General features: G+C 56.7%; 52 protein-coding genes and 1 riboswitch (2 of these 53 only partly in view). Of the genes, 25 read left to right on the plus strand and 27 right to left on the minus strand.

Translation table 11 applies throughout. The features are described 5' to 3' along the window. The 3 genes from rhaD to rhaB all read right to left on the minus strand — a co-directional run. Positions 1-306: the start of a rhamnulose-1-phosphate aldolase gene (rhaD, locus tag AC2T6E_RS21085; protein WP_316384210.1), read on the minus strand. The gene continues 525 nt to the left of window position 1, outside the view; the window shows 306 of its 831 coding nt (coding positions 1-306); the start codon lies at positions 304-306; its stop codon lies off the left edge, out of view. Between the two features lie 97 nt (positions 307-403). Continuing rightward, positions 404-1,663 (minus strand): L-rhamnose isomerase, encoded by a 1,260-nt coding sequence (rhaA, locus tag AC2T6E_RS21090; protein WP_126816742.1) that lies wholly within the window; start codon positions 1,661-1,663, stop codon positions 404-406. Then, entirely contained in the window at positions 1,660-3,129 is a 1,470-nt protein-coding gene (rhaB, locus tag AC2T6E_RS21095; RefSeq protein WP_486693143.1) for a rhamnulokinase, read from the minus strand. The genes rhaA and rhaB overlap by 4 nt, the downstream gene beginning before the upstream one ends. A gap of 301 nt (positions 3,130-3,430) precedes the next feature. On the opposite strand from rhaB, the gene rhaS reads away from it, so the two are divergent. Further along, entirely contained in the window at positions 3,431-4,267 is an 837-nt protein-coding gene (gene rhaS, locus AC2T6E_RS21100; RefSeq protein ID WP_126816744.1) for an HTH-type transcriptional activator RhaS, read from the plus strand. A gap of 73 nt (positions 4,268-4,340) precedes the next feature. After that, positions 4,341-5,189 (plus strand): HTH-type transcriptional activator RhaR, encoded by an 849-nt coding sequence (gene rhaR / locus AC2T6E_RS21105; protein ID WP_486693146.1) that lies wholly within the window; start codon positions 4,341-4,343, stop codon positions 5,187-5,189. On the opposite strand, the gene rhaT is transcribed toward rhaR, so the two are convergent. Next, positions 5,190-6,224 (minus strand): L-rhamnose/proton symporter RhaT, encoded by a 1,035-nt coding sequence (gene rhaT, locus AC2T6E_RS21110; protein ID WP_486693148.1) that lies wholly within the window; start codon positions 6,222-6,224, stop codon positions 5,190-5,192. It abuts the gene before it with no gap. Positions 6,225-6,512: 288 nt separating this feature from the next. On the opposite strand from rhaT, the gene sodA reads away from it, so the two are divergent. Further along, positions 6,513-7,133, plus strand: coding sequence for a superoxide dismutase [Mn] (gene sodA / locus AC2T6E_RS21115; RefSeq protein ID WP_343648232.1), 621 nt, complete (start codon positions 6,513-6,515; stop codon positions 7,131-7,133). Positions 7,134-7,204: 71 nt separating this feature from the next. Further along, positions 7,205-7,879 (plus strand): 6-hydroxyaminopurine reductase, encoded by a 675-nt coding sequence (gene yiiM / locus AC2T6E_RS21120; RefSeq protein WP_486693151.1) that lies wholly within the window; start codon positions 7,205-7,207, stop codon positions 7,877-7,879. Positions 7,880-7,994: 115 nt separating this feature from the next. Here the strand turns inward: yiiM and cpxA are convergent, their stop codons facing one another. Then, on the minus strand, positions 7,995-9,368 hold the full coding sequence (cpxA, locus tag AC2T6E_RS21125; RefSeq protein WP_010436910.1) for an envelope stress sensor histidine kinase CpxA: 1,374 nt from the start codon (positions 9,366-9,368) through the stop codon (positions 7,995-7,997). Continuing rightward, on the minus strand, positions 9,365-10,063 hold the full coding sequence (gene cpxR, locus AC2T6E_RS21130) for an envelope stress response regulator transcription factor CpxR (protein WP_003862004.1): 699 nt from the start codon (positions 10,061-10,063) through the stop codon (positions 9,365-9,367). Before cpxR ends, cpxA begins: the two co-directional genes overlap by 4 nt. Before the next feature lie 150 nt (positions 10,064-10,213). On the opposite strand from cpxR, the gene cpxP reads away from it, so the two are divergent. From cpxP to AC2T6E_RS21160, 6 genes are all read left to right on the plus strand, one after another. Further along, complete coding sequence (gene cpxP, locus AC2T6E_RS21135) at positions 10,214-10,720, plus strand: cell-envelope stress modulator CpxP (RefSeq protein ID WP_010436915.1); 507 nt, start codon at positions 10,214-10,216, stop codon at positions 10,718-10,720. Between the two features lie 153 nt (positions 10,721-10,873). Continuing rightward, positions 10,874-11,767, plus strand: coding sequence for a CDF family cation-efflux transporter FieF (gene fieF / locus AC2T6E_RS21140; protein ID WP_010436917.1), 894 nt, complete (start codon positions 10,874-10,876; stop codon positions 11,765-11,767). Between the two features lie 174 nt (positions 11,768-11,941). Continuing rightward, positions 11,942-12,904 (plus strand): 6-phosphofructokinase, encoded by a 963-nt coding sequence (gene pfkA / locus AC2T6E_RS21145; RefSeq protein ID WP_010436919.1) that lies wholly within the window; start codon positions 11,942-11,944, stop codon positions 12,902-12,904. A gap of 209 nt (positions 12,905-13,113) precedes the next feature. Beyond that, a complete protein-coding gene (locus AC2T6E_RS21150) occupies positions 13,114-14,103 on the plus strand; it encodes a sulfate ABC transporter substrate-binding protein (RefSeq protein WP_042718182.1) in 990 nt (329 codons plus the stop codon). Positions 14,104-14,214: 111 nt separating this feature from the next. Then, positions 14,215-14,958, plus strand: a complete 744-nt coding sequence (locus tag AC2T6E_RS21155; protein ID WP_486693155.1) for a CDP-diacylglycerol diphosphatase — start codon at positions 14,215-14,217, stop codon at positions 14,956-14,958. Between the two features lie 73 nt (positions 14,959-15,031). Next, positions 15,032-16,336 (plus strand): SLC13 family permease, encoded by a 1,305-nt coding sequence (locus AC2T6E_RS21160; protein WP_212474663.1) that lies wholly within the window; start codon positions 15,032-15,034, stop codon positions 16,334-16,336. A gap of 81 nt (positions 16,337-16,417) precedes the next feature. Here the strand turns inward: AC2T6E_RS21160 and tpiA are convergent, their stop codons facing one another. Next, positions 16,418-17,185, minus strand: coding sequence for a triose-phosphate isomerase (tpiA, locus tag AC2T6E_RS21165; RefSeq protein WP_010436926.1), 768 nt, complete (start codon positions 17,183-17,185; stop codon positions 16,418-16,420). Positions 17,186-17,296: 111 nt separating this feature from the next. After that, on the minus strand, positions 17,297-17,854 hold the full coding sequence (locus AC2T6E_RS21170) for a DUF1454 family protein (RefSeq protein WP_375147991.1): 558 nt from the start codon (positions 17,852-17,854) through the stop codon (positions 17,297-17,299). A gap of 151 nt (positions 17,855-18,005) precedes the next feature. Here AC2T6E_RS21170 and AC2T6E_RS21175 point away from each other — a divergent pair, with 151 nt between their 5' ends. Further along, positions 18,006-18,425 carry a DUF805 domain-containing protein gene (locus AC2T6E_RS21175; protein ID WP_010436930.1) on the plus strand — a complete coding sequence of 140 codons (420 nt, stop codon included), beginning with the start codon at positions 18,006-18,008 and terminating at the stop codon, positions 18,423-18,425. Here AC2T6E_RS21175 and fpr read toward each other — a convergent pair whose 3' ends face one another. The 4 genes from fpr to AC2T6E_RS21195 all read right to left on the minus strand — a co-directional run bounded on the left by fpr (position 18,426) and on the right by AC2T6E_RS21195 (position 22,754). Continuing rightward, entirely contained in the window at positions 18,426-19,172 is a 747-nt protein-coding gene (fpr, locus tag AC2T6E_RS21180) for a ferredoxin--NADP(+) reductase (protein WP_108417943.1), read from the minus strand. Between the two features lie 96 nt (positions 19,173-19,268). After that, positions 19,269-20,279: a class II fructose-bisphosphatase gene (gene glpX, locus AC2T6E_RS21185; protein ID WP_108417942.1), complete on the minus strand. Its 1,011-nt coding sequence runs from the start codon at positions 20,277-20,279 to the stop codon at positions 19,269-19,271. A gap of 99 nt (positions 20,280-20,378) precedes the next feature. Continuing rightward, the gene (gene glpK / locus AC2T6E_RS21190; protein ID WP_089599288.1) at positions 20,379-21,887 is read right to left on the minus strand and encodes a glycerol kinase GlpK; all 1,509 of its coding nucleotides are present in this window, start codon (positions 21,885-21,887) and stop codon (positions 20,379-20,381) included. A gap of 21 nt (positions 21,888-21,908) precedes the next feature. After that, positions 21,909-22,754 (minus strand): MIP/aquaporin family protein, encoded by an 846-nt coding sequence (locus AC2T6E_RS21195; RefSeq protein ID WP_010436934.1) that lies wholly within the window; start codon positions 22,752-22,754, stop codon positions 21,909-21,911. Positions 22,755-23,153: 399 nt separating this feature from the next. Between AC2T6E_RS21195 and zapB the strand changes: the two genes are divergently transcribed. Beyond that, positions 23,154-23,393, plus strand: coding sequence for a septal ring assembly protein ZapB (gene zapB / locus AC2T6E_RS21200; RefSeq protein WP_010436935.1), 240 nt, complete (start codon positions 23,154-23,156; stop codon positions 23,391-23,393). 566 nt (positions 23,394-23,959) lie between these two features. Here zapB and rraA read toward each other — a convergent pair. The 7 genes from rraA to priA form a co-directional block, all read right to left on the minus strand. After that, positions 23,960-24,445 carry a ribonuclease E activity regulator RraA gene (rraA, locus tag AC2T6E_RS21205; protein ID WP_010436943.1) on the minus strand — a complete coding sequence of 162 codons (486 nt, stop codon included), beginning with the start codon at positions 24,443-24,445 and terminating at the stop codon, positions 23,960-23,962. 92 nt (positions 24,446-24,537) lie between these two features. Then, positions 24,538-25,458, minus strand: coding sequence for a 1,4-dihydroxy-2-naphthoate polyprenyltransferase (gene menA, locus AC2T6E_RS21210; RefSeq protein WP_486693161.1), 921 nt, complete (start codon positions 25,456-25,458; stop codon positions 24,538-24,540). 68 nt (positions 25,459-25,526) lie between these two features. After that, positions 25,527-26,861 (minus strand): ATP-dependent protease ATPase subunit HslU, encoded by a 1,335-nt coding sequence (gene hslU / locus AC2T6E_RS21215; RefSeq protein WP_010436948.1) that lies wholly within the window; start codon positions 26,859-26,861, stop codon positions 25,527-25,529. Positions 26,862-26,870: 9 nt separating this feature from the next. Further along, entirely contained in the window at positions 26,871-27,401 is a 531-nt protein-coding gene (gene hslV / locus AC2T6E_RS21220; protein WP_008501802.1) for an ATP-dependent protease subunit HslV, read from the minus strand. A 94-nt stretch (positions 27,402-27,495) separates the two neighbouring features. Continuing rightward, the gene (ftsN, locus tag AC2T6E_RS21225; protein WP_089599285.1) at positions 27,496-28,485 is read right to left on the minus strand and encodes a cell division protein FtsN; all 990 of its coding nucleotides are present in this window, start codon (positions 28,483-28,485) and stop codon (positions 27,496-27,498) included. A 93-nt stretch (positions 28,486-28,578) separates the two neighbouring features. Next, entirely contained in the window at positions 28,579-29,604 is a 1,026-nt protein-coding gene (gene cytR / locus AC2T6E_RS21230; RefSeq protein WP_042718153.1) for a DNA-binding transcriptional regulator CytR, read from the minus strand. Between the two features lie 119 nt (positions 29,605-29,723). Then, positions 29,724-31,919 carry a primosomal protein N' gene (priA, locus tag AC2T6E_RS21235; protein WP_486693165.1) on the minus strand — a complete coding sequence of 732 codons (2,196 nt, stop codon included), beginning with the start codon at positions 31,917-31,919 and terminating at the stop codon, positions 29,724-29,726. Positions 31,920-32,119: 200 nt separating this feature from the next. On the opposite strand from priA, the gene rpmE reads away from it, so the two are divergent. Next, positions 32,120-32,332 (plus strand): 50S ribosomal protein L31, encoded by a 213-nt coding sequence (rpmE, locus tag AC2T6E_RS21240; protein WP_003862040.1) that lies wholly within the window; start codon positions 32,120-32,122, stop codon positions 32,330-32,332. Positions 32,333-32,647: 315 nt separating this feature from the next. Then, entirely contained in the window at positions 32,648-33,328 is a 681-nt protein-coding gene (locus tag AC2T6E_RS21245; RefSeq protein ID WP_416719872.1) for an oligogalacturonate-specific porin KdgM family protein, read from the plus strand. A gap of 41 nt (positions 33,329-33,369) precedes the next feature. On the opposite strand, the gene metJ is transcribed toward AC2T6E_RS21245, so the two are convergent. Beyond that, complete coding sequence (gene metJ / locus AC2T6E_RS21250; protein WP_010436961.1) at positions 33,370-33,687, minus strand: met regulon transcriptional regulator MetJ; 318 nt, start codon at positions 33,685-33,687, stop codon at positions 33,370-33,372. Positions 33,688-33,963: 276 nt separating this feature from the next. Between metJ and metB the strand changes: the two genes are divergently transcribed. From metB to katG, 4 genes are all read left to right on the plus strand, one after another. Continuing rightward, positions 33,964-35,124: a cystathionine gamma-synthase gene (metB, locus tag AC2T6E_RS21255; RefSeq protein WP_089599282.1), complete on the plus strand. Its 1,161-nt coding sequence runs from the start codon at positions 33,964-33,966 to the stop codon at positions 35,122-35,124. 2 nt (positions 35,125-35,126) lie between these two features. Continuing rightward, on the plus strand, positions 35,127-37,559 hold the full coding sequence (locus AC2T6E_RS21260; RefSeq protein ID WP_042718149.1) for a bifunctional aspartate kinase/homoserine dehydrogenase II: 2,433 nt from the start codon (positions 35,127-35,129) through the stop codon (positions 37,557-37,559). Between the two features lie 227 nt (positions 37,560-37,786). Then, positions 37,787-38,677: a methylenetetrahydrofolate reductase gene (gene metF, locus AC2T6E_RS21265; protein ID WP_460213044.1), complete on the plus strand. Its 891-nt coding sequence runs from the start codon at positions 37,787-37,789 to the stop codon at positions 38,675-38,677. 209 nt (positions 38,678-38,886) lie between these two features. Next, positions 38,887-41,067 (plus strand): catalase/peroxidase HPI, encoded by a 2,181-nt coding sequence (gene katG / locus AC2T6E_RS21270; RefSeq protein ID WP_108417935.1) that lies wholly within the window; start codon positions 38,887-38,889, stop codon positions 41,065-41,067. Between the two features lie 83 nt (positions 41,068-41,150). Here the strand turns inward: katG and gldA are convergent, their stop codons facing one another. The 5 genes from gldA to argE all read right to left on the minus strand — a co-directional run bounded on the left by gldA (position 41,151) and on the right by argE (position 48,025). Beyond that, positions 41,151-42,254, minus strand: a complete 1,104-nt coding sequence (gene gldA, locus AC2T6E_RS21275) for a bifunctional L-1,2-propanediol dehydrogenase/glycerol dehydrogenase (protein WP_089599279.1) — start codon at positions 42,252-42,254, stop codon at positions 41,151-41,153. Between the two features lie 12 nt (positions 42,255-42,266). Continuing rightward, on the minus strand, positions 42,267-42,929 hold the full coding sequence (gene fsa, locus AC2T6E_RS21280) for a fructose-6-phosphate aldolase (protein ID WP_126546035.1): 663 nt from the start codon (positions 42,927-42,929) through the stop codon (positions 42,267-42,269). Between the two features lie 128 nt (positions 42,930-43,057). Then, entirely contained in the window at positions 43,058-43,822 is a 765-nt protein-coding gene (locus AC2T6E_RS21285) for a helix-turn-helix transcriptional regulator (protein WP_126816757.1), read from the minus strand. A 93-nt stretch (positions 43,823-43,915) separates the two neighbouring features. Then, positions 43,916-46,567: a phosphoenolpyruvate carboxylase gene (gene ppc / locus AC2T6E_RS21290; protein WP_108417931.1), complete on the minus strand. Its 2,652-nt coding sequence runs from the start codon at positions 46,565-46,567 to the stop codon at positions 43,916-43,918. A gap of 306 nt (positions 46,568-46,873) precedes the next feature. Next, positions 46,874-48,025: an acetylornithine deacetylase gene (argE, locus tag AC2T6E_RS21295; RefSeq protein ID WP_108417930.1), complete on the minus strand. Its 1,152-nt coding sequence runs from the start codon at positions 48,023-48,025 to the stop codon at positions 46,874-46,876. An 88-nt stretch (positions 48,026-48,113) separates the two neighbouring features. Between argE and argC the strand changes: the two genes are divergently transcribed. The 4 genes from argC (at position 48,114) to oxyR (ending at position 52,580) form a co-directional block, all read left to right on the plus strand. Then, positions 48,114-49,118 (plus strand): N-acetyl-gamma-glutamyl-phosphate reductase, encoded by a 1,005-nt coding sequence (gene argC, locus AC2T6E_RS21300; RefSeq protein WP_486693171.1) that lies wholly within the window; start codon positions 48,114-48,116, stop codon positions 49,116-49,118. A gap of 6 nt (positions 49,119-49,124) precedes the next feature. Next, positions 49,125-49,901 (plus strand): acetylglutamate kinase, encoded by a 777-nt coding sequence (argB, locus tag AC2T6E_RS21305; RefSeq protein ID WP_089599274.1) that lies wholly within the window; start codon positions 49,125-49,127, stop codon positions 49,899-49,901. Positions 49,902-49,975: 74 nt separating this feature from the next. Then, positions 49,976-51,349 carry an argininosuccinate lyase gene (argH, locus tag AC2T6E_RS21310; protein WP_089599273.1) on the plus strand — a complete coding sequence of 458 codons (1,374 nt, stop codon included), beginning with the start codon at positions 49,976-49,978 and terminating at the stop codon, positions 51,347-51,349. Positions 51,350-51,662: 313 nt separating this feature from the next. After that, complete coding sequence (gene oxyR / locus AC2T6E_RS21315; protein ID WP_014172176.1) at positions 51,663-52,580, plus strand: DNA-binding transcriptional regulator OxyR; 918 nt, start codon at positions 51,663-51,665, stop codon at positions 52,578-52,580. Here the strand turns inward: oxyR and sthA are convergent. Continuing rightward, positions 52,563-53,963, minus strand: coding sequence for a Si-specific NAD(P)(+) transhydrogenase (sthA, locus tag AC2T6E_RS21320; protein ID WP_042713640.1), 1,401 nt, complete (start codon positions 53,961-53,963; stop codon positions 52,563-52,565). The two genes, oxyR and sthA, sit on opposite strands and share 18 nt — an antisense overlap. A gap of 196 nt (positions 53,964-54,159) precedes the next feature. On the opposite strand from sthA, the gene fabR reads away from it, so the two are divergent. Both fabR and AC2T6E_RS21330 read left to right on the plus strand, forming a co-directional pair. Beyond that, positions 54,160-54,798: an HTH-type transcriptional repressor FabR gene (fabR, locus tag AC2T6E_RS21325; RefSeq protein ID WP_008501784.1), complete on the plus strand. Its 639-nt coding sequence runs from the start codon at positions 54,160-54,162 to the stop codon at positions 54,796-54,798. Positions 54,799-54,807: 9 nt separating this feature from the next. Continuing rightward, complete coding sequence (locus AC2T6E_RS21330) at positions 54,808-55,167, plus strand: YijD family membrane protein (RefSeq protein WP_042713638.1); 360 nt, start codon at positions 54,808-54,810, stop codon at positions 55,165-55,167. A gap of 90 nt (positions 55,168-55,257) precedes the next feature. On the opposite strand, the gene trmA is transcribed toward AC2T6E_RS21330, so the two are convergent. Continuing rightward, positions 55,258-56,358: a tRNA (uridine(54)-C5)-methyltransferase TrmA gene (gene trmA / locus AC2T6E_RS21335; RefSeq protein ID WP_108417926.1), complete on the minus strand. Its 1,101-nt coding sequence runs from the start codon at positions 56,356-56,358 to the stop codon at positions 55,258-55,260. Between the two features lie 104 nt (positions 56,359-56,462). After that, positions 56,463-56,638: riboswitch (cobalamin riboswitch) on the plus strand. A 66-nt stretch (positions 56,639-56,704) separates the two neighbouring features. Here trmA and btuB point away from each other — a divergent pair. After that, a protein-coding gene (gene btuB, locus AC2T6E_RS21340; RefSeq protein WP_486693177.1) for a TonB-dependent vitamin B12 receptor BtuB crosses the window boundary here: on the plus strand, positions 56,705-57,671 show its 5' portion. The gene runs 881 nt beyond the window's last position; 967 of the gene's 1,848 nt are visible here — the first part of the coding sequence; it begins with the start codon at positions 56,705-56,707; its stop codon lies off the right edge, out of view.

Raw genomic sequence — 57,671 nt, forward strand, 5'->3', positions numbered from 1 at the left:
GTAGCCCGCGCCGTCGCTGTCCACCTTCACCACGCCGAGGTTGGCCTGCGGGTCGAGCTGGACGTTACGGAAAAACTTCCCAGAACCGGTGACGATAAACGGCGTGTTGGCGAGCAGCGGCATCGGCTGGCTCAGTGCGATATAGCGCGGCTTCTGGTGGAAATCGGCCGCGAAGGGTTCGATATCCGCGTCGTCCAGGCGCAGCGTCAGGTTGCCGCCGTTGCGCTCGTCCCAACCCTTCAGCCAGGCGTCAGAGGTGGCTTTGATCATGCCCTGGACGAACCAGGAAGTGGTGATGGTCTGCATTCTGTGTTTCCTTTGAAAATGCCGGGTGGCGCTACGCTTACCCGGCCTACTTTTACCTGTAGGCCCGGCAAGCAACGCGCCGCCGGGCGATGTTTTTTTACTGACGAGCGGCAAGAACGTCTTTCTCATACGCCCGCACGTTGTCCAGCCACTGGCTGCCCGCAGGCGCATCGTTACGCTGGCAGTACATTTCCCACACCGCCTGCCACGGCAGGGATTTCTGCTCTTCCAGCAGCGCCAGACGCGCGGTGTAGTCACCGTTAGCCTCCAGCTGTTTCAGCGTGGCGACAGGCTCCAGCAGCGCCCGCAGCAGGGCTTTCTTCATGTTGCGGGTGCCGATAACCCACGCTGCGATGCGGTTGATGGAGGCATCGAAGAAGTCGAGGCCGATGTGGACGCGGTCAAAGAGGTCGTGGCGGATGATTTCGCTCGCAATCGCCTGGGTTTCGTCATCCAGCAGCACCACGTGGTCGCTGTCCCAGCGCACCGGGCGGCTGACGTGCAGCAGCAGGCGCGGCACGTAGAGCATGGCAGCGGAGATTTTGTCGGAGATCACCTCGGTCGGATGGAAGTGACCGGCATCCAGGCACAGCGCGGTCTGGCGGCTGGTGGCGTACCCCATGTAGAACTCGTTCGAACCGACGGTGTAGCTCTCGGCGCCAATGCCGAACAGCTTGCTCTCCACGGCGTCGATGTGGTGCGCCGGGTCCAGCTTCTCGCTGATGGCCTCATCCAGCGCGGCCAGCAGGCGCTGGCGCGGAGCCAGACGGTCGACGGTGATGTCCTTCATGCCGTCCGGGATCCAGATGTTCATCACCGACGGCGTGCCGAGCTGCTCGCCAAAGTACGCAGACACGCGGCGGCTGGCCTTCACGTGGTCGATCCAGAACTGACGGATTTCATCGTCCGCGTGGGCGAGGGTAAAACCGTCCGCGCTCAGCGGATGCGAGAAGCAGGACGGGTTGAAATCCAGGCCCAGCTTATTGGCTTTTGCCCACTCCACCCAGTTCTTAAAGTGTTCCGGTTTGATTTCGTTGCGCGCCACCGGCTCGTCGGATTCGAGGTAAATCGCGTGCAGGTTCAGGCGCTTTGGTCCCGGGATCAGGCTCAGGGCCAGCTCCAGGTCGGCGCGCAGCTCGGTCGCGTTACGCGCTTTGCCCGGATAATTACCCGTGGCCTGAATACCACCCGTCAGGGAACCGCCCGGGTTCTCGAAACCGGCGACGTCATCGCCCTGCCAGCAGTGCATAGAGACGGGAAGACGGTCGAGCTGGCGCAGGGCCTCTTCGACATCCACGCCGACGGCGGCGAAACGCTGTTTAGCCAGGTCCCAGGCTTGTTCTAATTGAGTGGTCATGCGCAAAGCTCCTTAGTCAGTCGTTTTTGCTGAAACTGCGCCCGGTAGCGGGCAATCTCATGGCAGGGATTGGGGGTGAAGGTGGTCAGGCTGGCGTTCGCCGCCACCACCGAACGGAAGTCGTCAACGTTGGAGAGTTCGTCCAGCGTCATCAGCTGAATGCCGATATTGCCGAGCGTAGAAGCCTCTACAGGGCCCGCCACCACGGTGATGCCGCAGGCATCCGCGCAAAGCTGGTTCAGCAGCTGGTTCTGACAGCCGCCGCCCACGATGTGCAGCTGGCTGAACGGCTTGCCGCGCAGATCGGCTAGCTCGCTGAGGATGTCGGCATACAGCAGGGCGAGGCTGTCAAAAATGCAGCGCGCGAGCTCTGCCGGGCTGGACGGCACCGGCTGCCCGGCGGCGAAACAGGCGGTCTGGATTTCGGCGCTCATGTGCGCCGGGTTGATAAAGCGGTTATCGTTCGGGTTGATCAGGAAGGTGCAGGCCTTCAGCGTTTCGGTCTCCGCGATAAGCGCAGGCAGGTCGGTAACGTTTTGCTCTTTCAGCACGCGCTGGAGCAGCCACAGGCCCATGATATTTTTCAGCACGCGATAGCGCCCTTCCGCACCACCTTCGTTAGTGATGTTCGCCGCCATCGCAGCATCGCTGGTGTACGGCGTTTTGCTCTCAAAGCCCATCAGCGACCAGGTGCCGGAAGAAAGGTATGCCGCGTCTTTGCTGGCGAGCGGCGAGGCAATGACCGCGCTGGCGGTATCGTGGCTGGCGACGGCAACGACGGGGATTTCATTCCCCTGGGGGCAAATCCACTGACCGATCACATTTCCGGGGTGCGTTGGCGTGCCGAACCAGGATGGCGATGCGCCCGTCCACGCCAGCAGGTTTTCGTCCCAGTTATCGGTGTTGATGTTCACCAGTTGGGTGGTGGTGGCGTTGGTGTATTCCCAGTTCATATTGCCGGTCAGGCGGTAGCTCAGGTAATCCGGGATCAGCAGCGCGTGGGCCACGTTCGTGACCAGCTCCGGCTGCTGCTCGACGAGAGCGCGCAGCTGGTACAGCGTGTTAAACGGCAGAAACTGAATGCCGCTGCGCCCGTAGATGTTGTCCTTGCCAAGCTGGGCGATGGCGTGCGCCATCAGGCCGTCGGTACGGCTGTCGCGGTAGGAGACGGGCAGGCCGACGCGCTCGCCGTTACCGTCCAGCAGCACATAGTCCACGCCCCAGGTATCAATACCGATGCTGTCGATACGAATGCCGTCGTTGCAGACGTTGTTCAGCCCGGTGCGGATCTCCGCCTCCAGGGCATCGATATCCCAGGTCTCAACACTGTCCTGCTTTTTCAGGCAGTTGGCGAAACGGTGCATTTCGCGAAGCGAAAGTGTGCGCTGGCTACAGTCCCAGATGGCGAGCATTACGCGGCCGCTGGAAGCGCCTAAATCAACAGCGACACAATGGCGAAAAGTCATGGTCGGATCCTTTCTTAATTCATTAGCGGTGAGTGTAAGAAAGGGAAGAAAAAGGCACCTTCTCGCCACTGACAGGCCAAATCCGGCGCTGGCAAGAAAGCAAAGATGAACGTGAGGGAGTTCACAGTTTCCAGTAATAGCGGGGTTTTCAGGCAGTGTGACGCTTACCGCATTTCCCGATCTTTCCGCTGGTTTCTTGAAAAACGGACAGCTTTTGCGAGGTTTGCTGCCGAAAATTTAAGGTGAGGGCGCAAGGCCTTAATTACTATTTTGAGAACATTTCTCATTGGTGGGGGCCGTTATGACCGTACTACACAGCGTGGATTTTTTCCCTGCAGGAGGGTCGCCCGTCGCGATTGAGCCGCGGCTCCCTCAGGCCGCGTTCCCGGAGCATCATCATGATTTTCATGAGATTGTGATTGTTGAGCACGGGACGGGCATTCACGTGTTTAACGGCCAGCCGTACACCATCAGCGGCGGCACCGTGTGCTTCGTGCGGGACCACGACAGGCACCTGTATGAACATACCGACAACCTGTGCCTGACCAACGTGCTCTATCGTTCCCCGGACGCGTTCCAGTTTCTCTCCGGGCTGAATCAGCTGCTGCCGCAGGAGCAGGACGGACACTATCCGTCGCACTGGCGGGTGAATCAGTCCACCTTACAGCAGGTGCGACAGCTGGTGAGCCAGATGGAGCAGAGCGAGGACGGGCCGGAGACGCACGTCATTGCCACCCGCGAGCTGCTGTTTATGCAGCTGCTGGTGCTGCTGCGCCGCAGTAGTCTGGTGGAGGGGCTGGAAAACAACGACGCCCGGCTGAACCATCTGATGGCCTGGCTGGAAGACCATTTCGCCGAAGATGTCTGCTGGGAAACGCTGGCGGATGATTTTTCGCTGTCGCTGCGCACTCTGCATCGCCAGCTGAAGCAGCACACCGGGCTGACGCCCCAGCGCTACCTTAACCGCCTGCGGTTAATCAAAGCGCGTCATCTTTTACGCCATACTGACGAAAGCGTCACGGATATCGCCTATCGCTGCGGTTTCGGCGACAGTAACCACTTTTCGACGCTTTTCCGTCGGGAGTTTAGCTGGTCTCCGCGCGATATTCGTCAGGGAAAAGACGCATTGCTTCAGTAACGCGAGGGCAGTCACCGTTTTATTGCCGCAATAAAGCTAATAATGTCAGGTTTTTCGGCACAGAGGTCGTGGTGTGGCTGCTCAGTTAATCCTTCGCAAAGATGATTTTTTTGCCTCCACGAGTCAGGCCGTCGCGGTGGCCGATCGCTACCCGCAAAACGTCTTTGCCGAGCATACCCACGAGTTTTGCGAGCTGGTGCTGGTGTGGCGCGGCAACGGCCTGCACGTCCTCAACGACCGACCCTACCGCATCACGCGCGGGGATCTGTTCTACATCCGCGCCGAAGATAAACACTCCTACGCCTCGGTTAACGACCTGGTGCTGCAAAACGTCATCTACTGCCCGGACAGGCTCAGGCTTAACGTCGACTGGGCGGCCAACATCCCCGGTTTTCTTGATGCCCGAGGAGAACCGCACTGGCGCTTAAGCAGCGGCGGCATGACCCAGGTTCGGCAGGTTATCTCTCAGCTGGAGCAGGAGAGTCAGAAGAGCGACCCGGTCGCCAACCAGATGGCGGAGCTGCTTTTCGCCCAGCTGGTGATGACGCTGAAACGCCACCGTTACGCCACCGACAACCCCTCCGCCACGACGCAGGAAGCGCTGCTGGATAAGCTCATCACCACGCTTGCGGGCAGCCTGAACAAAAGCTTCGTGCTGGAGAAATTCTGCGAGCAGGAGCAGTGCAGCGAGCGCGCGCTGCGCCAGCAGTTCCGCACCCAGACGGGGATGACGGTGAACCACTACCTGCGCCAGCTGCGCATCTGCCACGCCCAGTATCTGCTTCAGCATACGGAGCTGATGGTGAGTGAAGTGGCAATGCGCTGCGGCTTTGAGGACAGCAACTACTTTTCGGTGGTGTTTAACCGCGAGGTAGGGATGACGCCGGTTCAGTGGCGTCATCGCAGTCGAAAGGCGGCGTAGTCAGTTCGCCATGCCGAGGCCAACGATGTTGGCGGCAATGATAATCACCACGCAGCCCAGGCTCAGCACGCCCACTGGACGACGCCCGGCATTGTTCCACTCCTTCAGCACCAGTCCAACCAACCCGCCGCACAGCACGTAGAAGCTCATGTGCAGCATCCAGCTCATGTAGTCGTACTGCGCCGGAATGCTGGCGTGGCCCCAGGCGTAGAAGAAGAACTGCAGGTACCACATCAGGCCGCCGAGAGCGGAGAGCAGCACGTTAGTGATGATGAGCGGTTTTGCCAGCGAGAAATCGGCTTTTACCGACAGGTTCTTCACTTTTGCCAGACGAATGAAGCAGAAGCCGAGGTTCACCAGCGCGCCGCCGCCCATGATCACCACGTAGCTTGGCAGGGCAGCGTACAGCGGGTCAACGCCCAGCGCCGCGGCCGCTTCGTGCATCGGTTTGGCGGCGTTCATGGCGAACGACATGCCCGCCGAGAAGATGCCGCACATCACCGCCAGCAGCAGCCCTTTCTTCAGGTTGAAGTCTTCGGCCCTGATGCCCATCTTGCGCTCTTTCAGCTGGCCCGCGCGGGTGACGATACCCACGCCGATCACCGCGACCAGCACGCCCAGCAGCGTCATTCGTCCGCCCTGGGTGTTGATCAGCACGTCGAAGTTGCCGTTGAGGATCGGCGTCATCAGGGTGCCGACGATAAGCGTAATGCCAATCGCGATGCCGATGCCCATCGACATGCCGAGATAGCGCATGGTGAGGCCGTAGTTGATGTTGCCGATGCCCCACATCGCGCCGAACAGAAACACCGGCAGTAGGGTAGAGGCGCTGAAGGAGGAGAAGTAGCCCCAGAAATCCGGGAGCAGCATGGCGCTAATGGTCCACGGCAAAATCAGCCATGACACGGTACCGCCAACGGACCACATGGTTTCCCATGACCAGCCTTTCACTTTTTTAAACGGGGCATAGAAACAGGCAGCACTGGCCGCGCCTATCAAATGCCAGAAGATACCCACCGTAATCGCATGATTCATTTTTACATCCTCATCGTTTTTATAGTCGGTGGCTTCCCGCCGACTTGATGAGTGTAAAAATTAGGCGGTTTGGGAACCTTCAGAAGGTTGCCGCACTTTTGTTCTGGATGGCAATCAGCACGTTAACCGCGTGAGCAGACTCACATTTCCGCCATTAATCGAAAACTGAATAACCTTATAAAAACTACGGCATTGATAATCATTTTCAATATCATTTAATTAACTATAATGAACCAACTGCTTACGCGGCATTAACAGCTGTGCCGCCCGACAATAATGGAGAGGATTATGAGTTATACACTGCCATCCCTGCCGTATGCCTACGACGCACTGGAACCGCATTTCGACAAGCAGACGATGGAAATCCATCACACTAAACACCACCAGACCTATGTGAACAACGCGAACGCCGCGCTGGAAAGCCTGCCTGAGTTCGCTAACCTGCCTGCTGAAGAGCTGATCACCAAGCTGGACCAGCTGCCAGCGGACAAGAAAACCGTTCTGCGTAACAATGCGGGCGGCCACGCTAACCACAGCCTGTTCTGGAAAGGTCTGAAAACCGGTACCACCCTGCAGGGCGACCTGAAAGCGGCTATCGAGCGCGACTTCGGTTCCGTTGACAACTTCAAAGCGGAATTCGAAAAAGCCGCTGCAACCCGTTTCGGCTCTGGCTGGGCGTGGCTGGTTCTGAAAGGCGACAAGCTGGCGGTGGTTTCTACCGCTAACCAGGACTCCCCGCTGATGGGTGAAGCGATCTCTGGCGCATCCGGCTTCCCAATCGTGGGCCTGGACGTGTGGGAGCACGCTTACTACCTGAAATTCCAGAACCGTCGCCCGGACTACATCAAAGCCTTCTGGGACGTGGTGAACTGGGACGAAGCAGCAGCGCGTTTCGCCGCTAAAAAATAAGGTTGCATTGACGCCTGTGAGAAGCGAGTCTTATGACTCGCTTTTTTTGTATCTGCGTAATGGAGGCAGCAATGCATTACCCGGTGAATGTGTTTACAGGCAAGGTCAGGGAGTATGACGGCAGCCGCCCGAGCGCCATCGCTAAAATTCAGGTCGACGGCGAGCTGACGCTAACCGACCTCGGGTTGGCGGGTGACGAGCAGGCCGAAAAGAAAATCCACGGCGGGCCCGAGCGCGCGCTGTGCCACTATCCGCGCGAGCACTATCATCACTGGAAAGCCGAATTCCCCGAACAGGCGGAGCTGTTTGTTGCCCCCGCGTTTGGCGAGAACCTCTCGACCGAAGGGCTGACCGAAAAAAATGTGTTTATCGGTGATATTTACCGCTGGGGTGACGCCCTGATTCAGGTGACGCAGCCGCGCTCGCCGTGCTTCAAGCTCAACTACCATTTTGGCATCAGCGATATGTCCGAGCAGCTGCAAAATGCGGGTAAAACTGGCTGGCTGTACCGCGTGGTGCTGGCAGGGCAGGTTTCCGCGGACGCGCCGCTGGAGCTCGCGTCGCGGCTGAGCGATGTCTCGGTGTATGACGCCTGCGCCATTGCGTGGCATATGCCGTTTGACGACGAGCAGTACCATCGCCTGCTGTCGGCGGCGGGGTTATCGACCAGCTGGACCAGAACCATGCAGAAGCGGCGCGTAAGCGGCAAGATCGAGGATAATTCTCGGAGATTGTGGGGGGAATAGCCCACGGAAGAATGTAGGCCGGGTAAGGCGAAGCCGCCACCCGGCATTTTTGCCTCTGCGTTGTTATTGCCCGGTGGCGCTGCGCTTACCGGGCCTACAATACGGTGCCAGAGAACTACGAACGCTTATACAACGGTAGCCACAGCGTTAACCGCAACCCGCCCAGCGGGCTGTCGTCGGCTTTCACCCATCCGCGGTGCTGCTGCATGGCGGTTTCAACAATCGCCAGTCCCAGCCCCGTGCCGCCTGATTCGCGGTCGCGCGCTTCGTCGGTACGGTAGAACGGACGGAAAATCTGTTCGCGATCTTCCGGGCTGACGCCAGGGCCGTCATCGTCCACGATGATGGTGATCCCGTCTTTATCCACCGAGAACGCCACCTCAATCTTCGTGTGCGAATAGCGCAGGGCGTTACGCACAATATTCTCCAGCGCGCTTTCCAGCGTGTTGGGGTTACCGTACAGCGGCCATGGTCCCGGCGGGAAGTTAACGGTGAAGGATTTACCCATCTGTTCCGCTTCAAACGCCGCGTTATCCAGCACCTCGTGCCACAGGTGATTGGCTTTGACCGTTTCGCTCACCAGCGCGTTTTTCTGCTGATTGCGCGACATCACCAGCAGGTCGTTAATCATGCTGTCCAGGCGGTGGGCTTCCGTCTCAATACGCTCCAGCTCTTTGCTCTCACCGCTGCGGCGTCGCAGCAGGGCGGTACCCAGCTGTAAGCGCGTGAGCGGGGTGCGCAGCTCGTGGGAGATATCCGACAGCAGACGTTGCTGCGCGGTCATCATGCGATCCAGCGCGCTCACCATCTGGTTAAAACTGGTCCCGGCGGCAAGGAATTCCTGCGGCCCTGCTTCCAGTTCAGGGTGTTGTCGCAGGTTACCCTGAGCCACTTCATCCGCCGCATTTTTCAGCTTACGCGCCGGTTTTGCCAGGCTCCACGCCAGCCATAACAGCAGCGGCGAGCTGACCAGCATGGTGACAATCAGCAGCAGCAGAGGGCGGTCAAACAGCAGGTTGATGAAATCGGACTGGGAGTTACTCGCAGGGCGAATCAGGTAGAGCTGATAGTTATCTTCCCCATCCCGAACCGAGAAAGGGCCAACCATCTCTACCCGACCATATTTCTTCTTCTGTGGGTGATCGGCGTTATCCGCCTGGCCAATGAAGTTACGGATAATCTGCATTTCATTGCGATCGGCCCCAATGACGCGGCCTTCGCTGGTGACCAGCAGCAGGCGTTGTCCGGGCGGCGCCCACTTGTCGATAGCGCGAAATAATCTGCGCCACCACATTAAATCGTTCGGCGGATCGTTTGCCAGCTCGGCTTCCACGTGCTGCTCGATCATCACGCCCTGACGTTGCTCGCTGTCGAGAAGCTCCGTCATCTGGCGTGAGTCGAGTTTTGGCAACATCAAAACGAGCATTAAAACCAGTGCCAGCGTCAGCCAGAAGATGGCGAAGATGCGGGCGGTTAAGCTGCCTATCATGAAGCGGAAACCATCAGATAACCGCGACCACGCAGGGTTTTAAACCATGGGTGACCGTCTTTACGCTCCGGCAGCTTGCGGCGCAGGTTAGAGATGTGCATGTCGATGGCGCGGTCAAACGGGGTGAGGCGTTTGCCCAGCACTTCCTGACTTAAATGTTCACGCGATACCACCTGGCCGAGATGCTGCGCCAGCAGGTAAAGCAGGGTGAACTCGGTGCCGGTCAGTTCCAGCGTTTCTCCGTCGAAGCTCGCTTCCTGACGGCCCGGGTTCAGGCTCAGGGAGTCCACTTCCAGCGTTGGTGAGCTGTTGTCGGTATTCTGCTGCTGCTCGCTCCAGTGGGAACGACGCAGGATCGCGCGAATACGGGCCACCAGTTCACGGTCGTTGAACGGCTTCGGTAAATAGTCATCCGCGCCCAGCTCAAGGCCGAGTACGCGGTCAAGTTCGCTGCCGCGCGCGGTCAGCATGATAACGGGGGTCTGGTGTGTCTGGCGAAGCTCTTTCAACGTATCAATGCCGTTTTTCTTCGGCATCATCACGTCGAGCAAAAGTAAATCGATGCTGTCGTCAAGGAGACTCAGCGCCTGCTCGCCATCGTGGGCAACCAGGACGTTGAAACCTTCCATGTCGAGCAACTCCTTTAAAAGAGATGTGAGCTCTCGGTCATCATCAACTAACAGGATTTTATTCATTGTTTAAATACCTCCGAGGCAGAAATTACGACATCAAGGCTATCTAATCCATGACTTTACGTTGTTTTACACCCCCTGACGCATGTTTGCAGCCTGAATCGTAGACTGTCTCTCGTTGAATCGCGACACGAAAGATTTTGGGAGCAAGTGATGCGCAAAGTTACCGCTGCCGTCATGGCCTCAACGCTGGCGTTCAGTGCGTTTAGCCAGGCTGCTGTAGCTATCATCGGCGATAACAGTTCCTCGCAAGAGGGTGCAACGCAGCACAGCGGCCAAAGCCATATGTTTGACGGCATAAGTTTAACCGAACATCAGCGTCAACAGATGCGAGATCTGATGCAGAGGGCAAGACACGACCAGCCCCCTGTTAATGTTAGCGAAATGGAGACAATGCATCGCCTTGTCACCGCAGAAAATTTTGACGAAAGCGCTGTACGCGCTCAGGCAGAAAAAATGGCACAGGAACAGGTTGCCCGCCAGGTAGAGATGGCGAAGGTCCGCAACCAGATGTTCCATCTGCTATCGCCCGAGCAGCAAGCGGTTTTGAACGATAAACATCAGCAACGGATGGACCAGTTGCGTAAGGTTGCACGGATGCAGCGAAGCTCAGAAACGACGCTTTTCAGTAGCAATAGCAGTACCCGTAGTAACCAGTAAACCCTGTTTTCCTTGCCATAGACACCATCCCTGTCTTCCCCCACATGATGTGGGGGTTTTTTTTGCCCGTCATTCTCTTTTGTTAACCGTTTATTCATCCTTTGACTCCGCAACCATCCGTTATACTAGCGCCATGGCATGACAGGAGTGTTTATGAATCAATCCTATGGACGGCTGGTAAGCCGGGCCGCAATCGCCGCGACGATAATGGCGTCGTGTTTGCTGGTTATCAAAATTTTCGCATGGTGGTACACCGGCTCGGTCAGTATTCTGGCGGCGCTGGTGGATTCTTTAGTGGATATTGCCGCCTCGCTGACCAACCTGCTGGTGGTGCGCTATTCGCTGCAACCGGCGGATGAAGAGCACACGTTTGGACACGGAAAAGCCGAATCGCTCGCGGCGCTGGCGCAAAGCATGTTTATTTCTGGCTCCGCGCTGTTCCTGTTTTTGACCGGTATTCAGCATCTCATTTCACCCTCACCGATGAACGATCCCGGTGTCGGCGTGATCGTCACGGTCATTGCACTTATTAGCACACTTGTTCTGGTAACGTTCCAGCGCTGGGTCGTGCGTAAAACACAAAGCCAGGCTGTACGGGCGGATATGCTTCATTATCAGTCTGATGTTATGATGAATGGGGCTATTCTTATTGCGCTCGGTCTGGCCTGGTATGGCTGGCATCGGGCCGATGCATTGTTTGCGTTAGGGATAGGGGTCTATATCTTATATAGCGCCTTACGGATGGGATATGAAGCGGTGCAATCGCTTCTTGACCGTGCGCTGCCTGATGCAGAACGTGATGAAATTTTTGCCATCGTGACCCACTGGCCCGGCGTCAGCGGTGCCCACGATCTTCGTACGCGGCAGTCAGGGCCGACCCGCTTTATACAGATCCACATTGAAATGGAAGACAACCTGCCGTTGGTTCAGGCTCACGTTATAGCTGAGCAGGTCGAGCAGGCGATTTTGCAGCGTTTTCCTGGTTCGGACGTCATCATTCACCAGGATCCCTGCTCGGTTGTACCCGGACATGTTGAGCTTTCGTAATTCGTTGTAAAAAAGTGAGCCAGGCCAGCATTTTGTGTATAAATTACCGCCATTTGGTCTGACCTGAATCAATTCAGCTGGAAGCGATTGATATACTATTTGCAGTATTCGTTGGTCGAACAGTTTCTTCCGGCAACAGATTTCAATTTTGCATTCCTAAGTTCAGAGGTAGTCATGATTAAGAAAATCGGTGTGTTGACAAGCGGCGGTGATGCGCCGGGCATGAACGCGGCAATTCGTGGTGTTGTCCGTGCAGCACTGACGGAAGGTCTGGAAGTGTTTGGCGTTTATGACGGTTACCTGGGTCTGTACGAAGACCGCATGGTTCAACTGGACCGCTACAGCGTGTCTGACATGATCAACCGTGGCGGTACCTTCCTCGGTTCTGCACGCTTCCCGGAATTCCGTGATGAACACGTTCGCGAAGTGGCTATCGAAAACATGAAGAAACGTGGCCTGGACGCGCTGGTTGTTATCGGTGGTGACGGCTCTTATATGGGTGCAAAACGTCTGACCGAAATGGGCTTCCCGTGCATCGGTCTGCCTGGCACCATCGATAACGACATCAAAGGCACTGACTACACCATCGGTTACTTCACTGCGCTGGGTACCGTTGTTGAAGCGATTGACCGCCTGCGTGACACCTCTTCTTCTCACCAGCGTATCTCCATCGTTGAAGTGATGGGCCGCTACTGCGGCGACCTGACGCTGGCGGCCGCTATCGCCGGTGGTTGTGAGTTCGTGGTGGTACCGGAAGTGGAATTCAGCCGTGAAGATCTGGTGAACGAAATCAAAGCCGGTATCGCGAAAGGTAAAAAACATGCCATCGTCGCCATCACCGAGCACATCTGCGACGTTGACGAGCTGGCGAAGTACATCGAAACCGAAACCAAACGCGAAACCCGTGCGACCGTTCTGGGTCACATCCAGCGTGGCGGTTCCCCTGGCCCGTACGACCGTATTCTGGCCTCCCGTATGGGTGCGTATGCTATCGAACTGCTGCTGCAGGGGCATGGCGGTCGTTGCGTCGGTATTCAGAACGAACAGCTGGTACACCATGACATCATCGACGCGATTGAAAACATGAAGCGTCCGTTCAAAGGTGACTGGCTGGACTGCGCGAAAAAACTGTACTGATCTGCTCTGTTGCCCGGTGGCGCTGCGCTTACCGGGCCTACAAAAGCACGACTCGTAAGCCGGGTAAGGCGTAGCCGCCACCCGGCTTTTTTATGCGTGCACGCTTTTTTATTCCACTACGTTATAGCCAATCTTTTTTTATTCTTTAATCATCGATTCGCTTTCTGGCACGCTGCATTCATCAAAACACTACACAAGAGAGCTGGGCGATGAATAAATGGGGCGTGGGTTTAACATTATTGCTGGCATCGACCAGCGTTCTGGCAAAGGACATCCAGTTACTGAACGTGTCGTACGACCCGACGCGTGAGCTGTACGATCAATACAACAAAGCCTTCGCGGCGCACTACAAGCAGGAAACCGGCGATAACGTGGTGATTCGCCAGTCTCACGGCGGCTCGGGCAAACAGGCAACGTCTGTCATTAACGGCATTGAAGCTGACGTGGTGACCCTGGCGCTGGCCTACGACGTGGACGCAATCGCGGAACGTGGTCGTATTGATAAAAACTGGATCAAACGTCTGCCGGATAACTCCGCGCCATACACCTCGACCATCGTTTTCCTGGTGCGTAAAGGCAACCCGAAACAAATTAAGGACTGGAACGACCTGATCAAACCGGGCGTTTCCGTGATTACCCCGAACCCGAAAAGCTCCGGCGGCGCGCGCTGGAACTACCTGGCGGCCTGGGGCTACGCCCTGCACCACAACAACGGTGACCAGGCTAAAGCGCAGGAATTCGTGAAAGCGCTGTTTAAAAACGTCGAAGTGCTGGATTCCGGCGCGCGCGGCGCAACCAACACCTTCGTTGAGCGCGGCATCGGCGACGTGCTGATTGCGTGGGAAAACGAAGCCCTGCTGGCGACCAACGAGCTGGGTAAAGACAAGTTCGAGATCGTCACCCCAAGCGAATCTATCCTCGCCGAGCCGACCGTCTCCGTGGTCGACAAAGTCGTTGAGAAGAAAGACACCAAAGCGGTGGCGGAAGCCTACCTGAAGTATCTCTACTCACCGGAAGGTCAGGAAATCGCGGCGAAGAACTTCTATCGCCCGCGTGACCCGGCTGTGGCGAAGAAATACGACAGCGAATTCCCGAAACTGAAGCTCTTCACCATTGACGATGTTTTCGGCGGCTGGACCAAAGCGCAGAAAGAGCATTTCTCTAACGGCGGAACCTTCGACCAGATCAGCAAACGCTAAGCGCTACACAACGAACGACACGGTGACCCGGTGCGAGAAATCCGCCGGGTTTTTTATTTGGTCATCATTTTGCGTTACTCTTTCGTCTCTATCGAAAACAGGGAACGCGTTGTGAAAAAAATTATCGTATTGATCCTGATTGTCATCGCCCTGGCCGCTGGCGGCGCGTACTGGATGAAGGCGGGTAATCCGAACGCGTTGCGGCATATCGTTCTCGACCAGTGCGTGCCGAATCAGATTCAACACCGCAACCCCGCGCCGTGCGCGCAGGTGAAAACGGATGCAGGCTATGCGGTGTTTAAAGACCGCAACGGCCCGCTGCAGTATCTGCTGATGCCCACGTACCGCATCAACGGCACCGAAAGTCCCCTTTTGACCGAGCCTCACACGCCGAACTTTTTCTGGCTGGCGTGGCAGTCCCGCAGCTTTATGACGCTGAAGCGCGGCTCAGAGGTGCCTGACAGCGCCATTTCGCTGACGATCAACTCCCCAACTGGCCGCACGCAAAACCATTTTCATATTCATATCTCCTGCCTGCGCCCGGACGTGCGCGAGAAGCTCAATGGCGCTCAGGGGCAAATTAGCACCCAGTGGTTACCGTTCCCGGGCGGGCTGGAAGGGCATGAATATCTTGCCCGTCGGGTGACGGAGAATGAGCTGGTCCAGCGCAGCCCGTTTATGATGCTGGCAGAAGAGCTGCCGGAAGCGCGCGACCATATGGGGCGCTTTGCGCTGGCGATGGCGCAGCAGTCGGACGGTTCGTTTGTTTTGCTGGCGACCGAGCGTAATCTGCTGATGCTTAACCGCGCGTCGGCGGAGGAACTTCAGGATCATCAATGCGATATCCTGAAGTGACCCCACTATAAATGGCGTTTACTCGTCCTGCCTGTCGCCGTAGACTTGCTGAAAAATTCTACAGGAGACAGGTATGTCGCTCTGGTTAACGCATCCTCTGCTGCTGCCCTCACTGATTGTTGGCGTCACCATCGTGCTGTGGGCGACGTCGCTGCTGCCGGAGTTTCTCACCGCGCTGCTGTTTTTCACGGCGGCGATGATCGCCAAAATTGCCCCGCCGGAGGTGATTTTTGGCGGTTTTGCTTCGTCGGCTTTCTGGCTGGTATTTAGCGGTTTTGTCCTCGGCGTGGCGATCCGTAAAACCGGCCTGGCGGACAGGGCCGCCCGGGCGCTCTCCGCAAAGCTTACCGACTCCTGGCCGCTGATGGTGGCAAGCGTGGTGCTGCTGAGCTATGCGCTGGCGTTTGTGATGCCGTCGAACATGGGACGTATTGCGCTGCTGATGCCGATTGTCGCGGCGATGGCAAAACGCGCCGGTATCGCCGACGGCTCCCGCGCCTGGTTCGGTCTGGCGCTGGCCGTCGGGTTCGGCACATTCCAGCTTTCAGCCACTATCCTGCCTGCTAACGTCCCCAATCTGGTGATGAGCGGTGCGGCGGAGGGCTCGTACGGTATTCACCTGAACTATGTCCCGTATCTGCTGCTGCACACGCCGGTGCTCGGTATCCTCAAAGGCCTGATCCTGATTGGCCTGATCTGCTGGCTATTTCCCGGCAGCCCAAAACCGCCGAAGGATCTGACGCCCTCAGAGCCTATGGGGCGGGACGAAAAGCGTCTCGCCTGGCTGCTGGCGGTGGTGCTGGGGATGTGGGTGACGGAGAGCTGGCACGGCGTGGGGCCTGCGTGGACAGGACTGGCGGCAGCGGTCATCGTTATGCTGCCGCGCATCGGTTTTATCACCGGAGAGGAGTTCTCTGCGGGGGTGAATATGCGAACCTGTATTTACGTCGCGGGTATTCTCGGTCTGGCAATCGTGGTGACGCAAACCGGCATTGGAACGGCTGTGGGCGAGGCATTGCTTCGCATCATGCCGCTGGATGCAGACAGGCCGTTCACCAGTTTCCTCGCGTTGACCGGGATCACCACGGCGCTCAACTTCATTATGACCGCCAACGGCGTTCCTGCACTCTATACCACGCTGGCGCAAAGCTTCTCGGACGCGACCGGTTTCCCGCTGCTGTCGGTGATCATGATTCAGGTGCTGGGCTACTCCACGCCGCTGCTGCCGTATCAGGCGTCGCCGATTGTGGTGGCGATGGGCTTAGGAAAGGTGCCTGCAAGGGCGGGGATGGTGCTCTGTCTGGCGCTGGCCATTGCAACGTATCTTGTGCTACTGCCGCTGGATTATCTGTGGTTTAACCTACTGGGACAGCTGTAAAAAAGCCCGGTGGCGCTGACGCTTACCGGGCCTACAGAACTGTAGGGCGGGTTAGCGAAGCGCCACCCGCCACAAAGGCAATTACGCCTGTTTAGCCGCTTCTGCTGCTTTAACGATCACCGCGAAAGCGTCGGCTTTCAGGGATGCACCGCCAACCAGCGCGCCATCGATGTCTGGCTGGGTGAACAGCTCAGCAGCGTTGGCTGCGTTTACGGAACCACCGTACTGGATGATCACTTGCTCAGCCACTTTCGCGTCGGCTTTAGCAATGTGGTCACGGATGAATTTGTGAACCGCCTGAGCCTGTGCAGGGGTTGCAGATTTGCCGGTACCGATCGCCCAGACTGGCTCATAAGCGATGACCGCACCTTCGAACGCTGCTGCGCCCTGGGTTTTCAGCACGGCGTCGATCTGGCGTGCGCACACTTCTTCAGTTTTGCCCGCTTCGTTTTCCGCTTCGGTTTCACCGATGCACAGAACCGGGATCAGGCCCTGCTCTTTCAGCACGGCGAATTTCTTCGCGATGAACTCATCGGATTCTTTGTGGTAGGTGCGACGCTCAGAGTGGCCGATGATGATGTATTTCGCGCCGATATCTTTCAGCATTTCAGCAGAGGTTTCACCGGTGAATGCGCCAGACAGGTTAACGTCAACGTTCTGCGCACCCAGCACGATGTGGCTGCCGTCAGCGGCGTGTTTAGCCAGGTCCAGATACATATCCGGCGGAGCGATAGCAACCGCGCAGCCCGTTACGCCAGCCAGCTCTTTACGCAGGTTCGCAACCAGCTCGTTTACCATGTGGCGGCTGCCGTTCAGTTTCCAGTTACCCATCACTAAAGGATGTCGCATTTCAATTCTCCACGCTAAATAAGCGAATTAAGGAATATGGCCGCCCTTATGGGCAGCATGGTCTGTGAATCAGTATAGAGATTTTCCCCTGAAAGGCTTTGCTTTTTGTCATTAATTCGCCCCTCCGAGTGAGTCTGATAGCGCCAGCTTAATCGGTTCAACAGCGAAGGTCAGGCCTTTTTCACCGTTATCCGCCACCACATAGCGAATGGCGCCTTCCGTCTCGGCGTAGTAACGCTTGTTTTTACCAGCCGTCAGCAATTTTTGCAGCTTTTGCTGGCTTTGCGTTTTCGTTAGCGCCGGGGTGAAGGCATGCAAAATGGCGCTCATATACTCCAGCGCTTTCGCCCTGGCCGCTTTCTGTTCCGGCCCCTGGATTGGCAGCCAGGTGATCTGCATGCTTTTAATTTTTAGCGTGCCGCGTTCCAGCGCTGTCGATGCGTATAAATTCTCGTTAATTTTGCTCGCTGCACGGGTCAGGGTTGGAGTATCTCGGGCGCTATCAATGGCGCGAAACTCGTCCAGCGGCAGCTTTGGGTTGGCCTGGTTAAAGGCTTCACGAAACTGGCTGATGGATTGGTCGAAGGAGGGCGCGCCCGCCAGGAGATACGGCGCTGTAGTGGGAGCGGTGGTTTCAGCGGCATGCAGAGAGCTGCCTGCGCTCAGCATCGCTAAACACAGGAATAGAGAGTGTGCCGTTAATTTCATCAATATTGCCCCTGGCCGTAAGTGCTCATGATTAAAACGATATCTGGTCGGCTTGTCAAAAGGTCACAACTCCAGGGTAAAATGCGCGCTATACGATAATAAGGAACCTTACATGACCATACAGCAGTGGCTGTTTTCATTCAAAGGGCGTATTGGACGCCGTGATTTCTGGGTTTGGATGGTGACGTGGGTTGTCGCCATGCTGCTTCTGTTTTTTGTTGCCTATAACGCATGGCTGAGCACGCAAACGGCGGCGTTTGCGCTGGTCTGCCTGCTGTGGCCAACGGCCGCCGTGGTGGTGAAACGTCTGCACGATCGCGGCCGTTCCGGCGCATGGGCATTTCTGATTATTCTGGCGTGGATGCTGGTGGCAGGAAACTGGTCAGTGCTGCCGTCTATCCTGCCGTGGGTCGTGGGCAGGATGGTGCCGAGCATTATCTTCGTGATGATGGTTGTCGATCTGGGCGCGTTTATCGGCACCCAGAGCGAAAACAAATACGGTAAAGACACCCTTGAGGTGAAGTACCGCTGATCACCAGTAGTGTTCAGCCGTCATATGGCCCGGTCGGCGACGAAGGTGTTTCGTCATCTGCCGGGTATCCTTCAGAAGCTGCTGCGTGTCACGAACCATCTGCGGGTTACCGCACAGCATCACATGGCTGGTTTCGATATTCATTGGCAAGCCAACCGCCTCCTCCAGCGCACCGCTCTCAATCAACGCCGGAACACGTCCGGTCAGTGAGCCTGACGCCGTTTCACGGCTGACCACGGTTTGAATTTTCAGCTTCCCGCCGTACTGCTGTTCCAGCGTCTGCATTTGCGGCAGGTAACTCAGGTCTGCGGCGTAGCGCGCGGCGTGAACCAGCACGATGTTTTTGAAACGTTCCAGATCTTTGCCGTACTGCAAAATAGAGAGATAAGGGCCGATGGCGGTGCCGGTTGCCAGCATCCACAAGGTGTCACAGTCTGGAATTTCGTCGAGCACGAAGAAACCGGCCGCGTCTGCCACAATCTGCACATCATCGCCAGGCTTCAGCGCCGCGAGGCGTGGGCTGAGTTTGCCGTCCGGGACGGTGACCAGATAGAACTCGAGATCCGGGTTATCAGGCGCGTTAACGTAAGAGTAGGCGCGCTGCACGCGTTCGCCGTCGACATCCAGCCCCAGCTTCGCAAATTGCCCGGCTGTGAACGGGTGGACGGGTGCATGCAGGGTGAGACTAAATAGCGCATCGGTCCAGAACTGTACCTTTGTGACTTTACCTGTTACCCAGTCCGCCATGATCTTCTCCTGTGCTGTTTCTCTGTCCTATCTTCCGTACTTAGCGGGGAGATTTCCAGCCCATTTGGGCCGGAAAGCTCAATCGATCAAACGGTTTTACAGAATGTGCGTCTGCACGTCCGGGTCTTTGCGGTCGAGATAGTGGATAGACTGAATGCGGCGAATGGTGCGCGATTTACCCCGGATCAGCAGCGTTTCGGTGGTCGCCATGTTGCCCTTGCGGGTGATGCCGTCCAGCAGATCGCCTTTGGTGATGCCGGTCGCAGAGAAGACAACGTTGTCGCTGCGCGCCATCTCGTCCAGAGCCAGCACTTTATTGGCCTCGATGCCCATCGCTTCGCAGCGTGCCAGCTCGTTTTCCCCGATACGGCGGTTCTCGTCGCTGTCGCCTTTCACCTCATGACGTGGCAGCAGACGCGCCTGCATATCGCCGTCCAGCGCGCGGATTACCGCCGCAGAGACCACGCCTTCCGGCGCGCCGCCGATACCGTACAGCACGTCTACTTCACTGTCCGGCATGCAGGTCAGGATCGAGGCGGCAACATCACCGTCAGGGATAGCAAACACGCGCACGCCGAGCTTTTGCATCTGCGCGATGGTGGCGTCGTGGCGTGGTTTCGCCAGAATCGTCACGGTCAGCTCGCTGAGCGGTTTGCCCAGGGCTTTGGCGATATTGCGCAGGTTCTCTTCCAGCGGCAGGCTGAGGTCGATTGCGCCCTTCGCGCCAGGACCGACAATCAGCTTTTCCATGTACATATCCGGCGCGTTGAGGAAGCAGCCCTTATCGCCCACGGCCAGCACTGCCAGCGCGTTGGCCTGGCCCATCGCCGTCATACGGGTGCCTTCGATTGGGTCGACGGCGATATCCACGGCATCGCCTTTGCCGGTACCGACTTTTTCACCGATATAGAGCATCGGCGCTTCGTCGATCTCGCCTTCGCCGATCACGATGGTGCCGTCGATGTTGACCTGGTTAAGTACAATACGCATGGCGTGGACGGCGGCGCCGTCGGCGGTGTTTTTGTCGCCACGACCCAGCCATTTATAGCCTGCAAGGGCGGCCGCTTCGGTGACGCGGGAAAACTCGATAGCAAGTTCACGTTTCATGAGGTACTCGTGCAATCAAAAGGAATTGCACGAAGTTTATCACAGAGTGGGGTTACGAGTTCCCTCTCCCCTAAGGGGAGAGGGTTAGGGTGAGGGGGATTACTCTTCGTGCTCTTCCCACGCCAGAGCGCGTTTCACCGCTTTTTTCCAGCCGCTGTAGCGGAAGTTACGCTCGGTGGTTTCGATGCCCGGGCGGAATTCGCGTTCGATAACCGCTTTTTCCTGCAGCTCGTCCAGGTTCTGCCAGAAGCCTACCGCCAGACCGGCAAGGTACGCCGCACCCAGCGCCGTCACTTCGCGCACTTCAGGGCGCTCAACGCGGGTGCCCAGAATATCGGACTGGAACTGCATCAGGAAGTTATTCGCTACCGCACCGCCGTCCACGCGCAGGGCGTGCAGACGAATGCCGGAGTCAGCCTGCATCGCTTCCAGCACGTCGCGCGTCTGGTAGGCGATGGATTCCAGGGTGGCGCGAATAATGTGGTTAGAGTTCACACCGCGCGTCAGACCGAAAATCGCGCCGCGTGCATACGGATCCCAGTACGGTGCGCCCAGACCGGTGAACGCAGGCACCACGTACACGCCGTTGGTGTCTTTCACTTTGGTCGCGAAGTACTCGGAGTCGAACGCATCGCTGATCAGCTTCATTTCGTCACGCAGCCACTGAATGGATGCACCGGCCATGAACACCGCGCCTTCCAGCGCATAGTTCACTTCGCCGCGCGGGCCGCAGGCGATGGTGGTCAGCAGGCCGTTTTCTGATTTCACCGCTTTCTCGCCGGTGTTCATCAGCATAAAGCAGCCGGTGCCGTAGGTGTTCTTCGCCATCCCTTCCTTGACGCACAGCTGGCCGAACAGGGCCGCCTGCTGGTCACCGGCGATACCGGCGATAGGAATACGCGTGCCGCCTTTACCGCCGATGTTGGTCTGGCCGTACACTTCTGAAGACTTACGCACTTCAGGCAGCATCGCGCGCGGGATGTCCAGCGCGTCCAGCATCTTGTCATCCCACTCCAGGGTGTTGATGTTGAACAGCATGGTACGCGAGGCGTTGGTATAGTCGGTGACGTGAACGCGTCCCTGGGTCATTTTCCAGATAAGCCAGGTATCGACGGTACCGAACAGCAGCTCGCCGCGTTTAGCACGCTCGCGTGAGCCTTCCACGTGGTCGAGGATCCATTTCACTTTGGTGCCGGAGAAATACGGGTCAACCACCAGGCCGGTAGCGCTACGAACGTACTCTTCCATACCGTCGCGCTTTAGCTTCTCACAGATTTCTGAGGTACGGCGGCACTGCCAGACAATGGCGTTGTAAATTGGCTTACCGGTTTCGCGCTCCCAGACCACGGTGGTTTCACGCTGGTTGGTGATACCGATGGCGGCAATTTCGTCGGAGCTGATGTCGGCTTTTGCCAGCACTTCGACCAGCGTGGAGCTTTGTGACGCCCAAATCTCCATCGGGTCGTGTTCTACCCAGCCTGGACGAGGATAAATTTGCTCGAATTCGCGCTGTGACACGCTGACGATGTTCGCGTCATGATCCATTACGACAGCGCGGGAGCTGGTAGTGCCCTGGTCGAGCGCAACAATATATTTTTTTTCGGTCATGTTAGGTGTCCCGTAGTCAGATTACAGCGAAGCTTTTTGTTGTGCGGTAGACGTTGTTTCTTTCTCTTCTTCCACACAGGTGTCGCACGGTAAGTGGCGACCAATTAATTTGCGATAGCCGAATGCACCCAGCGCCGCCCCTACGATTGGCCCGAACAGCGGAACCAGGAAGTAAGGAATGTCTTTGCCACCGGTGAAGGCGACGTCGCCCCATCCAGCGAAGAAGGCGAAGGTTTTTGGCCCCAGATCACGCGCCGGGTTCATCGCGAAGCCGGTCAGTGGACCCATTGATGCGCCGATAACCGCAATCAGCAGGCCAATCAGCAGCGGGGCCAGCGGGCCGCGCGGAATGCCGTTGCCGTCATCGCCCAGCGCCATAATGACGCCCATCAGAATAGCGGTAATCACCATTTCAACTGCGAACGCCTGCACAAAATTGATATGCGGGTTCGGATAGGTTGAGAAGATGCCAGCCAGATCCAGACTTTCGACACTGCCGCGCACCATATGATGCGTCTGTTCGAAGTCGATGAAAAGATTGTAATAAAGCCCGTAAACTAACGCCGCTGCGCAAAAGGCGCCGGCAAACTGAGAAATGATGAAAGGAACAACTTTGCGTCCATCGAAGCACGCGAACAGCCACAGCGCGATGGTCACCGCCGGGTTAAGATGTGCACCGGAAACCCCTGCAGTCAGGTAGATGGCCATCGCCACGCCCAGACCCCAGATGATACTGATTTCCCACTGACCAAAACTGGCACCCGCCACTTTCAGTGCAGCGACACAGCCCACTCCGAAGAATATCAACAACCCGGTACCAAGGAACTCGGCAATGCACTGGCCTTTTAAGGTTGATGTCTGACTCATAATCGGAATCCTGAAGAGATGAATGTTTATTGTTAGCATGGCCGCCCGTGACAGCCACGATGTCCTGTAGACATAGTGTTAATTTATCGTTAACGAGCAAAAACGAGAAATATCGAAATCAAAATGTGTGGTCTGCGTCAATAAAATGAGCGTTTTCGCGCCATAAAGCACATTTTTGCATCAGCCTCAGAATGTGAGCTGAATCATTTCATTAACGAATGAGTTAACAATTTAGGGGTATATGACGCGAACGCACCAGGACCAGACCTAAAAGTGTTGCAAACCGCGATCTGCGCGGTGTGTCGCTGGACACAGAGCGCCGCGCTCCATACAATCGACGGTATATGTCGTGCGCGTTTACGTTAAAGCGTCGCCTTGCAATTCAGGAGAGGTAGCATCATGTCTTTAGAAGTGTTTGAGAAACTGGAATCGAAAGTACAGCAGGCGATTGACACCATCACCCTGCTGCAGATGGAAATTGAAGAGCTGAAAGAGAAGAACAACAGCCTGGCGCAGGAAGTTCAGAACGCTCAGCACGGCCGCGAGGAACTGGAGCGCGAAAACAACCAGCTGCGCGAACAGCAGAACGGCTGGCAGGATCGCCTGCAGGCGCTGCTGGGACGTATGGAAGAAGTCTGATCCCCTTAGGGATTACTGACCAGGCCGGGTAAGGCGAAGCCGCCACCCGGCTTTTTTTATGCCAGTAATAAAAAAGGCCGCCAAAGGCGGCCTTAACGCTACTTGTCCTGCGCTGTCATAGCATAAGCAACAAACCCACTCGGTTCATCACTCTTTACCACGAGTACGCTGGCGACAATGAACGCGATACATAAATAGCGTTTCATTATGCGGTCCCTGCGGCTAACCGCTCCACCGTTCACCACCGGTGATAAGTCGGTGGACACAAGCCCGGTTAAAGGTTGCTTTACGGTTGTGAGTACACCTTTCCCGGGACCGATGCCCATGTGCGAGATGGCGGAAAGGGACGATGCATCATAATGAGCAACAGTAGCGTAGTTAAGGCCTTAAGAGGAAATTAGGAATTTATAAAGGGTCGACGGGGGTTACCAGAGGGATGAACCAGGATAAGATAAAAATCCTGGTTAAAGGTTGCTAGACTTCCCAACGGACCGCGAATCCCGAGGGACAAAAAAACCGCCACATTGCTGTTGGCGGTTTTTTTATGGTTCACGCTGACTGTTGTACTACTCGATATCCAGTGGATCTTCGGACAGGATAATACCGGTGTTATCAGCGTAAAGATGGTCCCCGGAGAAGAAGGTCACGCCGCCGAAATTGACTCGCACGTCGCTTTCGCCGATGCCGTCGCCCGCTGCGCCTACCGGTATGGCCGCGATGGCCTGAATCCCGATATCCAGGTCTTCGAGATCGTCCACCTGACGCACGGAACCGTACACCACAATGCCTTCCCACTCGTTCTGGACGGCAATTCCTGCCAGTTCAGCATCAATCAATGCACGGCGCACGGAACCGCCGCCGTCAACCACCAGAACGCGGCCACGACCATTCTGTTCGAGCAGATCGTACAGCAACCCGTTGTCCTCGAAACATTTCACCGTGATGATTTGCCCGCCAAACGACGACCGCCCACCAAAGTTGGAGAACAGCGGTTCAACGACGTTGACATCTTCCTGGTAGATGTCACAAAGCTCGGAGGTATCGTATTTCATAGGTTTAACGCTCAGTTGCTGCGAATGTGTTCAGTATATCGTGCGAAATGCGTTGTTGGCAAAATCATCAATTGTTAATTGATATTTGTCAGCTAACTGAGCGTCTGGCTTAACACAATCCCGATGACGAACAACAGGTTAGTCAACAGCGCGCCTTTTACCGTACGTTCCAGCATTGGCGGCATGGCTGCCGGGCTGAGCTCACGCATCACAAAGCGAGCCTGCTTAATCAGCAGCGGCGCGGCAAGCACAAACAGCCAGCCCCACAAGCTCTGCAAGGAAATCAGGTTAAACAGCGCCAGGCAAACCAGCGCGCCAATGAGCAGACAGGCATGATAGCGGCGCGCATTCACCGGCCCCAGAAGCACGGCCAGGGTGTTTTTGCCGTTCTCGCGATCGCTGTCGATATCGCGCAGGTTGTTGATGTTGAGCACCGCCGTCGCCAGCAGGCCGCAGGCTGTAGCGGGCAGGAACAGGGCAGGGATGACCGTATGCGCCTGCAGATACCAGCTCCCCATCACGCTCAGCCAGCCGAAGAACACCAGCACGGAGATATCACCCAGCCCAATATAACCGTAAGGGCGCGTGCCAACGGTGTAGGTAATGGCTGCGATAATCGCGAGCAGACCCAGCACCAGGAAGCCGATGAAATCGCTGGTGGTCTTAGACGCGACCGTCACCAGCGCCAGGCCGGACAAGCAAATCAGCACCACGGTGATAATCAGCGCGCGTTTCATCTGTGCCTGGGTAATGACCCCTTTCTGCATCCCGCGCAGCGGCCCGATGCGATCGGGCTTGTCGCTGCCTTTCACCGCATCGCCATAGTCATTGGCGAGATTGGAGAGAATTTGCAGCAGGCCGGCGGTAATCAATGCCAGCGCGGCGACCAGCGGATCAAAATAACCTTGCCACCAGGCAAGCGCAGTACCGACGATAATCGCGGCAAAGGCCAGAGGAAGCGTTTTAGGGCGCAAACTTTCGAGCCACGCCTGAGTACGGCTGATGTCAGTCATAAGTATTTAGCCAATAAAAATGGGGGCATTAGCCCCCATTAAACGTGATGAGAATGCAGTAACCGCGATTATAGGATAAAACGGCTCAGATCTTCATCTGCCACTAACGCATCCAGATGTTTACTCACATATTCTGCGTCAATGGTGATGGTTTGACCGTTAAGGTCGCTCGCATCATAAGAGATATCTTCCACCAGGCGTTCCAGTACGGTGTGCAGACGACGCGCACCGATATTCTCGGTGGTTTCGTTCACCTGCCATGCGGCCTGGGCGATACGTTTGATACCGTCTTCGGTGAACTCGAGGTTCACACCTTCGGTTGCCATCAGCGCTTTGTACTGCACGGTGGCAGAGGCGTTTGGCTCGGTCAGGATACGTTCGAAATCTTCGGTGGTCAGCGCCTGCAGCTCAACGCGGATAGGCAGACGGCCCTGCAGTTCCGGGATCAGATCCGACGGGCTGGCAACCTGGAACGCACCGGAAGCGATAAACAGGATGTGGTCCGTTTTCACCATGCCGTGCTTGGTGGAGACGGTGCAGCCTTCAACCAGCGGCAGCAGGTCGCGCTGAACGCCTTCGCGGGACACATCCGGGCCGGAGCTGTTGCCGCCGCGCTTACAAATTTTGTCGATTTCGTCGATAAACACGATGCCGTGCTGCTCAACCGCGTCGATAGCGTCCTGCTTCAGCTCTTCCGGGTTCACCAGCTTCGCCGCTTCTTCTTCAATCAGCAGCTTCATCGCGTCTTTGATTTTCAGCTTACGTGCTTTCTGCTTCTGGCCGCCCAGGTTCTGGAACATGGACTGCAGCTGGCTGGTCATCTCTTCCATGCCCGGAGGCGCCATGATTTCCACACCCATCGGCGCGGCAGCGAGGTCAATCTCAATTTCTTTGTCGTCCAACTGGCCTTCACGCAGTTTCTTGCGGAATGCCTGGCGCGCTGCGGACGGTTCCGCCTGCTGCTCTGCCTGGCCCCAGTTGTTTTTAGCCGGTGGGATCAGCACGTCGAGAATGCGCTCTTCGGCCATCTCTTCTGCGCGGTAGCGGTTTTTCTCGATAGCCTGGACGCGCACCATCTTGATCGCCGAGTCGGTCAGATCGCGGATGATGGAGTCGACTTCTTTACCCACATAGCCCACTTCGGTGAACTTAGTGGCTTCCACTTTGATGAACGGCGCGTTAGCGAGTTTCGCCAGGCGACGAGCGATTTCGGTTTTACCAACACCGGTCGGCCCGATCATCAGAATGTTTTTCGGGGTCACTTCGTGGCGCAGCTCTTCATCAAGCTGCATACGACGCCAGCGGTTACGCAGGGCGATAGCCACGGAACGCTTGGCGTTATCCTGGCCGATAATGTGTTTGTTCAGTTCGCTGACAATTTCGCGTGGGGTCATTTCAGACATGGGAGATCCTTACGCTTTGGAGGTCAATTCTTCGATGGTGTGGTTGTGGTTGGTATAAATGCAGATATCGCCTGCAATATCCAACGCTTTCACCGCGATATCGCGCGCGTTCATGTCGGTGTTTTCCAACAGGGCGCGGGCTGCAGCCTGGGCGTACGGGCCGCCGGAGCCGATGGCAATCAGGTCATTTTCCGGCTGAATCACGTCACCATTACCGGTGATGATCAGTGAGGCGGTTTCATCGGCCACGGCCAGCAGCGCTTCGAGTTTGCGCAGCATGCGGTCGGTACGCCAGTCTTTCGCCAGTTCAACGGCGGCTTTCACCAGATGACCCTGGTGCATTTCCAGTTTGCGTTCAAACAGTTCAAACAGCGTGAAGGCATCCGCCGTGCCGCCTGCAAAACCGGCGATCACTTTGTCGTTGTAGAGACGACGCACTTTCTTCACGTTGCCTTTCATGACGGTATTACCCAGCGTGGCCTGGCCATCACCGGCGATTACCACATGGCCGTTACGGCGTACACTTACTATTGTTGTCACGAGCAGACCCCCTGGTTACAGATTCGGGAAACAGAAGCCCTGAGCCAGTGCTCAGGGCTGAATTAAATGATAGATGGGGGGGATTTTGGGGGTTTCAACCCCCGGAGGCGAGTCGAATGCAGTTTGTGTGACCGGCTACTTTCAAACGAGAGATAGTGCCATCGGCATTTTCTTTGCCTTTGACCGGGCCAATCACCACGCGGTTCCAGCCGTTGTTGGTGGTAATGCGTGAGTCAAATCCTTCGAACGCGAGCTGAGCACGCACGGTTTCGGCCTGCTCGGCGCCTTTAAACGAGCCGCACTGCACCATCCAGCGGCGTTCGTCTTTTTTCTCAGCCGTTTGCTTCGGCGCTTCGGTCTCTTTGGTCACCGGCGCGGCCTGCTGCGTTTTCGGCTGCTGCGCCGTGGTATGCGCTGGCGTCTGGAGCAGATCCTGATACGGCTGCGCCGCCTGCTTTTGCGGCTGCGCTTTTGGCTGTTGCTGAACAGGCTGCGATTGTACCGTACGCGTCTGCTGCTGTGGCTGCTGGTATGGCTGGGCCTTCGGCTGTTGTACCGGCTGGGTTTGCGTCCACTGCTGCTGTTGTTGCTGCTGAATTTGTGCCTGGCGCTGACGCTGCATCTGCAACGTTTGCTGACGCTGCGCAGGCGTTTGCTCATTCCACGGCACTTCATTCAGCTGCGTAGGCTGCTGGCGCATATCGGCCTGCATCTGTGCCAGCAGCTGGCGCTGTTCGTTCGTCAGCTGATCGGCATTTTTCACTTCGCCACCGGCAGACGGCTCGGTAGGCGCACGCACGCCAGGCTGGCGGCTTTCCAGCTCTTTAATATAGCGCCAGCGCTCCTCAGGCTTCGGCGGAAGGCCATTACCGGCCACTTTGTTGCCCTGAAGCGCTTCAGATTCTTCTTTTTTATGGTGCGTAATGAAGTACAGGCCGCCAATGAAGGCCACCAGTACAGCCGCAGCAATAGCGACCATTGCTGGCGAGACGGCAGGCAGGTTCCGCTGCTTGCTTTTTGAACTACTCTTTTTGCGTCGCGAAGGTGCCGGCTGGCCGCGACGTACATAATCTCGTTGTGCCACTATCGTTTCGCTGTATTTATTCGTTCGTCAGCCCGCCATGTTACTTAAGCGGCGGGGCTTTGACCAGATAAGGGTGTCCGAAAGGCATTTACTTTAAGTCAATGCCTGGGTAGAGCCGCGAACAATCAGCTCGCAGTCGAGTAACCGCGAGCCGCTGCTAACCGTTTGACCCTGCAGCTGATCCAGCAAAAGCAGCATCGCTTCGCGGCCAATCTGATAGCGCGGTTGTGAAACGGTAGAGAGCGGCGGATCGCAAAACTCTGAAAGCGAAATATTATCGAAGCCGATAATCGACAGGTCTTTTGGCACGCGTAACCCACGACGTTTGGCGTGTGACAGCGCGCCCAGCGCCATCACGTCGCTGTGGCAGAACACCGCCGTTGGCGGCTGCGGCAGCGCCAGCAGTTTCTCCAGCGCTTGTCCGCCCGCTTCAAAGGTAAAATCCCCGCGCGCAATATAGTGAGGGTCAACGATGGCTCCGGTACGGCGCAGCGCCTGAACATAGCCTTGCAGGCGGTAGTGGCAAAGCGGCATCTCTTCCGGCCCGGCAATACAGCCAATACGCTTATGCCCCAGCTCCTGAAGATAGTTCACCGCATTGAACGCGGCCGTCAGGTTATCAATATGCACCGTCGGCAGTTCCAGCTCTGGCGCGAACTCGTTGGCCATTACCATCGGCGGTAAATTGCGTTGTTCTTCAATGCTGGCATCAAACGGCAGGCGGGAGCCAAGCAGCAACATGCCATCAATCTGCTTGGTGATAATGAGATCGATAAAGGTTTTTTCCTGCTGATTCTGGTGGGCACAGTCGCCAATCAGCACCAGATAGCCTTGTTCAGCCGCCGTCACTTCGATACCGCGAATGATCTCGCTAAAGAAGGGGTCGCAGATGTCCGGCACAATCACCAGAATAGTCCGCGATTCGTTGCGCTTTACGTTGCGCCCCATCGCCTGCGGGAAATAGCCCACTTCCAGCGCCGCCTGTTCAACCTTGTTACGGGTCGCCTGGGAGACTTTATCCGGGTTCATTAATGCGCGGGACACGGTTGCCGTAGAGACTTGTGCTTTCTCGGCAACGTCTTTCATGGTCGCCGTAGTGACCTCTTTCCTGGACTTCAACGTCTTCTCCTCGCCTGAACACCGAACTGCGGACATCACCATTTTTACAGATAGTTAATGGAATCGGTTACAGAATTTTCATAAAAAGTGTGAGGCGCGTTAAATTTTTCGATCCGTCTTCAGCCTTCGATGGGATCGACGTCCAGAACCCACTTCACTTTGCGCGCTTCCGGCAGGGTGTTGATCAGCGCCAGCGTGCCGCTGACGATATGCTGCAGGCGGATACGTGACGGGTGCTGAAGTAAGATTTGCCAGCGGAAACGTCCGCCGCGTTTCGGGGCCAGCGCTGGAACCGGACCCAAAATCCACAGCTGACTATCCACCAGCGGGCTGGCCTGTAGAAGGTTTCTCAGCTGTTGCAGGAAAAGCGGCGCCTGCTGGTTGTTATGGTCTTCCGCGCGGATGATGACGTGGCTGGTCCACGGCGGCAGCTGCATGGTCTGGCGTTCGGCCAGCGCCTGTTCGGCAAAGGCGTCATAGCCTTTATGCAGCAACGTTTGCAGCAACGGGTGCTCAGGGTGGTGCGTTTGCAGCACCACTTCGCCTTGTTTTCCTGCGCGTCCGGCACGCCCCGCCACCTGGGTATAAAGCTGGGCGAAGCGCTCGGCGGAGCGGAAATCTGCCGAGAACAGCGCGCCGTCAACGTCCAGCAGGGCGACCAGCGTGACGTCCGGGAAGTGATGCCCTTTTGCCAGCATCTGGGTGCCAATCAATATGCGTGCCCCACCGCGATGCACTTCCGCCAGCTGTTGTTCCAGGGCGCCTTTGCGGCTGGTGGTGTCCCGATCGATACGCGAAATCGGTACGTCCGGGAAGAAGGGGCCAAGGGCCTGTTCCAGCTGCTCCGTGCCCAGACCGACCGGCACAATATGCGTTGAGCCACACGACGGACACTGGAGCGGCACCGGGCGCTGACTGTCGCAGTGGTGGCAGCGTAAATGACGCTGGGCCTGATGGAAGGTGTAGTAGTGGTCGCAGCGCGGGCACTCGGCAATCCAGCCGCAGTCGTGGCACAGCAGGGCGGGCGCGAAGCCGCGTCGGTTAAGGAACAGGATCACCTGGTTGCCCGCCTGCAAGTGCTGCCGCATTCGGGTAATCAATGCAGGCGCGAGCCCGGCCTGAACCTGCTGACCTTTCAGATCCAGCACGTGCTGAATCGCCGGACGGGCATTCCCCGCGCGACGCGTCAGGCGCAGCATATGGTATTTACGCTGGCGCACGTTGTGCAGTGTTTCGAGCGCAGGCGTGGCGGAGCCAAGAATAATGGGAATTTGCTCGCTGTGCGCGCGGTATACCGCTAAGTCACGGGCGTGATAGCGCCAGCCTTCCTGCTGTTTATAGGAGCTGTCGTGCTCTTCATCTATTACGATAACGCCGAGATTTTTAAACGGTGTAAACAGCGACGAGCGGGTACCGATCACAATCGCCGCTTCGCCGTTTTTCGCTTTCAGCCAGGCGCTGAGGCGCTCGCTGTCGTTAAGCCCGGAGTGCAGCACCTCAACCGGCGCGTTAAAGCGCTCCCGAAAGCGGGCGATGGTCTGCGGCGTCAGGCCGATTTCCGGCACCATCACCAGCGCCTGTTTGCCCTGTGCGAGCACGTTTTCCAGCACGCTCAGATAAACTTCGGTCTTGCCGGACCCCGTCACGCCCGCCAGCAGCCAGGCAGAGAAATGGTCCGAGGCGCTGTGAATCGCCCCCACGGCGGTAGCCTGCTCGGTGTTCAGACGCAGGCGATCGCCGGAGACGGAGAAGCCGTCGCGCCAGTCGTGAAGGGCGGGCGCTTCGCTTGCCAGTTCGCTCAGCCCTTTCTTTCTTAATGCCTGGAGCGCGGTTTCGCTGACCTCAAGCTCGTCGACCTGATGCCGCCAGATTTTTCCCTGACGCAGTGCCGCCAGCGCCTGCTGCTGTTTCTGCGAACGCTTCAGGCTGTTGATATCCACGGCCTGACCCTGCTCGGTTGCAAACCAGTACCACATCGGCGCATGGCTGGCGCTTTTGCCCTGGCGCAGCATGATTGGCAGCGCGTGGAACAGGACATCGCCAATCGGATGGTGATAGTAATCCGCCGCCCACAGCAGCAGTCGCCAGGTGCTGGTGGAGTAAACCGGCTCGCTGTCCAGTACCTCAACAACCGATTTCAGTTCATTAAGTGGCAGCTCGCTTTTTTCACTCACGGAAACCACGATCCCCACGCGCTGCTGTTTGCCAAACGGCACGGTCACGCGACAGCCCGCTTTGGCGCTCATGCTGTCGGGCAGCAGGTAGTCAAAGGTGCGGGGAAGCGGAACGGGCAGGGCAACGTGAGCGACGGGCATCGAATCTTCCTGACTTGAAAAGTGGCGCGTTAGTATACACATTAGTGAAAGCGGCGTGCGGATCAGTTTGCATACGCTGGTCAAATTCTGTATGATTCGCCGCCTTTGGTGTATATTACGCCAAAGAAATTACATTCAACATCGCGTGGTGTCTGGCGTTAGGGCTGGAAGAGCGACGCGGCCTTAACTGAGGTTCTCCCATGAAAAAAGATATTCACCCGAAATACGAAATGATTACTGCAAACTGCTCTTGCGGTAACTCTATCCAGATCCGTTCCACCGTGGGTCACGATCTGAACCTGGACGTGTGCGGCAAATGCCACCCGTTCTACACTGGTAAGCAGCGTGATGTTGCAACCGGTGGCCGTGTTGACCGCTTCAACAAGCGTTTCAGCATCCCGGGCGCTAAATAAGCATCCAGAAGAAACCGCCTCCGGGCGGTTTTTTTGTGCCTGTAATTTCCCTTCTGAATAAATCCTTGCATTATATTTAACGCTAAAATAATTAATAACGCGCTATCGGTTTTAATATATTTGTCTGGTGTATTCTTTGACGGATAGTGAACTGTATCTTCGTTTTCTTGAATTGTTTGCCACTGTTTTTCTTTGTGTGTCAAAAAATAAAAGGTTTCTCTCATTTCGTAAAATTACACTTCGCTCGTCATACATTCTTATTTGTCATTTTTACTGCGATGGCTTTCAGAGCGTGTTTACTTCGAGGGAAAGATTTTGAAAATTAAGCATCTGTTATTCGTACTGCCATTATTGTCCTGTGCGGCACAGGCGGGATATGTTGATTATCGTCACGAGTATTACGACGATGGGCGTAACTACGACCGCGTGTACATGTCGCACCGCTTTGGTACCGGCTTTGGCGTGGCTGTGGAGGCGGTATCACGCTCCGATAATAAGCAGTCTAACGACGCGCTTAATAATATGGAAAGTAACAGCAACGAATATACGGCAAGCTATCAATTTACCTGGCAGGGTTTTATGTGGCAGCCGGGCGTCGCCGTTGAAATGGGCGATGATATGGCTATTTATAAGCCGTATCTGCGGGTGCAATATAATATTGATGACAGCTGGTGGACAGCGTTCCGCTATCGTACCGAATACACTCGCCGCAATGCGGATGGAAAAGATGACCGTATGGTTTATCGCCCAGAAATGTGGCTGGGTTATAATATCGATAACTGGATGTTCGAACTGAACGGGATTTATAAGTTCGCCGATAACGAAGATCTGTATAACAACAAAAAAGAAGATTACGAATATAACTTCCGCGTGGCGTATAACATCGACTCGTGGATCCCGTTTGTGGAAGTGGGCAACGTCTCTTCCGGCTATAACACCGCCACCAGCGACGACCGCCAGACGCGTCTGCGCGTGGGATTAGGCTACAACTTCTAAAAAACATCCCGCTGAGTCACCTCAGCGGGATCGTACCGCAGTTAGTATTCCCACGTATCCGGGTCAATGCCCAGTTCACGCATGATGATTTTCGCCTCTTCCGGGATCTCATCACTGCGCTCTTTGCGCAAATCGTCATCGTTCGGCAACGGTTGGCCGGTAAACGCATGCAGGAACGCTTCGCACAGCAGTTCGCTGTTGGTCGCGTGGCGCAGGTTGTTCACCTGACGACGCGTGCGTTCATCGGTGAGGATCTTCAACACCTTCAGAGGAATGGAAACCGTAATTTTCTTTACTTGCTCACTCTTCTTACCGTGCTCAGCGTATGGGCTGATATATTCGCCGCTCCATTCAGCCATGAGATACCTTTAATCCTCTCAGTCATTAATCTAAAGGTGCAGAACCGATAACCGCCGGTTTTGAACCGTAATCTTGCCTAGTTTACCGTAGAGACGATACCGTGGCACGGATATTGCCGCTGCAGCGTGCACTAAAGCATATAATTTTAACGGCTATTTGCGCATTGCTCAATCTATACGCAAAGAAGTTTAGATGTCCAGATGTATTGACGTCCATACTTTCAATGTTTACTCTGGTGCCTGACTTTTCACCTATTAAGCCAGGAAGCCCTCACCATGACGCGTAAACAGGCCACCATCGCAGTGCGTAGCGGATTGAATGATGACGAGCAGTACGGCTGCGTTGTCCCGCCGATTCATCTTTCCAGTACCTATAATTTCACCGGATTTAATGAACCCCGCGCGCATGACTATTCCCGTCGTGGCAACCCTACGCGTGACGTGACCCAGCGTGCCCTGGCAGAGCTGGAAGGGGGGGCGGGTGCGGTATTAACCAATACAGGTATGTCCGCAATCCACCTGGTGACGACGGTGTTCCTGAAGCCTGGCGACCTGCTGGTTGCGCCGCACGACTGCTACGGCGGCAGCTATCGCCTGTTTGATAGCCTGGCAAAACGCGGCTGCTATCGCGTGCTGTTTGTCGATCAAAACGACGAACAGGCGCTGAAACAGGCGCTGGCAGAGCAGCCGAAGCTGGTTCTGGTGGAAAGTCCAAGCAATCCATTGTTGCGCGTTGTCGATATTGCGAAAATTTGTCAGCTCGCAAGGGATGCGGGAGCGATAAGTGTAGTGGATAATACGTTCCTCAGTCCGGCCCTTCAGAACCCGTTAGCACTGGGTGCCGATCTGGTGTTGCATTCATGCACTAAATACCTGAACGGTCATTCTGATGTGGTGGCAGGCGTGGTGATTGCAAAAGATCCCGACGTTGTCACCGAACTGGCATGGTGGGCCAATAACATTGGCGTCACCGCGAGCGCCTTCGACAGCTACCTGCTGTTACGCGGCATTCGCACCCTGTCGCCACGCATGGAAGTGGCGCAGCGCAATGCCCAGGCGATCGTCGATTTCCTGAAAACCCAGCCGCTGGTGAAGAAACTCTATCACCCGTCGCTGCCGGAAAATCAGGGGCATGAGATTGCCGCGCGCCAGCAGAAAGGATTTGGCGCGATGTTGAGTTTTGAACTGGACGGTGACGAGCAAACGCTGCGTCGCTTCCTGAGCGGGCTGTCATTGTTTACGCTGGCGGAATCATTAGGTGGGGTTGAAAGCTTAATCTCCCACGCCGCGACCATGACGCACGCAGGTATGGCACCGGAAGCACGTGCCGCCGCCGGGATCTCTGAGACGCTGCTGCGTATCTCAACCGGCATTGAAGATTCTGAAGATTTAATTGCCGATCTGGAAAATGGCTTCCAGGTCGCAGCCAAGGGGTAATCATGAGTGTGATAGCGCAGGCAGGGGCGAAGGGTCGTCAACTGCACAAGTTTGGTGGTAGTAGTCTTGCTGATGTGAAGTGTTACCTGCGCGTTGCAGGGATCATGACCGAGTATTCACAGCCGGGTGACATGATGGTTGTCTCGGCGGCGGGCAGCACCACCAACCAGTTGATTAGCTGGCTGAAACTGAGCCAGACCGATCGCCTTTCTGCGCATCAGGTACAACAGTCTTTACGCCGTTACCAGAGCGAGCTGATTGCCGGCCTGCTGCCTGCGGACGTGGCGGATGGACTGATCAGCGCCTTTACCCATGACCTTGAGCGTCTGGCTGCCCTGCTGGACAGCGGTATTACCGACGCGGTCTATGCCGAAGTGGTGGGCCACGGTGAAGTGTGGTCCGCACGTCTGATGGCCGCCGTTCTGCAACACCTGGGCGTGGAGGCGGCCTGGCTCGACGCGCGTGATTTCCTGCGTGCCGAACGCGCCGCGCAGCCTCAGGTGGATGAAGGTTTGTCCTACCCGCTGCTGCAACAGCTGCTGGTGCAGCATCCGGGCAAACGTATCGTCGTGACCGGCTTTATCAGCCGCAGCAACGCGGGCGAAACCGTGCTACTGGGCCGTAACGGCTCGGACTACTCGGCAACGCAAATTGGTGCCCTGGCGGGCGTGTCCCGCGTCACCATCTGGAGCGACGTGGCCGGTGTCTACAGCGCGGACCCGCGTAAGGTGAAAGATGCCTGCCTGCTGCCGCTGCTGCGTCTCGACGAAGCCAGCGAGCTGGCGCGTCTGGCCGCGCCGGTACTGCACGCCCGTACGCTGCAGCCGGTTTCCGGTAGCGATATCGACCTGCAGCTGCGCTGCAGCTATACCCCGGATCAAGGCTCTACCCGTATCGAACGCGTACTGGCCTCCGGTACGGGCGCGCGTATTGTCACCAGCCACGACGACATCTGCCTGATTGAGTTCCAGGTGCCTGCGGGCCAGGACTTCAGGCTGGCGCATAAAGATATCGACCTGATCCTCAAACGTGCTCAGGTGCGCCCGCTGGCCGTCGGCGTTCACAACGACCGCCAGCTGCTGCAGTTCTGCTATACCGCAGAAGTGGCGGACAGCGCGCTGAAAATCCTCGATGAAGCGGGCCTGCCGGGCGAGCTTCGCCTGCGTCAGGGTCTGGCGCTGGTGGCGATGGTGGGCGCGGGCGTCACCCGTAACCCGCTGCACTGCCACCGCTTCTGGCAGCAGTTAAAAGGCCAGCCGGTGGAGTTCACCTGGCAGTCGGAAGAGGGAATCAGCCTGGTGGCCGTGCTGCGTAAAGGGCCAACCGAAAGCCTGATTCAGGGTCTGCATACCTCCCTGTTCCGCGCGGAAAAACGCATCGGCCTGGTGCTGTTCGGGAAAGGGAACATCGGTTCCCGCTGGCTGGAACTGTTCGCCCGTGAGCAGGAAACGCTCTCCGCGCGTACCGGATTTGAATTTATTCTCGCGGGCGTGGTGGACAGCCGCCGTAGCCTGTTGAATTACGAAGGGCTGGACGCCAGCCGCGCGCTTGCCTTCTTTAATGATGAAGCCGTTGAGCAGGATGAAGAGTCCCTGTTCCTGTGGATGCGCGCGCACCCTTACGATGACCTGGTCGTGCTGGACGTGACCGCCAGCGAGCAGCTTGCGGATCAGTATCTGGATTTCGCCAGCCACGGCTTCCACGTCATCAGCGCTAACAAGCTGGCGGGGGCGAGCAGCACCGATAAATACCGTCAGATCCACGACGCGTTTGAAAAAACCGGTCGTCACTGGCTGTACAACGCCACCGTTGGCGCGGGGCTGCCGGTTAACCATACCGTGCGCGACCTGATTGAAAGCGGCGACAGCATTCTGGCGCTGAGCGGTATCTTCTCTGGTACGCTCTCCTGGCTGTTCCTGCAGTTCGACGGCACCGTACCCTTCACCGACCTGGTGGATCAGGCATGGCAGCAGGGCTTAACCGAGCCCGATCCGCGCGTGGACCTTGCCGGGAAAGACGTGATGCGTAAGCTGGTGATCCTGGCGCGTGAAGCGGGCTACGACATCGAACCGGGTCAGGTGCGTGTTGAATCGCTGGTGCCTGCGGGCTGTGAGGAAGGGTCTGTGGATCACTTCTTCGAAAACGGCGACGAGCTGAACGAGCAGATGGTACAGCGTCTGGAAGCCGCCAACGAGATGGGCCTGGTGCTGCGCTACGTGGCGCGTTTCGAGGCGAACGGTAAAGCGCGCGTAGGCGTGGAGGCGGTGCGTCCTGAACATCCGCTGGCGGCGCTGCTGCCGTGCGATAACGTCTTCGCTATCGAAAGCCGCTGGTACCGCGATAACCCGCTGGTGATCCGCGGTCCGGGCGCGGGGCGCGATGTCACCGCCGGGGCGATCCAGTCCGACATTAACCGTCTGGCTAAGCTACTGTAACCTCTGTATTTCCCTCTCCCTGTGGGAGAGGGTTAGGGTGAGGGCATCAGACCGCACTCACCCCCCATCATGAATTCCCTTCATCTTCCCTGAACAAACCTCACCGTTATTGTTGATTATTTATGTTGACGTCACTCCGCTTTTCCGTCATTTTTACATCTGGACGTCTAAACGTATAGAAGTTCACAACACCACAGACAACGACACGCGATAGATAGAGGTAAGGTATGAGCTTTTTTCACGCCAACCAGCGGGAAGCCCTGAATCAGAGCCTGGCCGAAGTAAACGGCCAGATTAACGTCTCTTTTGAATTTTTCCCGCCGCGCACCAGTGAAATGGAGCAAACCCTGTGGAGCTCTATCGATCGCCTGAGCAGCCTGAAACCGAAGTTTGTTTCCGTGACTTATGGTGCTAACTCCGGCGAGCGTGACCGTACGCACAGCATCATTAAAGGCATCAAAGATCGTACCGGTCTGGAAGCGGTACCGCACCTTACCTGTATCGACGCCACCCGCGACGAGCTGCGGGCTATCGCCCAGGATTACTGGAATAACGGCATTCGTCATATCGTTGCCCTGCGCGGTGACCTGCCGCCGGGGAGCGGCAAGCCGGACATGTATGCCGCCGATCTGGTTGCGCTGCTGAAAGACGTGGCTGACTTTGATATCTCCGTTGCTGCTTATCCTGAAGTGCATCCGGAAGCGAAAAGCGCCCAGGCGGACCTGCTCAACCTGAAACGCAAAGTCGACGCTGGCGCGAACCGCGCGATAACGCAATTTTTCTTCGATGTTGAAAGCTACCTGCGCTTCCGTGACCGCTGTGTTTCTGCGGGTATCGACGTCGAAATTATCCCGGGCATTCTGCCGGTCTCTAACTTCAAACAGGCGAAGAAATTTGCCGATATGACCAATGTGCGCATTCCGCTTTGGATGTCTAAAATGTACGAGGGGCTGGACGATGACCCGGAAACACGCAAGCTGGTGGGCGCAAATATCGCGATGGACATGGTGAAGATCTTGAGTCGTGAAGGGGTGAAGGATTTCCACTTCTACACGCTGAACCGTGCAGAGATGAGTTACGCCATATGCCACACGCTCGGCGTTAGACCAGGCGTGTAACAAAAAAGAGCCCTCTTCGGAGGGTTTTTTGATTTATAAGGGTTTTATTTTCCTGCCATATCAGCAATGCTGCCTTTGACGTACAAAACTCATGTATTTTCCATGGGAAATTAAACGGATTTAACTATCGAATCTGTGGGTTATCTCAACTATACCTTATCAACAAGGGCGTATATCGTAACGGTAACACTGTAAAAGGGAGCAAAGCGATGAGCACGTCAGACGAGACCAATAAAGCGGCATCAGTCGGCAAATGCCCGTTCCATCAGGGCGGCGTCGATCACAGCGCGGGCGCAGGTACAGGCAGCCGCGACTGGTGGCCAAAACAACTCCGCATCGATCTTCTTAACCAACATTCCAATCGTTCGAACCCACTGGGTGAAGACTTCGACTACCGCAAAGAATTTAGCAAGCTTGATTACTCCGCCCTTAAAGGCGATCTCAAAACACTTTTAACCGATTCTCAACCGTGGTGGCCTGCCGACTGGGGCAGCTATGCGGGCCTGTTTATCCGTATGGCCTGGCACGGGGCAGGTACCTATCGCTCCGTTGACGGACGCGGTGGTGCCGGACGCGGTCAACAACGCTTTGCCCCGCTGAACTCCTGGCCTGATAACGTGAGCCTGGATAAGGCGCGCCGCCTGCTGTGGCCTATCAAACAAAAATACGGACAAAAAATTTCCTGGGCTGACCTGTTTATCCTCGCGGGTAACGTGGCGCTGGAGAACTCCGGCTTCCGCACCTTTGGTTTTGGCGCCGGGCGTGAAGACGTCTGGGAACCGGATCTGGACGTCAACTGGGGCGATGAAAAAGCCTGGCTGACCCACCGTGACCCGGAGGCGCTGGCGAAGCGTCCTCTGGCCGCCACCGAAATGGGCCTGATCTACGTTAACCCGGAAGGGCCAAACGCCAGCGGTGAACCCCTGTCTGCGGCGGCGGCAATTCGCGCGACCTTCGGCAACATGGGGATGAACGACGAAGAGACCGTTGCGCTGATCGCGGGCGGCCACACTCTCGGCAAAACCCACGGCGCGGGTGAAGCCACGCACGTGGGCACCGACCCGGAAGCCTCGCCGATTGAAGCGCAGGGCCTGGGCTGGGCGAGCACGCACGGCACGGGGATTGGCGCAGATGCCATTACCTCCGGTCTGGAAGTCATCTGGTCGCAAACCCCGACCCAGTGGAGCAACTACTTCTTCGAGAACCTGTTCAAATACGAATGGGTGCAGACCCGCAGCCCGGCAGGTGCGATTCAGTTTGAAGCCGTGGATGCACCGGAAATCATGCCCGATCCGTTTGACCCGTCGAAAAAACGTAAACCTACCATGCTAGTCACCGACCTGACGCTGCGTTTTGATCCGGAATTCGAGAAAATTTCCCGCCGCTTCCTGAACGATCCGCAGGCTTTCAACGAAGCCTTCGCGCGTGCCTGGTTCAAGCTGACCCACCGCGATATGGGGCCAAAAGCGCGTTACATCGGCCCGGAAGTGCCGAAAGAAGATCTGATTTGGCAGGATCCGCTGCCGCAGGCGGTGTTCAATCCTTCGAAAGAAGACATTGAAAGTCTGAAAGCGGAAATTGTGGCATCCGGTCTGTCCGTGAGCGAACTGGTTTCGGTTGCCTGGGCGTCAGCGTCAACCTTCCGCGGTGGTGATAAGCGCGGCGGTGCCAACGGCGCGCGTCTGGCACTGGCACCTCAGCGCGATTGGGACGTGAACGCCGCGGCGGTTCGCGCGTTACCGGCTCTGGAAGCTATCCAGCGCACCACCAATAAAGCCTCACTGGCCGATATCATCGTGCTGGCGGGCGTCGTAGGCGTTGAGCAGGCTGCGAAAGCCGCAGGTGTTTACGTCAACGTACCGTTCACGCCGGGCCGCGTCGATGCGCGTCAGGACCAAACGGATATCGAGATGTTTACTCTGCTCGAACCGATTGCCGACGGCTTCCGCAACTACCGTGCGCAGGTGGATGTGTCCACCACCGAGTCACTGCTGATCGACAAAGCCCAGCAGCTGACGCTGACCGCGCCAGAGCTGACGGTGCTGATCGGTGGCCTGCGCGTTCTGGGTGCCAACTTCGATGGCAGCAAGAATGGTGTATTCACCAACCGTGAAGGCGTGCTGAGCAACGATTTCTTCGTGAACCTGCTGGATATGAACACCCAGTGGAAAGCGACCGATGAATCAAACGAACTGTTTGCCGGTAGCGACCGCACCAGCGGTGAAGTGAAATACACCGCTACCCGTGCCGACCTTGTCTTCGGTTCCAACGCTGTCCTGCGCGCGCTGGCTGAGGTTTACGCCAGCAGCGATGCCAGCGAGAAGTTCGTTCGTGACTTCGTAGCGGCATGGGCGAAGGTGATGGATCTGGATCGGTTTGACCTGCAGTAACCCTTGTGCCGGGTGGCGCTAACGCTTACCCGGCCTACGGGCAAAAAAATCCCCGCTGATGCGGGGATTTTTATTCACGCTATTTACTCCCACTCCTGCAGGAACCGCTGCCCATACTGGTCGGCAACCAGCAGCGCCGCGTAAACCTGATCCGGTGACACGCCGCCCGGCATGTTGTGAATGGTTTCACCTTCTGCGCAAGATGCCTCCGCAATCAGACGCATTTTCGCCGGAATATCTTCTTTGATGTTCAACTGCGCCAACGTGATCGGCAGCCCCACGCTGTGGCAAAGTGCCGCGACGGTTTCGATCTCTTCTACCGGCGCGTTTTCCAGCACCAGTTGAGTCAGCGTGCCAAACGCCACTTTTTCGCCGTGGTAGAAGTGATGCGCATCCGGTACCGCCGTCATACCGTTATGAATTGCGTGTGCCGCTGCCAGACCACCGCTTTCAAAACCTACGCCGCTGAGATAGGTGTTGGCTTCGATAATGCGTTCAAGAGCAGGCGTCACCACGTGCTGTTCCGCTGCCAGCATCGCCTTCTCACCCTCTTCAACCAGCGTGTTGTAGCACAGCTCGGCCAGCGCTAACGCCGCCTGTGTGCACTTTCCGCCCGCCATAGTGGTTGCCCCGCTGCGCGAGCAGGCGCGTGCTTCAAACCAGGTTGCCAGCGCATCGCCAATCCCGGCGGCCAGCAGCCGCGCCGGTGCGCCCGCCACCACTTTGGTGTCGACAATGACCATGTTCGGGTTGTGCGGCAGCATCAGGTAGCGGTCGAACTCACCGCTGTCGGTATAAATCACGGAGAGGGCGCTGCACGGCGCATCGGTGGAGGCGATGGTTGGCGCAATGGCGACCGGCACGTCCATAAAGTGGGCAAGCGCTTTGGCGGTATCCAGCGTTTTACCGCCGCCAATGCCCAGCACCGCCATGCAGTCGGCGCTGTCGGCCAGCTTTTTCAGGCGATCGATTTCATTTTGTGAACATTCGCCACCAAACGGCGCAATTTCGGCATGCAGTTCGGCTTTTTTAAAACTCTGACGCAGGGTTTCTTCGGCAAAACCCAGCACAAATTTATCGCCAACAACCAGCCAACGCTGTGCCAGCGGTTTCAGATAGTCGCCGAGACGGGTAAGCACATCAGCACCCTGGATGTATTTCCCAGGTGATTGAATGATACGGTCCATAACAGTTCTCCCTTAGAGGTTGAGGTTACCAAACGCGTTTTTCCAGTCCTGCTCGAACTTCTCTATGGCTGACTCTACCGCTGGGGTGCCGAGCATTTGTTGCGCTACATCTAAAGGAAGCGTGATTGCTTCACATCCGGCGAGAAGGCAGTCCAGCGCCTGACGCGGCGTTTTGAAGCTGGCGGCGAGCACCCTGCTTTCTGGCGCGTGCAGTTCCAGCAGGGATTGCAGCTCCTGGACCATGCGAATGCCGTCACCACCCTGAGCATCAACGCGGTTTACATAGGGCGCGACATATTTCGCGCCCGCCAGCGCGGCGAGCAAACCCTGTGCGGCGCTATAAACGGCGGTACCCAGCGTGGTAATGCCCTCTTTTTTCAGCGCCTTGATCGCGGTAAGCCCCTCAGCCGTGACCGGGATTTTCACCACGATGTCCGGGATGGCGTTACTCAGGCGTTTAGCTTCCGCCACCATGCCTTCTGCGTCGCGGCTCATGGTTTGGGCAAACAGCGTGCCTTCTGGTCCAATGGCTTTTTGCAGGCGCGGGAGCACCTCCCAGATGGATTCGCGGCTGGCAGCAATGATGCTCGGATTTGTGGTGACGCCCGCTATGGGAAAAATGCGCGCCAGGCGTTCTACTTCTGCCACGTTGGCGGTATCCAGGTACAGTTCCATTATTTTTCCTTAAGTCAGAAAGGTTGAATAAAGGATACGGCGCACCCAGGCGCGGCGAATACAGGCCAATTTTGCTAAATACTGGACAAATGTAATGTCCTTAGCGAAGTGAGAGAGCGATCACAATGCTACTTTTTGGCGATGAGCTGGCTGTGATACTGGCGTCGATATTCGGAAGGGGAACGTTCGGTGTGTTTGCGAAAGAGACGGCAAAAGTAGTTGCTGTCCGTAAATCCGCAGCGAGTGGCGATATCTTTAATTTTGAGATCGTAGCCTTTCAGCAGCTGACGCGCATGTTCCAGGCGCGTTTTTGTTAAATATTCATTGAATCCGACGCTGCCGACTTTCTGGAATAGATGGGAAAGGTAGTTTGGTGAGATGTAGAACGCCTGTGCTACGGATTCGCGAGTTAACAAAGAGGCATAATTTTCTTCGATATAGCTCCGAACGGCTTCGAACAGTGCCCGGCTGCGGCTGTCTGTGTGAATTTCGCTGCCAAGCAGATCCCGGCAGTGGCTGAGCAGACTTAAAATCACCAGCCTTGCTGTGTCTTGCTCCTCAGGCTGCATCTGTAATTCGGTGAGCGTTTGCAGAAGAAAAGCCCCCGTTCGCGGGCCACGTCGGGCAATCTGTAATTGTTGTAAGAGTACATTGTCACGCTGTAACTCGATTGTAAGCTGCTGCTTACCGAAATGTATGCTCAGGACGTGAGGCGCGGGAGGTGTGATTTGTCCAAAAAAAGAAAAAAAGGCCTCGCAGGGGGTATCAAGCGTAATGCCGAGGCAGGGAGAGGTTCGGGGATGCTGTTCAGTCAGCGCTGAGAAATGAATCTGACCCAGCGGTAACGAGCGGTTCACCAGGTCAGTCAAAATCTGGGTGATATCGAAATGCATAAGGGACTACCGAAATTTGCCGGGTGGCGCTAACGCTTACCCGGCCTACTTATCGTAGGCCCGTGCAAGCGCAGCGCCGCCGGGCGTAAAGCATTAGCCAGTGTTACGCATACCTGCCGCAACGCCTGCAATCGTCACCATTAACGCCTGTTCGACGCGTGGATCCGGCTCTTTACCTTCCTCTTCTGCCAGACGCGAACGGTGCAGCAGCTCGGCCTGCAGGACGTTCAGCGGGTCGGTGTAGATATTACGCAGCTGGATAGATTCGGCAATCCACGGCAGGTCTTCCATCAGGTGTGAGTCGTTGGCGATATCCAGTACCACTTTGATGTCGCCTTCCAGCAGTTCGCGCAGCTCTTTACCCAGCGTCCACAGCTCAGGTTTCACCAGACGCTGATCGTAGTATTCCGCCAGCCACAGGTCAGCTTTCGAGAAGACCATCTCAAGCATGCCCAGGCGGGTAGAGAAGAACGGCCAGTCGCGGCACATGGTTTCCAGTTCGTTCTGTTTGCCGTCTTCCACCACTTTTTGCAGCGCGGCACCGGCACCCAGCCAGGCGGGCAGCATCAGGCGGTTCTGCGTCCAGGCGAAGATCCACGGGATCGCGCGCAGAGACTCTACGCCACCGGTTGGGCGACGCTTCGCAGGACGTGAGCCCAGCGGCAGTTTACCCAGCTCCTGCTCAGGGGTTGCCGAGCGGAAGTAAGGCACGAAATCTTTGTTTTCACGCACGTAGCCGCGGTACAGATCGCAGGAGATATCTGACAGTTCGTCCATGATGCGACACCAGGATTCTTTCGGCTCCGGCGGCGGCAGCAGGTTCGCTTCCAGAATGGCGCTGGTGTAGAGCGACAGGCTGCTGATCGTCACTTCCGGCAGACCGTATTTAAAGCGGATCATCTCGCCCTGCTCGGTGACGCGCAGGCCGCCTTTCAGGCTTCCCGGTGGTTGTGACAGCAGCGCTGCGTGAGCAGGTGCGCCGCCACGGCCGATTGAGCCACCGCGTCCGTGGAACAGGGTCAGTTCAATACCGGCTTTCTCGCAGGTTTTGATCAGCGCGTCCTGCGCCTGATACTGCGCCCAGGATGCCGCCATCACGCCCGCGTCTTTTGCGGAGTCTGAATAGCCGATCATCACCATCTGCTTGCCCTGAATAAAGCCGCGATACCAGTCGATGTTCAGCAACTGCGTCATCACGTCGTTGGCGTTGTTCAGGTCATCGAGGGTTTCAAAGAGTGGCGCGACCGGCAGAGCGTAGTCGATACCGGCTTCTTTCAGCAGGAGGTGAACGCCCAGCACGTCAGACGGGGTTTTCGCCATGGAGATCACATAGGCGGCCACCGATCCTTTCGGCGCATCCACGATCGCCTTACAGGTATTGAGCACTTCGCGGGTGTCGTTGCTTGGCTCCCAGTTGCGCGGCAGGAGAGGGCGCTTGGAATTCAGTTCGCGGATCAGGAAGGCCTGCTTGTCGGCTTCGGACCAGCTTTCATAATCACCGATGCCGAGGTAGCGGGTCAGTTCACCCAGCGCTTCGGTATGACGGGTACTTTCCTGACGCACATCGATACGCACCAGCGGCACGCCGAAACACTTCACGCGGCGCAGGGTGTCGAGCAGTTCGCCGTTGGCGATGATGCCCATGCCACAGGCCTGAAGCGACTGGTAACAGGCGTACAGCGGCTCCCAGAGCTGCTCGTTCTGGCTGAGCAGACCTTCGGGTTTCGGCAGGCGCTGACCTTTGAGGCGTGCTTCCAGCCAGGCCTGAGTCGCCATCAGCTGACCACGCAGTTTCTTCATCAGGAAACGGTACGGCTCGCTGGCACCTTCTTCTCCGGCCAGCGCGCGCAGTTCCGGCGTTGCTTCAACCATCGACAGCTCGGAGATCAGTACCTGAATATCTTTCAGGAACAGATCGGTCGCTTTCCAGCGGCTCAGCAGCAGGACGTGACGGGTGATTTCCGCGGTCACGTTCGGGTTACCGTCGCGGTCGCCGCCCATCCAGGAGGTGAAGCGCACCGGAACAAAATCAACCGGCAGGCGGTAGCCCAGGTTCTCTTCCAGCTGTTCGTTCAGCTCGCGCAGGTAGTTTGGTATCCCTTCCCACAGGCTGTTTTCCACCACCGCAAAGCCCCATTTGGCCTCGTCGACCGGGCTTGGGCGATGTTTACGAATTTCATCGGTATGCCAGGACTGGGCAATCAGCTGGCGCAGGCGTCGCATCAGCTGGTTGCGCTCGTAGTCGGCAATGTCTTTGTTATCCAACTGCTTCAGACAGTTGTTCACTTCCACCATTTTGTGGATCAGCGTACGACGAGTGATCTCGGTTGGGTGAGCGGTCAGCACCAGCTCCAGCGAAAGAGATTCCACCGCTTTTTTGATGGTGGCTTCGTTGAGATTGGGCTGGTCTTTGAGTTTACGAAGCGTACGGGCAATGACTTCCGGGTTGCTGGCAGCTTCGCCATTTGGCGAAATGCTGTGGTATTGCTCAGCGGTGTTGGCCAGATTCAGGAACTGGCTGAATGCGCGTGCAACGGGCAGCAGCTCATCATTTGACAGGTTCTGCAAGGTGGTGAGCAGCTCCTGACGATTGGCTTCGTTACCGGCACGGGAAGATTTAGACAGCTTGCGGATGGTTTCAACGCGGTCGAGGATGTTTTCCCCCAACGCATCTTTGATGGTATCTCCAAGCACTTTGCCGAGCATACTGACATTACTACGCAACGCGGAATATTGTTCGTTCATAAAAACCCAGTCACCCCATCATTTTTGTTTATGCCCAATCGAAAATCTTTTGGACATTATTTTGTCATCTCCCTTTATAAAGCCACGTAAAACCCCCGTCGTCAATTGCTGCGAAAACGGTTCAGCAAACGAATAAATGTGGGCAATTTACGAAATTTAATTCGCTTTGCGTCAGATAAGAGATGCTTATGGGAATGTGACGGAGATCGCGGGATTTACTCCCCTCACCCTAACCCTCTCCCCAAAGGGGAGAGAGAACTTGAACACCCTCTCCCCTTTGGGGAGAGGGCAGGGTGAGGGGCTGTTTTAATGCCAGCAGAAGTGATGCACAACCTGGGTAATCAGTTCACGGGTGGGCTTGATGAAGCGGGTTTCCAGATATTCATCCGGCTGGTGGGCCTGGTTGATGGAGCCCGGGCCGAGCACCAGTGTCGGGCACAGGGTCTGAATAAACGGCGCTTCGGTGCAGTAGTTCACCACGTCGGTTTTTTCGCCGAGCAGTTTTTCCACCACCTGGACCAGTTGGTGATCCGGCGGGCACTCATAGCCCGGGATCGGCGGGTGCAGTTCCGAGACCGTCAGGCGACCCGGCCAGCGTTCGCTCACCGGGGCCAGCGCTTCATTCAGCAGGCCGTCGAGATCGCTCAGGGTCATGCCCGGCAGCGGGCGGATGTCCATGTGCAGTTCACAGCAGGCGCAGATACGGTTCGAGGCATCACCGCCGTGCAGGCTGCCGAGGTTCAGCGTCGGATACGGCACGGTGAACGCCTCGTAGTGATAGCGCTCTTTCAGGTCGTCGCGCAGGGTCATGATGCGGCCGATGGCGTCATGCATCAGTTCGATGGCGTTCACGCCGCGCGCCGGATCGCTGGAGTGGCCGGACTGGCCCAGCACGCGCACGGCGGTAGAGATATGGCCTTTATGCGCGCGAATCGGCTGCAGAGAAGTCGGCTCGCCGATGATCGCGCAATCCGGGCGAATCGACGTGTTTTCAGAGAAGTAGCGCGCGCCCGCCATGCTGGTCTCTTCATCGGCGGTCGCGAGGATATAGAGCGGCTTTTTCAGCTTCGTCACGTCCACGTCACGCAGCGCGTCGAGGATAAAGGCGAAGAAGCCTTTCATGTCGGCGGTGCCCAGGCCGTAGAGCTTGTTGTCGTGCTCGGTCAGGGTGAACGGGTCGCGCGTCCAGCGGCCATCGTCAAACGGTACGGTGTCGGTATGACCGGCCAGCAGCAGGCCGCCCGCACCGGTACCGGTGCGGGCGAGCAGGTTGAATTTGTGGCGTGTTCCGGGGACGGGCTGAACCTCAACGTTAAACCCAAGATCGCTAAACCAACCCGCCAGCAGATTGATTAAAGACTCATTGCTCTGATCCAGCGCTTCTTCCGTTGCGCTGATGGACGGAGTGGCAATCAGGGCGCGGTAGATCTCGATAAATGGCGGTAAGTTCATTTTCATTGTTGACACACCTTAGGTCGTGATAGTATCAATATTCATGCAATAAATGTGAATAAAAATACATTAACGTTGAGCATAAAGGAACCCGATGTTGAATACGCTGATTGTAGGCGCTAGCGGTTATGCGGGCGCAGAGCTTGTAAGCTACGTGAATCGCCATCCACATATGACCATAACCGCTTTGACCGTGTCAGCGCAAAGCAATGATGCAGGAAAGTTAATTTCCGATTTGCATCCGCAGCTTAGGGGCATTGTCGATCTGCCGCTGCAGCCAATGTCTGACATCAGCGAGTTTACCGACGGCGTCGACGTGGTGTTTTTAGCCACCGCGCACGAGGTCAGTCACGACCTGGCGCCGCAGTTTCTGGCGGCTGGCTGCGTAGTCTTCGACCTCTCCGGCGCGTTCCGCGTTAACGACGGCGCGTTTTACGAAAAATATTACGGTTTCACCCATCAGCACCCTGATCTGCTTGAAAAAGCGGTGTACGGCCTGGCGGAGTGGAGCGCAGATAAGCTGAAAGAAGCGAACCTGATTGCCGTGCCGGGCTGCTACCCGACGGCGGCGCAGCTTTCCCTGAAGCCGCTGATCGACGCGGGCCTGCTGGATCTCAACCAGTGGCCGGTGATCAACGCCGCCAGCGGCGTGAGCGGAGCAGGGCGCAAAGCGGCTATCTCCAACAGCTTCTGCGAAGTGAGCCTTCAGCCGTATGGCGTGTTTAATCACCGTCATCACCCTGAAATCACCACCCATCTGGGCGCGGACGTGATTTTCACCCCGCATCTGGGCAGCTTCCCGCGTGGGATCCTCGAAACCATTACCTGCCGCCTGAAGCCTGGCGTGACCAAAGAGCAGGTGAGCGAGGCCTTCACGCAGGCGTACGCGGATAAACCGCTGGTACGTCTGTACGACAAAGGCATGCCGGCGCTGAAAAACGTGGTCGGCCTGCCATTCTGCGATATCGGTTTTGCCGTGCAGGGCGAGCACCTGATTGTGGTGGCCGCAGAAGATAACTTACTCAAAGGCGCTGCCGCACAGGCAATGCAGTGTGCAAATATTCGTTTCGGTTTCCCGGAAACGCAGGCTCTTATTTAAGGTGTGATGATGAACCCATTAATTATCAAACTCGGTGGTGTACTGCTGGACAGCGAAGAAGCGCTGGAGCGTCTGTTTACCGCGCTGGTGAACTATCGTGAATCACACCAACGTCCGCTGGTGATTGTGCACGGCGGCGGCTGCGTGGTGGACGAGCTGATGAAAGGGCTCAACCTGCCGGTGAAAAAGAAGAACGGCCTGCGCGTTACGCCTGCTGACCAGATCGACATCATTACCGGTGCGCTGGCGGGTACGGCAAACAAAACGCTGCTGGCGTGGGCGAAGAAACACCACATTGCCTCCGTTGGCCTCTATCTGGGCGATGGCGACAGCGTAAAAGTGACCCAGCTCGACGAAGAGCTCGGCCACGTTGGACTGGCGCAGCCAGGTTCGCCTAAGCTGATTAATACGCTGCTGGAAGGCGGATTCCTGCCGGTGGTGAGCTCTATCGGTGTGACCGAAGAGGGCGAGCTGATGAACGTCAACGCTGACCAGGCGGCGACGGCACTGGCGGCAACGCTGGGTGCGGACCTGATCCTGCTCTCCGACGTGAGCGGCATTCTGGACGGTAAAGGCCAGCGCATTGCGGAAATGACCGCCGCCAAAGCCGAGCAGCTGATCGAACAGGGCATTATTACCGACGGCATGATCGTTAAAGTGAACGCCGCGCTGGATGCGGCGCGCACGCTGGGCCGCCCTGTGGATATCGCCTCCTGGCGTCACGCGGAGCAGCTCCCGGCACTGTTCAACGGCACGCCGATTGGCACGCGTATTTTAGCCTAAGTTTTTATTGAATGACCGTAGGCCGGGTAAGCGAAGCGCCACCCGGCAGAACTAACGAATAAAGGAATCATGTTATGGCACTTTGGGGTGGGCGTTTTACACAGGCAGCGGATCAGCGGTTCAAACAGTTCAACGACTCTTTGCGCTTCGACTACCGCCTGGCCGAACAGGATATTGTCGGCTCTGTGGCCTGGTCCAAAGCGCTGGTGACGGTGGGCGTACTGACCGCAGACGAACAATTACAGCTGGAAGACGCGCTGAACAATCTGCTGGAAGAGGTGCGTCTTAACCCGCAGCAGATCCTCGAAAGCGATGCTGAAGATATTCACAGCTGGGTGGAAGGCAAACTGATCGATAAAGTCGGCCAACTGGGTAAAAAGCTGCACACCGGGCGCAGCCGTAACGATCAGGTCGCCACCGACCTGAAGCTGTGGTGTAAAGATACCGTTGGCGAACTGCTGGCGGCCAACCGTCAGCTGCAGAGTGCGCTGGTGGAGACCGCGCAGAACAACCAGGACGCGGTGATGCCGGGTTATACCCACCTGCAGCGCGCCCAGCCGGTGACCTTTGCGCACTGGTGTCTGGCCTACGTTGAGATGCTGGCGCGTGATGAAAGCCGTCTGCAGGACACCCTGAAGCGCCTGGACGTCAGCCCGCTGGGCAGCGGTGCGCTGGCCGGTACGGCGTATGAAATCGACCGCGAACAGCTGGCAGGCTGGCTGGGCTTTGCCTCCGCCACCCGTAACAGCCTGGACAGCGTCTCTGACCGCGACCACGTGCTGGAGCTGCTCTCAAACGCGTCTATCGGGATGGTGCACCTGTCGCGCTTTGCCGAAGACCTGATCTTCTTTAACTCTGGCGAAGCGGGCTTCGTCGAGTTGTCCGACCGCGTGACCTCAGGCTCATCCCTGATGCCGCAGAAGAAAAACCCGGACGCACTGGAGCTGATCCGCGGCAAGTGTGGCCGCGTGCAGGGTGCGCTGACCGGCATGATGATGACCCTGAAAGGGCTGCCGCTGGCGTACAACAAAGATATGCAGGAAGACAAAGAAGGGCTGTTCGACGCGCTCGATACCTGGCTGGACTGCCTGCATATGGGCGCGCTGGTGCTGGACGGCATTCAGGTGAAACGCCCGCGCTGCCAGGAAGCGGCGCAGCAGGGCTATGCAAACTCCACCGAGCTGGCGGACTACCTGGTGGCGAAAGGCGTACCGTTCCGCGAGGCGCACCATATTGTGGGCGAAGCGGTAGTCGAGGCGATTCGTCAGGGCAAGCCGCTGGAAGATCTGACGCTGGCCGAGCTGCAGAAATTCAGCGCGGTGATTGGAGACGATGTGTATCCGATTCTGGCCCTGCAGTCTTGTCTGGATAAGCGTGCGGCGAAAGGCGGCGTGTCGCCGAAGCAGGTGGCGCAGGCGATTGCGGATGCGAAGAGCCGGTTGGTTTGATTTGGTTTGAACAGTGCGGGCTGGTGCCCTCACCCCTGCCCTCTCCCACGGGGAGAGGGAGAAAAACGGAGCCTGGCTTAGTGTCAGGCTTTTTTACGCAAAAAAAAGCGGACCACGGGGTCCGCAAAAGTTCACGTTGGCTTTAGTTGTTCGAGTTTTGAGAGAAACTCGCTGACGGTGCGGGGACGTCAAGGGTCAAACACGTGCCGCCTCGTCTATGTGGTGTATTATTCAACGGAATGCTTGATAGGGATAATCGTTCGTTGCTATGCTATCTATCGCCATGAACTATCGTGGCGACGGAGGATGAATAATGAATATTCGTGATCTTGAATACCTGGTAGCGTTAGCCGAGCATCGTCACTTTCGCCGCGCGGCAGATTCCTGCCACGTCAGCCAGCCCACGCTGAGCGGTCAGATCCGCAAGCTGGAAGACGAGCTGGGCGTGATGCTGCTGGAGCGCACCAGTCGTAAGGTTCTGTTCACACAGGCAGGTCTGCTGCTGGTGGATCAGGCGCGCACCGTGCTGCGCGAGGTCAAAGTGCTCAAGGAAATGGCAAGCCAGCAGGGGGAGGCGATGTCCGGCCCGCTGCATATCGGCCTGATCCCAACCGTTGGCCCGTACCTGTTGCCGCACATCATCCCGATGCTGCACCAGACGTTCCCGAAACTCGAAATGTACCTGCATGAAGCGCAAACGCATCAGCTGCTGGCGCAGTTAGATAGCGGCAAGCTCGACTGCGCCATTCTGGCGCTGGTGAAAGAGAGCGAAGCCTTTATTGAAGTGCCGCTGTTCGATGAGCCGATGATGCTGGCGATCTATGAAGATCACCCGTGGGCGAACCGCGATCGCGTGCCGATGGCCGATCTGGCCGGTGAAAAGCTGCTGATGCTGGAAGATGGCCACTGCCTGCGCGATCAGGCGATGGGCTTCTGCTTCGAAGCGGGTGCGGATGAGGATACCCATTTCCGCGCAACCAGCCTGGAAACGCTGCGTAATATGGTCGCGGCGGGAAGCGGAATTACGCTGCTGCCTGCGCTGGCCGTGCCGCGCGAGCGTAAGCGTGATGGCGTAGTCTATCTGCCGTGCATCAAGCCGGAGCCGCGTCGCACCATTGGCCTCGTTTATCGTCCGGGTTCACCGCTGCGCAGCCGCTATGAGCAGCTGGCAGAGGCCATCCGTGGTTCGATGGATGGCCATTTTGACAACGCGTTAAAACAGGCGGTTTAAGCCGTTCAGCGCAGCTACCCGGTAGGCTTCCGCCATTGTCGGGTAGTTAAAGGTGGTGTTAACGAAGTACTCGATGGTGTTACCACCACCTTTCTGCTCCATTATTGCCTGGCCGATATGAATGATTTCCGCCGCGCGTTCACCGAAGCAGTGAATACCGAGGATCTCTTTCGTCTCGCGATGGAACAGGATCTTCAGCGTACCTACGCTCATCCCCACGATTTGCGCCCGCGCCAGATGTTTAAACTGGGCACGTCCCACCTCGTAAGGCACCTTCATTGCCGTCAGCTGCTGCTCGGTTTTACCGACCGAACTGATTTCAGGAATAGTGTAGATCCCCGTTGGGATATCTTCGATCAGGTGCGCCGTCGCTTCGCCTTTTACCAGCGCCTGAGCCGCAATGCGCCCCTGGTCGTAAGCGGCGGAGGCCAGGCTCGGGTAACCAATCACGTCGCCGACCGCGTAAACGTGCGGTAGCGCGGTCTGGTACATGCTGTTGACCTTCAGCTGACCGCGGCTGTCGGTCTCAAGCCCGATATTTTCCAGCTTCAGTGAATCCGTGTTGCCGGTACGGCCGTTGGCGTACAGCAGGCAGTCGGCTTTCAGCTTTTTGCCGGACTTCAGGTGCATGATCACCCCGTCGTCGCAGCCTTCGATCTTCTCGTACTCTTCGTTGTGGCGAATGACTACGCCGCTGTTCCAGAAGTGATAGGAGAGGGAGTCTGACATCTCCTGATCGAGGAATGCCAGCAGGCGGTCGCGGGTATTGATGAGATCAACTTTGACCTCCATTCCGCGGAATATCGACGCATATTCACAGCCAATCACGCCCGCGCCATAGATGATCACATGGCGTGGTTCGTGCTGCAGGCTGAGAATGGAGTCGCTGTCGTAAACGCGCGGGTGCGAGAAGTCCACGTCTGCCGGATGGTATGGACGTGAACCGCAGGCGATAACAAATTTTTCGGCGGTGAGGGTTTCAACCGACCCGTCGTGGCATTCGAGCGCCAGGGTATGTTCATCCACAAAATGCGCGTTGCCCTGCAAAATCTCACAGTGGTTACGCTCATAAAACCCCTGACGCATGCGCGTCTGCTGGTTAATGACGGTATCCGCGTGATTCAGGATGTCGGCAAAGGAGGAACGAAGAAGTCGGGAGTGGTCGCTGTAGAGAGGGTTCTGGTTAAATTCAATAATGCGGCTAACGGCGTGGCGGAGGGCTTTCGAAGGGATGGTGCCCCAGTGGGTGCAACCGCCGCCGACATTATGGTAGCGCTCAATGACCGCTACTCTGGCTCCCTGTTTCACCAGACCCATAGCAGCGCCTTCGCCGCCGGGGCCGGAACCAATAACTATTGCGTCGTAATCGTAGGAATGTGGCATGGCAAGGCTTACCTGTTCTTATACATAAAAGCAACAGAATCATAACATCATTGCCAGAGTAACCCAATTATCGTTGTGCTTTTTTCCGGCAGTGGAGCACAAACCGCACGTAAACAATCATTCACAAAGCCAGGCAAACAGATTAATTTTATTCTCTGGTATAGTGCCATCAGGCCTTTGGAAGGATTCAACTATCGTGATGGGCGTAAGAGCACAACAAAAAGAGAAAACCCGGCGTTCGCTGGTGGAAGCCGCATTCAGTCAACTGAGTGCTGAGCGGAGTTTTGCCAGTTTGAGTCTGCGCGAAGTCGCACGCGAGGCCGGAATTGCGCCAACATCCTTCTATCGTCACTTCCGTGATGTGGATGAACTGGGCCTGACCATGGTCGATGAGAGCGGGTTAATGCTGAGGCAGCTGATGCGCCAGGCGCGTCAGCGTATCGCTAAAGGGGGCAGCGTGATCCGCACCTCCGTGTCGACCTTTATGGAATTTATCGGCAATAACCCCAACGCGTTTCGTCTGCTTCTGCGCGAGCGTTCGGGCACATCGGCGGCGTTTCGTGCCGCCGTCGCGCGTGAAATTCAGCACTTTATCGCGGAACTTGCCGACTATCTTGAACTCGAAAACCATATGCCGCGTGCGTTTACTGAAGCACAGGCCGAAGCCATGGTGACGATTGTTTTCAGCGCAGGTGCTGAAGCGCTGGATGTCAGCATTGAACAACGCAAGCAGCTCGAAGAGCGACTGGTATTGCAGCTGCGCATGATTTCGAAAGGTGCGTACTACTGGTATCGCCGTGAACAAGAGAAGTTGGCACATCAAACCGAAGAGTGAAGGTGAGTAATGAAACAGTCAGGTCAGGATAAAGGGACGCTGTTGCTGGCATTGATCGCTGGCTTATCCATTAATGGTACGTTTGCCGCTATTTTTAGCTCAATCGTGCCGTTTTCGATTTTCCCGCTTATTGCGCTGGTGCTGACGGTGTACTGCCTGCATCAACGTTACCTGAACCGCACCATGCCGGTGGGGTTACCGGGGCTGGCCGCTGCCTGCTTTATTCTGGGCGTCTTGCTGTATAGCACCGTGGTGCGCGCGGAGTATCCGGATATCGGCTCTAACTTCCTGCCGGCGGTACTGTCTGTGGCGCTGGTGTTCTGGATTGGTTCGCGCATGCGTAGCCGCAAGAGCCAGTTACCAGAGTAAAGGGTTTTGTCATTGTAGGCCGGATAAGCGAAGCGCCATCCGGCTTTTTTGGCAGGTGGCGCTTCGCTTACCTGCCCTACAAGGCCCACATTACTTCGCCGTGAGCAGTACGCCGCACTCCATATGGTGCGTATACGGGAACTGATCGAACAGCGCCAGACGTTCAACCTTGTGCGTCTGGCTCAATGTTTCGAGGTTCTTGCACAGCGTCTCCGGGTTACAGGAGATGTACAAAATGCGCGGGTACGCCTGCACCATCTTTTCGGTTTCGCTGTCCAGGCCACTGCGCGGCGGGTCGACAAAAATCGTCTCACACTGGTAGCTCTTCAGATCGATCCCTTCCAGGCGGTTAAACTGGCGTACGCCGTTCATCGCCTGCGTGAACTCTTCTGCCGCCATACGAATGATCTGCACGTTGTCGATATGGTTAGCGGCAATGTTGTACTGCGCGGCGGCAACCGACGGCTTGGCGATTTCCGTTGCCAGCACGCGATCGAAGTTACGCGCCAGCGCCAGCGAGAAGTTGCCGTTACCGCAGTACAGTTCCAGCAGATCGCCCTTAGACCCTTCCGTCGCTTTCAGCGCCCATTCCAGCATCTGCACGTTCATTGCGGCGTTCGGCTGGGTGAAGCTGTTCTCGACCTGACGATACACCATCTCTTTACCCGCTACCGGCAGGCGCTCGTCGATATAGTCCTGGTCGAGCATGATTTTAGTTTTCGTCGCGCGGCCAATCAGGTGAACGTTGATGTTCTGCGCGCGTAGCGCATCGCGCAGCGCTTCTGCCTGCTCGCGCCACTCGTCGTTCAAGGCTTTGTGATACAGCAGAGAGACTATCGCCTGATTGCTTTGCGTGGTCAGGTAGTCAATCTGGAACAGCTTGTTGCGCAGCACAGGGTTGTTGCGCACGCCGTCCATTATCAGCTTCATTAACTGGTTAATGAGCTCGCTCGCCGCCGGAAAGCTGTCCACGCGAATACGGGACTTCGTCTGCTGATCGAAAATGATGTGGTACAGATCGTCACCGTCGTGCCAGATGCGGAATTCGGCACGCATGCGGTAGTGGCTGACAGGAGAGCGGAACACCTCGGGAACGGGCGCGTTGAAAGGCGTCATCATACTTTGCAGGCGGACGACTTTCTCTGCCAGCTGCGCGTCGTACTGTTCTGTCGGGAGGTGTTCTGGGGTCATGATGCGTCCTGAGTGATAAAGAATTACGCGGGGATTGTAGGCATTGTTCAGGGGATGTCCAGATTTAATGGCCAATAGCTATCTGGACATCTATACGTGTCTAATTGTAGCATTCTGTTTCCGGTCTCCTGAGAGTGAAAAGGGAATCCAGTGTAAATCTGGAGCTGACGCGCAGCGGTAAAGACTGGCGGGATGAGAGTTGTAGACACTGTGAAAATGGGAAGTCTTCATCCGTATAACGCCACCTAGCCCGAAGACCTGCCGGGATTACGTCGCATTTGGTTTCATCATCGCGTGCTATAGATGAGGCCTGCGGCATCCTTCTTATATTGTGGATGCTTTAACAATGATTAAAAAAGTATCGCTGTTGACGGCGTTGTCCGTCACGGCATTTTCGGGCTGGGCGCAGGACAGTGCCGACTCGTTGGTGGTGACGGCAAATCGTTTTGAACAACCTGAAAAATCTGTTCTGGCTGCAACCTCGGTTGTAACGCGTGAAGATATTGATCGCTGGCAATCCACGACCGTTATCGATGTCATGCGCCGCTTGCCCGGCGTGGATACGGCGCAAAATGGCGGGATGGGGCAACTCTCTTCTCTCTTTATACGTGGCACCAACTCCAGTCACGTCCTGATTCTCGTCGATGGTATTCGCCTTAACCAGGCGGGTGTCACGGGATCGTCAGATCTCAGCCAGTTCCCGATCGCCCTGGTACAGCGAATCGAATACATTCGTGGACCACGTTCTGCTGTGTATGGCTCAGACGCGATTGGCGGCGTGGTGAACATTATCACCACGCGAGCAAAAGACGGTACAACGCTGAACGCGGGAGTAGGTTCGCACGGTTACCAAAATTATGGTGGCAGCACGCAGCAAACATTAGGCGACAGCACGCGCGTGACGCTGGCGGGTGATTACACCTATAACAAAGGTTTTGATGTGGTCGCGGACGGCAACAACGGTGGTCTTGCTCAGACCGATCGCGACGGTTATATGAATAAAACGCTATACGGCGCGCTGGAACATACATTCTCTGAGCAGTGGAGTGGCTTTGTGCGCGGTTATGGCTACAGCAACCGTACCGCTTATGACGGCTATTACAGCGCATTTACACCTGATGTATTGGTTGATACCCGCCAGTTGTATAGTCAGACATGGGATGCCGGGTTGCGCTTTAACGAGGACATCTTCCATTCACAGTTGCTCTCCAGCTACAGCCACAGCAAAGACTTTAACTACGATCCGCATCTGGGGCGTTATGACTCCACGGCGACGCTGGATGAAATCAAACAGTACAACGTTCAGTGGACCA

The organism is Enterobacter sp. B79-1, assembly GCF_057444735.1.

What these genes read in the sequence shown, in the direction of transcription:
- metJ (WP_010436961.1), bottom strand. Translation starts at nt 33,687, where the DNA reads ATGGCTGAATGGAGCGGCGAATATATCAGCCCATACGCTGAGCACGGT.
- AC2T6E_RS21285 (WP_126816757.1), bottom strand. Translation starts at nt 43,822, where the DNA reads ATGCATTTCGATATCACCCAGATTTTGACTGACCTGGTGAACCGCTCG.
- ppc (WP_108417931.1), bottom strand. Translation starts at nt 46,567, where the DNA reads ATGAACGAACAATATTCCGCGTTGCGTAGTAATGTCAGTATGCTCGGC.
- pfkA (WP_010436919.1), top strand. Translation starts at nt 11,942, where the DNA reads ATGATTAAGAAAATCGGTGTGTTGACAAGCGGCGGTGATGCGCCGGGC.
- argE (WP_108417930.1), bottom strand. Translation starts at nt 48,025, where the DNA reads ATGAAAATGAACTTACCGCCATTTATCGAGATCTACCGCGCCCTGATT.
- fpr (WP_108417943.1), bottom strand. Translation starts at nt 19,172, where the DNA reads ATGGCGGACTGGGTAACAGGTAAAGTCACAAAGGTACAGTTCTGGACC.
- argH (WP_089599273.1), top strand. Translation starts at nt 49,976, where the DNA reads ATGGCACTTTGGGGTGGGCGTTTTACACAGGCAGCGGATCAGCGGTTC.
- AC2T6E_RS21170 (WP_375147991.1), bottom strand. Translation starts at nt 17,854, where the DNA reads ATGCTGAGCGCAGGCAGCTCTCTGCATGCCGCTGAAACCACCGCTCCC.
- cpxA (WP_010436910.1), bottom strand. Translation starts at nt 9,368, where the DNA reads ATGATAGGCAGCTTAACCGCCCGCATCTTCGCCATCTTCTGGCTGACG.
- glpK (WP_089599288.1), bottom strand. Translation starts at nt 21,887, where the DNA reads ATGACCGAAAAAAAATATATTGTTGCGCTCGACCAGGGCACTACCAGC.
- tpiA (WP_010436926.1), bottom strand. Translation starts at nt 17,185, where the DNA reads ATGCGACATCCTTTAGTGATGGGTAACTGGAAACTGAACGGCAGCCGC.
- fsa (WP_126546035.1), bottom strand. Translation starts at nt 42,929, where the DNA reads ATGGAACTGTACCTGGATACCGCCAACGTGGCAGAAGTAGAACGCCTG.
- zapB (WP_010436935.1), top strand. Translation starts at nt 23,154, where the DNA reads ATGTCTTTAGAAGTGTTTGAGAAACTGGAATCGAAAGTACAGCAGGCG.
- metB (WP_089599282.1), top strand. Translation starts at nt 33,964, where the DNA reads ATGACGCGTAAACAGGCCACCATCGCAGTGCGTAGCGGATTGAATGAT.
- rhaA (WP_126816742.1), bottom strand. Translation starts at nt 1,663, where the DNA reads ATGACCACTCAATTAGAACAAGCCTGGGACCTGGCTAAACAGCGTTTC.
- gldA (WP_089599279.1), bottom strand. Translation starts at nt 42,254, where the DNA reads ATGGACCGTATCATTCAATCACCTGGGAAATACATCCAGGGTGCTGAT.
- AC2T6E_RS21195 (WP_010436934.1), bottom strand. Translation starts at nt 22,754, where the DNA reads ATGAGTCAGACATCAACCTTAAAAGGCCAGTGCATTGCCGAGTTCCTT.
- katG (WP_108417935.1), top strand. Translation starts at nt 38,887, where the DNA reads ATGAGCACGTCAGACGAGACCAATAAAGCGGCATCAGTCGGCAAATGC.
- rhaB (WP_486693143.1), bottom strand. Translation starts at nt 3,129, where the DNA reads ATGACTTTTCGCCATTGTGTCGCTGTTGATTTAGGCGCTTCCAGCGGC.
- AC2T6E_RS21160 (WP_212474663.1), top strand. Translation starts at nt 15,032, where the DNA reads ATGTCGCTCTGGTTAACGCATCCTCTGCTGCTGCCCTCACTGATTGTT.
- hslU (WP_010436948.1), bottom strand. Translation starts at nt 26,861, where the DNA reads ATGTCTGAAATGACCCCACGCGAAATTGTCAGCGAACTGAACAAACAC.
- metF (WP_460213044.1), top strand. Translation starts at nt 37,787, where the DNA reads ATGAGCTTTTTTCACGCCAACCAGCGGGAAGCCCTGAATCAGAGCCTG.
- rraA (WP_010436943.1), bottom strand. Translation starts at nt 24,445, where the DNA reads ATGAAATACGATACCTCCGAGCTTTGTGACATCTACCAGGAAGATGTC.
- priA (WP_486693165.1), bottom strand. Translation starts at nt 31,919, where the DNA reads ATGCCCGTCGCTCACGTTGCCCTGCCCGTTCCGCTTCCCCGCACCTTT.
- AC2T6E_RS21150 (WP_042718182.1), top strand. Translation starts at nt 13,114, where the DNA reads ATGAATAAATGGGGCGTGGGTTTAACATTATTGCTGGCATCGACCAGC.
- cpxP (WP_010436915.1), top strand. Translation starts at nt 10,214, where the DNA reads ATGCGCAAAGTTACCGCTGCCGTCATGGCCTCAACGCTGGCGTTCAGT.
- argB (WP_089599274.1), top strand. Translation starts at nt 49,125, where the DNA reads ATGATGAACCCATTAATTATCAAACTCGGTGGTGTACTGCTGGACAGC.
- rpmE (WP_003862040.1), top strand. Translation starts at nt 32,120, where the DNA reads ATGAAAAAAGATATTCACCCGAAATACGAAATGATTACTGCAAACTGC.
- trmA (WP_108417926.1), bottom strand. Translation starts at nt 56,358, where the DNA reads ATGACCCCAGAACACCTCCCGACAGAACAGTACGACGCGCAGCTGGCA.
- glpX (WP_108417942.1), bottom strand. Translation starts at nt 20,279, where the DNA reads ATGAAACGTGAACTTGCTATCGAGTTTTCCCGCGTCACCGAAGCGGCC.
- sthA (WP_042713640.1), bottom strand. Translation starts at nt 53,963, where the DNA reads ATGCCACATTCCTACGATTACGACGCAATAGTTATTGGTTCCGGCCCC.
- AC2T6E_RS21175 (WP_010436930.1), top strand. Translation starts at nt 18,006, where the DNA reads ATGACCATACAGCAGTGGCTGTTTTCATTCAAAGGGCGTATTGGACGC.
- sodA (WP_343648232.1), top strand. Translation starts at nt 6,513, where the DNA reads ATGAGTTATACACTGCCATCCCTGCCGTATGCCTACGACGCACTGGAA.
- AC2T6E_RS21260 (WP_042718149.1), top strand. Translation starts at nt 35,127, where the DNA reads ATGAGTGTGATAGCGCAGGCAGGGGCGAAGGGTCGTCAACTGCACAAG.
- oxyR (WP_014172176.1), top strand. Translation starts at nt 51,663, where the DNA reads ATGAATATTCGTGATCTTGAATACCTGGTAGCGTTAGCCGAGCATCGT.
- rhaS (WP_126816744.1), top strand. Translation starts at nt 3,431, where the DNA reads ATGACCGTACTACACAGCGTGGATTTTTTCCCTGCAGGAGGGTCGCCC.
- menA (WP_486693161.1), bottom strand. Translation starts at nt 25,458, where the DNA reads ATGACTGACATCAGCCGTACTCAGGCGTGGCTCGAAAGTTTGCGCCCT.
- argC (WP_486693171.1), top strand. Translation starts at nt 48,114, where the DNA reads ATGTTGAATACGCTGATTGTAGGCGCTAGCGGTTATGCGGGCGCAGAG.
- AC2T6E_RS21330 (WP_042713638.1), top strand. Translation starts at nt 54,808, where the DNA reads ATGAAACAGTCAGGTCAGGATAAAGGGACGCTGTTGCTGGCATTGATC.
- yiiM (WP_486693151.1), top strand. Translation starts at nt 7,205, where the DNA reads ATGCATTACCCGGTGAATGTGTTTACAGGCAAGGTCAGGGAGTATGAC.
- rhaT (WP_486693148.1), bottom strand. Translation starts at nt 6,224, where the DNA reads ATGAATCATGCGATTACGGTGGGTATCTTCTGGCATTTGATAGGCGCG.
- fieF (WP_010436917.1), top strand. Translation starts at nt 10,874, where the DNA reads ATGAATCAATCCTATGGACGGCTGGTAAGCCGGGCCGCAATCGCCGCG.
- cpxR (WP_003862004.1), bottom strand. Translation starts at nt 10,063, where the DNA reads ATGAATAAAATCCTGTTAGTTGATGATGACCGAGAGCTCACATCTCTT.